This window comes from Pseudomonas sp. NPDC089547 (assembly GCF_050280665.1).
Taxonomy (GTDB): domain Bacteria; phylum Pseudomonadota; class Gammaproteobacteria; order Pseudomonadales; family Pseudomonadaceae; genus Aquipseudomonas.
The window spans coordinates 57672-112969 of record NZ_JBNNVS010000017.1 but is presented as its reverse complement, the minus strand read 5'-3'; the positions used below and the strand labels follow the sequence as shown (position 1 = coordinate 112969).

Below are 55298 nucleotides of genomic sequence, written 5' to 3'. Positions count from 1 at the left end.
TAACCGACGGCCACGCAGATGTTGCCGTTGGCCATGTCGCCGATGTACTTGGACGAGTGGAAGTAGGTGATCGAAGGACGGATCTTGAGGAACAGGTCCTCGGCCGCCTTCAGGTCTTCTTTCTTGGTGCTGTTGCTTGGCAGGCCAAGGTAGTGCAGCGCGGCCGGCAGCATTTCGGTCGGGGCATCGAGGAAGCTCACGCCGCAGCTCTTGAGCTTGGCGATGTTCTCAGGCTTGAACACCACGTCCCACGAGTCGATCTTGTCCACACCCAGTGCGGCCTTGACCTTCTCCGGGTTGTAACCGATGCCGATAGAGCCCCACATGTATGGGAAGGCGTGCTTGTTGCCATTGTCGCTGGCGTCGCCAACGGCTTTGAGCAGGTCGGTGTCGAGGTTCTTCCAGTTCGGCAGCTTGGAACGGTCCAGCTCTTCGTACACACCGGCCTTGATCTGCTTGGCCAGGAAGTTGTTGGACGGTACCACGATGTCGTAGCCCGACTTGCCTGCCAGCAGCTTGGCTTCGAGGGTTTCGTTGCTGTCGAAGACGTCGTACTTGACCTTGATGCCGGTCTGCTTCTCGAACTTGGCGATGGTGTCTGGCGCGATGTAGTCCGACCAGTTGTAGACGTTCAACACCTTGTCTTCAGCCTGTGCAGCAGTAGCCATGGCACCCATCAGGGCTGCGGCCAGCAACGTCTTGCCCATTTTATTCATGCGTCATGCTCCAGATTTTTTTGATTAGCCATCCGTTCAGCAGCCAGGTCCCGCAGTACACGCGTTTGGGCGACTGAAGCAGCCGCTAGTCTGGCAAGTTCCAAGGCCCTGTTTCAAGGAAAGCAGGGCCTTGTAACGACTTAATGTCACATCGCTAGCCTAGCAGGTGCTCAGTTGATCGCTTCGAGGGTGAGGTCCAGGCACTTGCGGGCCTTTTCCACCAGCTCGTCGATCTCCGCATGGCTGATTACCAGCGGCGGCGCGATGATCATGGTGTCGCCCACCGCACGCATGATCAGGCCGTTCTCGAAGCAGAAGTTACGGCAGATCATGCCTACGCCCTTGCCTTCGTAACGGCTGCGGGTGGCCTTGTCCTTGACCAGCTCGATTGCACCGAGCAGGCCCAGGCCGCGTACCTCGCCCACCAGCGGGTGGTCCTGCAGCTCACGCAAACGCTTTTGCAAATACGGTGCCGCTTCGGTGCGCGCATTCTCGACAATTTTTTCGTCGCGCAGAATGCGCAGGTTTTCCAGGCCCACGGCTGCCGCCACCGGGTGGCCCGAGTAGGTGAAACCATGGTTGAAGTCGCCACCTTCGCTGATCACCTTGGCCACGGTGTCACGCACGATCACACCGCCCATGGGGATGTAACCGGAGGTCAGGCCCTTCGCGATGGTCATCAAGTCGGGCTTGAGGTCGTAGTAGTCGGAGCCGAACCACTCGCCGGTGCGGCCGAAACCACAGATGACTTCGTCGGCAACGAACAGAATGTCGTACTTGGCCAGAATCTCCTTCACCTTCGGCCAGTAGGTCTCAGGCGGGATGATCACGCCGCCCGCGCCCTGGATCGGCTCGGCGATGAAGGCGGCAACGTTGTCTTCGCCGACTTCGAGGATTTTCTGTTCCAGCTGCTCGGCTGCCCACACGCCGAACTGGTCCGGGGTCATGTCGCCGCCTTCGCCAAACCAGTACGGCTGCGGGATGTGCACGATACCCGGGATCGGCAGGCCGCCCTGCTCATGCATGCCGCTCATGCCGCCCAGGCTGGCACCGGCCACGGTGGAGCCGTGGTAGCCGTTGATGCGGCCGATGATGGTCTGCTTGTGCGGTTTGCCCTTGAGCGCCCAGTAGTGGCGCACCATGCGCAGCACGGTGTCGTTGCCTTCGGAGCCGGAGCCGGTGAAGAACACATGGGTCATGCCTTCGGGGGCTACGTCGGTGATCGCCTTGGCCAGCTCCAGCGCAGGCGGGTGGGCGGTCTGGAAGAACAGGTTGTAGTACGGCAGCTCGCGCATCTGCTTCTCGGCTGCCTGCACCAGTTCTTCCCGGCCGTAACCGACCGCCACGCACCACAGGCCAGCCATGCCGTCGAGAATCTTGTGCCCCTCGCTGTCCCACAAATGCACACCCTGGGCCTTGGTGATGATGCGCGGCCCCTTCTCTTTCAGCTGCTTGTAGTCACTGAAAGGTGCGAGATGGTGCTCCCCGCTCAGGGTTTGCCATTCACGGGTTTGCGGGTTGTTGACGCTCATGTGCTTCTCCGTTATTCGACAGCCGCGCTCCAGCGGCACCAGGGTTGATCAGACAGCGAACAGCAGGAACTCACGCTCCCAGGAACTGATGACACGCTTGAAGTTTTCGTGCTCGGCGCGTTTGGTGGCCACGTAGCCAGTAATGAATTTCTTGCCCAAGTACTGCACCAGCGCACGGCTGTTTTCCATGCGTTCCAGGGCGTCTTCGATGGTCAACGGCAAGCGCAGGTTGCGGCGTTCATAGCCACGGCCCTGTACGGGCGCGCTGGCCTCGATGCCTTCGACCATGCCGATGTAGCCACACAGCAGGCTGGCGGCGATGGCCAGGTACGGGTTGGCGTCGGCGCCCGGCAGGCGGTTCTCGACACGGCGGCTTTGCGGGCCGGCATCCGGCACACGCAGGCCGACGGTGCGGTTCTCTTCGCCCCACTCCACGTTTACCGGCGCCGATGTGTCGGGCAGGAAGCGGCGGAACGAGTTGACGTTGGGGGCGAACAGCGGCAGCGCCTCGGGGATGAACTTCTGCAGGCCACCAATGTGGTTGAGGAACAGCTCGCTCATGCTGCCGTCTTCGTTGCTGAAGATGTTCTTGCCGGTGGCCACGTCGACCACGCTCTGGTGCAGGTGCATGGCACTGCCCGGCTCGCCGGTCATCGGCTTGGCCATGAACGTGGCGGCCACGTTGTGCTTGAGCGCAGCCTCGCGCATGGTGCGCTTGAACACGAGGATCTGGTCAGCCAGGTGCAAGGCGTTGCCGTGACGGAAGTTGATTTCCATCTGCGCCGTGCCGTCTTCGTGGATCAGTGTGTCCAGGTCCAGCTGTTGCAGTTCGCACCAGTCGTAGACGTCTTCGAACAGCGGGTCGAATTCGTTTGCAGCTTCGATCGAGAACGACTGGCGGCCGGTTTCCGGGCGGCCCGAACGGCCAACCGGCGGTTGCAGCGGGAAGTCCGGGTCTTCGCTGCGCTTGGTCAGGTAGAACTCCATCTCGGGGGCCACAATCGGCTGCCAGCCCTTGTCGGCGTAGAGTTTCAATACCTTTTTCAGCACGTTGCGCGGCGACAGTTCGACCGGGTTGCCCTTCTTGTCGTAGGTGTCGTGGATCACCTGGGCAGTCGGCTCGATGGCCCACGGCACCAGGAACACGGCGTTCTCGTCGGGGCGGCAGATCATGTCGATGTCGGCCGGGTCGAGCAGTTCGTAATAGATGTCGTCGTCGACGTAGTCGCCGGTCACGGTCTGCAGCAGCACGCTCTCGGGCAGGCGCATGCCTTTTTCGGCGATGAATTTGTTGGTAGGCGAAATCTTGCCGCGCGTGATGCCGGTCAGGTCACTGATCATGCATTCGACTTCGGTGATCTTGTGCTCTTTCAACCAATCGGTGAGCTGGTCGAGGTTGTTACTCATAAATACCTCAGGAGGTAAGGTGGTCCGCGACTTGATTCTGGATGGAGTAGGTTGCTAAAGCAAAAACCCCCGCGCAGAGCCACAGTGGATACACTGGAAACAGCTGTGTCCGTAATGAGTTCGATAGGCAGAAAGACGAAGCGAAAGGCGGCAAGCCGCTACGAGGGCGTGTCCGGGTAGGCCAAACGTCAATTATTGCGGCCAGGGCGGCCACGCCATTGACGAAGCTTGCAAAAACGACGGAGGTACCCGATGGCACTGCGCAGGCAGTGCTTTCAGGTCGCGGCAAGCGGACCATGTGACCCTCGTATTATTGTGTTTTGGGTTGTGACCGAGCTTAGCCTTGTTCATTTTTTTACACAACACCTGCGTAAAAAATAAAAGACGGCACGCTTGAGATAGCCCTTCACAGGTGAAATAGCGGATAATGGCACGCCCCGATATGCAGCAAATCTGCCGTAGATGTGCCATTTCAGGGCATCATGGGGTTGGCTTGACATCAGTAGGGCTTTTCGATTGACTGGTCTTGCAAGCCCCCCTTGATTGATATTTTTAACAACAAAGGTGTTGCATCATGTCGGTACCCCCGCGTGCCGTTCAGCTTAACGAAGCGAACGCGTTCCTTAAGGAACATCCTGAGGTTCTCTACGTTGACCTTCTGATTGCAGATATGAATGGTGTGGTGCGTGGCAAGCGCATTGAGCGCACCAGCCTCCACAAGGTTTACGAGAAAGGCATCAACCTGCCGGCCTCCCTCTTCGCCCTGGACATCAACGGTTCCACCGTCGAAAGCACCGGGCTGGGTCTGGATATCGGCGATGCCGACCGCATCTGCTATCCAATCCCCGACACACTCTGTAACGAGCCGTGGCAAAAGCGCCCTACCGCCCAGCTGCTGATGACCATGCACGAGCTGGAAGGTGAGCCGTTCTTCGCCGACCCGCGTGAAGTGCTGCGCCAGGTGGTGAGCAAGTTCACTGACATGGGCCTGACCATCTGCGCCGCGTTCGAGCTGGAGTTCTACCTGATCGACCAGGAGAACGTGAACGGCCGCCCACAACCGCCGCGCTCGCCAATCTCGGGTAAACGCCCACAGTCGACCCAGGTGTACCTGATCGACGACCTCGACGAATATGCCGACTGCCTGCAGGACATTCTTGAAGGCGCGAAAGAGCAAGGCATCCCGGCCGACGCCATCGTCAAGGAAAGCGCCCCGGCGCAGTTCGAAGTCAACCTGCACCACGTGGCAGACCCGCTCAAGGCCTGCGACTACGCGGTACTGCTCAAACGGTTGATCAAGAACATCGCCTACGACCATGAAATGGACACCACCTTCATGGCCAAGCCCTACCCGGGCCAGGCAGGCAACGGTCTGCATGTACACATTTCCGTGCTGGACAAAGATGGCAACAACATCTTCACCAGCGAGGATCCCGAGCAGAACGCCGCGCTACGTCACGCTGTCGGCGGTGTGCTCGAGACCCTGCCCGCGTCCATGGCGTTCCTTTGCCCGAACGTCAACTCGTACCGCCGCTTTGGCGCGCAGTTCTATGTACCGAACGCGCCAAGCTGGGGCCTGGACAACCGCACCGTGGCCCTGCGCGTGCCAACCGGCTCGGCGGACGCCGTGCGCATCGAGCACCGCGTGGCCGGTGCCGACGCCAACCCGTACCTGATGATGGCTGCTGTGTTGGCCGGTGTGCACCATGGCCTGACCAACAAAATCGAGCCTGGCGCCCCGATCGAAGGCAACTCGTACGAACAGCTGGAGCAGAGCCTGCCGAACAACCTGCGCGACGCCCTGCGCGAGCTGGACGACAGCGAGATCCTGAACAAGTACATCGATCCGAAGTACATCGACATCTTCGTCGCGTGCAAGGAAAGCGAGCTGGAGGAGTTCGAGCACTCGATCTCCGACCTTGAGTACAACTGGTATCTGCATACCGTGTAAACAAAACGCCGCCCATAAGGGCGGCGTTTTTGTTTGAGATCGGTGTCGCCTGCTTCGCGGGCTTGCCCGCTCCCACAGGTACATCACAGGTTTCAAGCCTTGTGATTACCCTGTGGGAGCGGGCGAGCCCGCGAAGAGGCCAGTGCAGGCTTACAGGGACTTCTCGAAAATCTTCGAATTGCGCTGGTAGTTGTACAGCGAAGCCCGCGCCGCCGGCAGCCGCTCAACCCCGCTTGGCGCAAAGCCACGCTCGCGGAACCAGTGCGCGGTACGCGTTGTAAGCACGAACAACGTATTCAGCCCCATCTGCCGCGCCCGGCTCTCGATGCGCTCCAGCAATTCATCCCCACGCCCGCCATGGCGGTACTCCGGGTTCACCGCCAGGCACGCCAGCTCCCCTGCCTCGGAATCGGCAATCGGGTACAGCGCCGCGCAGGCGATGATCATGCCCTCGCGCTCCACCACGCTGAACTGCTCGATCTCCCGCTCCAGCACCTCGCGCGAGCGGCGCACCAGGATGCCCTGCTCTTCCAGCGGGCTGATCAGCTCCAGCAAGCCACCCACGTCCTCGATGGTGGCCTCGCGCACCACTTCAAACTGCTCCTGCGACACCAGCGTACCGCCACCGCCACGGGTGAACAGCTCGGTCAGCAAGGCGCCGTCTTCGGCATAGCTGACGATATGGCTGCGCGCCACACCGCCTTTGCAGGCCTCGGCGGCAGCATCCAGCAACTCGCCCTGGTAGTCGCTGCCCAAGCGCTGAAGATGCGGGGCAACCTGCTGCGGGCGCAGCTCCCGCACCAGCTTGCCATCTGCATCCAGCAGCCCCGGCTCGGCACCGAACAGCAGCAGCTTGTCAGCGCCCAGCTCGATGGCAGCGCGGGTGGCCACGTCTTCGCAGGCCAGGTTGAAAATCTCACCGGTTGGCGAGTAGCCCAACGGCGACAGCAGCACGATGGAGCGCTCATCCAGCAGGCGGCTGATGCCCTTGCGGTCGACTCGGCGCACTTCGCCGGTGTGGTGGTAGTCCACCCCTTCAAGCACGCCGATCGGCCGTGCGGTCACCAGGTTGCCAGACGCTACACGCAGGCGTGAGCCCTGCATCGGCGAAGCAGCGATATCCATCGACAGGCGCGCCTCGATGGCCAGGCGCAGGGCACCAACGGCATCGATCACGCAATCAAGGGTGGCTGCGTCGGTGATGCGCAGGCCATGGTGGTAGTGCGGGGTCAGCCCGCGATCAGCCAGGCGGCTTTCGATCTGCGGGCGCGAGCCATGCACCAGCACCAGCCGCACGCCAAGGCTGTGCAGCAGCACCAGGTCATGGACGATGTTGCCGAAATTAGGGTGTTCCACCCCATCGCCAGGGAGCATGACCACGAAGGTGCAGTCGCGATGGGCGTTGATGTACGGGGAGGCATGACGCAGCCAGTTGACGTAGTCGGGCATGACAGGGCCTGTGGATAAGTGGACGGAGAACGGCGATACAGGGGGCGTTCAGGATCATCGTCGGAACAGGCTTGCGGTCACGCGCGGTCTCCTCTAGGCAGGAACGAATCAGGTCAATGGACGTTTAGTCCAGGCAATAGTGCCGGATCAGGTCACGCAATAGACGCACGGTAGGCTCGATTCGTGACATTTCAAGGTATTCGCCGGGCTGGTGGGCACAGGCAATGTCGCCAGGGCCCAACACGATGGTCTGGCAACCCAGCTGCTGAAGATAAGGCGCTTCGGTGCCGAACGCCACCGCTTCGGCGCGATGCCCGGTCAGGCGCTGCGCCACTTGCACCAACTCGGCATCGGCCGCCTGCTCGAACGGCGGAACCTCCGGGAACAGCGGCGCGTAGTCGATACGCACATCATGGCGCTCGGCCACGGGCACCAGCTTCTCGCGAATGGCGGCACGCAGCTGCTCCACATCCATGCCCGGCAACGGCCGCAGGTCGAACTCCAGGGCGCACTGGCCGCAGATACGGTTGGGGTTGTCGCCACCGTGGATACAGCCAAAGTTCATGGTCGGGGTGGGCACGGTGAATTGCGGGTTGCTGTAGGTTTGCTGCCAGTGCTGGCGCAGGCCCATCAGCTCGCCCATCACGGCGTGCATGGCCTCCATGGCGCTACGGCCCAGGTTCGGGTCCGACGAATGGCCGCTGCGCCCGAGGATGTCGATGCGGTCCATGAGGATGCCCTTGTGCATGCGGATCGGCCGCAGGCCGGTCGGCTCGCCGATCACCGCCGCACGGCCCAGCGGCTGGCCGGCCTCGGCCAGGGCGCGGGCACCGGACATGGAGCTTTCTTCGTCGCAGGTGGCAAGGATCAGCAGCGGCTGCTTGAAGTCGTGCTCCAGCAGCGGGATGACCGCTTCGATGACCAGGGCGAAAAACCCTTTCATGTCGCAGCTGCCCAGGCCGACCCAGCGGCCATCCACCTCGGTCAGCTTCAGTGGGTCACTGGCCCACAGCTGTTCGTCATAGGGCACGGTGTCGCTGTGCCCCGCCAGCACCAGGCCACCCGGGCCGGTGCCACGGCTGGCCAGCAGGTTGAACTTGCCGGGGGTGACCTGCTGGATGTCACATTTGAAACCCAGGTCGCCCAGCCACCCCGCCAGCAGGTCGATGACCTGGCGGTTGGACTGATCCAGCGCAGGTTGGGTGCAACTGACCGAAGGCGCGGCGATCAAGGCGGCAAACTGGTCTTTCAGCGTCGGCAACGGCATGCACATACTCCTCGGAAGCGTTGCCCATCATAGGACTATCCGCTGTCTGGAATAAACCGTTGGCAGCGGACTGCTGTAGACTCTCTGCCAACCACGCCCCCCCCTTCGAGTCTGTGATGCACAAAGAAACCGAACTGAAACTCCGCGCCAGCCGCGAGACCCTTGCCGCCCTGCGCGAGCACCCTCTGCTGAAAAAGCGCAACAAGTCCGGCTGGCAGACCCGCGAACTGACCAACCAGTACTTCGACACCCCCGAGCGTGAGCTGTCCGCCGCGCGTGTCGCCCTGCGCCTGCGCCGTGATGGCGATGTGGTCATCCAGACCCTCAAGTGCCGCGGCCAGAGTGTGGCGGGCCTGTCCGAGCGCAACGAGTACGAGTGGAACCTGGACAAAGCCAAGCTCGACCTGAAAAAGCTCGACGCCACCTGCTGGCCCGAGCAGCTGGCCGAGCTGGACAAAAAGACCATCAAGCCACTGTTCACCACCGACTTCACCCGCGAGTTCGCTGAAATCGCCTGGGGCCGTGGCAAAAGCAAGGTCGTGATCGAGGCCGCGCTGGACCAGGGCTTTGTGGTTGCCGGCAAGCGCAAGGAAGAGATCTGCGAGCTGGAACTCGAACTGCGCGAGGGTGAACCGCAAGCCCTGCTGGAGCTTGCCGCCGAGCTGGCCGCCAGCCTGCCACTGATGCCCTGCGACATCAGCAAGGCGGAGCGTGGCTACCGCCTGCTGGAGCCGGACAGCTACGAGCTGGGCCTGCCACACACCGAGCTGGACGCCGAAATGGCTGTGGACGACGCCTACGCCGCGCTGGCCTGGCAACTGCTGGGCAGCACCCAGCGCCTGGCTGAGCAATATCGCCATAATGGCCACTGGCGCCTGCTGCAGGACTGGGTCGAGTGCCTGAGCGAGCTGCGCGCAATCACCGCCAGCCTGGGCCAGGCCGCACCGCGTGCCACTACCCGCGACCTGCGCAGTAGCCTGGATGCCTTGCTGGAAGACTGGCGCCCGCTGGTACAAGCCGGTAACGATGACGAAGACATCCGCCGCGCCGCCCCCGAGCAATTCGCCGAAGAGCTGGAAGACGTGCGTTGGGGCCAGTTCTCGCTGGAAACCTCGCGCTGGCTGCTGGCCCGTGCCTGGACCGCAGAGCGCAAAGGCCGTGGCGAACGCCAGGGCAAGGCGCAACTGGCCAGCTGGCTGGGGCATTTGCTGGGCGAAGAAGGCCGTGCACTGAAGCTGCCGCTGTACACCCAGCGCCCCGAAGACCTGGCCGAGCAATTGCCGCGTATCGAACAGCTGCTGGCGTGGCTGCACCATGCCCGTCAGGTACTGGAGGCGCCGCAGATGGACCGCCTGTATGGCGATCTGAAAAAGCTGCATGAGCTGGCAGAGCTGCCATTGGGCGAAGAGCCTGATGAACTGCTTGAGGCACGTATCGAGCAGGCTCGTGCTGTGGATCAGAGCCGCGGCTGGAAACACCTGCTCAAGGCTTGAGCCCTCCTGAAAGCTTACGCGGTCTCTTGTAGGAGCGGCCTTGTGTCGCGAAAGGGCCGCAAAGCGGCCCCAGCAATATCTGCTTGATGCACAAATCCTGGGGGCGCTTCGCACCCCTTTCGCGACACAAGGCCGCTCCTACAGGGGACCGCGTCAGCGGGTGTTAAGCGGCCTCACCGCGACAGTGGCAGGCTTGTGGTGGATTTGATCTCCGACAACGCCACAATCGAATTCACCTCCTGAATCCCCGGCACGTTCGACAGTTTTTCGAAGAAAAAGCGCTCATAAGCCTCGATATCCGAGGTGACGATCCGCAGCAGAAAGTCCACCGACCCCATCAGCACATAGCACTCCAGTACCTCCGGGAAACCGCGGATCGCCTCGGTAAACTCGGTAAAGTTGGAGCGCCCGTGGGCATTGAGCTTCACCTCGGCAAAAATCTGCGTGTTCAGGCCAACCTTCTTGCGGTCCAGCAAGGTCACCTGCCCGCGAATCACCCCCTCTTCCTTCAAGCGCTGAATGCGCCGCCAGCACGGCGATTGTGACAACCCCACACGCTCTGCAATCTGCGCACTGGACAGCGAAGCGTCCTCTTGCAGCAGTTCGAGGATGCGGCGGTCGTAGGCGTCCAGCTCGCTGTGCATTGATATTTCTCCAGAAAAGCTGTTTTCGAATAGATCAATTCGCCAAGTTCGCGAAACAGCCAAATCATAGCGAAAAAATACCGCAGCCAACGTGCAAGAATTTCTCCCACATTCGCGGAGACCAGCATGAACGCACAGCCCCGTACCGACACCTGGGCCGCCAGCAACGCCCACAGCACCGTCCACTATCGCCTGCAGGCCGAAGCCGAACCCGACAGCCTGTGCCGAGTGCTCAACCTGTTTGCCCTGCAATTCCTGACCCCACACAGCGTGCAGGTCAGCCAGCACGAGGATTGGCTGAACATCGAGGTGGGTATCGGCGGGCTGAGCTGGCACAGGGCCGAGGTGATTGCGCAGAAACTACGTAACCTGGTGTGTGTGGGTGAGGTGAGCCTGACCAACCAGCAGCGGGTGGAGTTGGCGGTGGTCTGAGGTATCCGTTGTTCCTGCTCTGGCCTCTTCGCGGGCACGCCCGCTCCCACAGGTCCAGCGCAAGCCTCAAATGCTGTGCAGATCCTGTGGGAGCGGGCGTGCCCGCGAAGAGGCCAGTACCGGCAGCGCAAAATCCCGAAACCCTTCACCGCCATCAACCTCCCCCGTCCGTCTAACCTTGACTAGCACTCTCATCAGGCACGGACGCCCCTCATGCACACCCCCGACAACCCGGCACTCGATCTCAGGCGGGTGCTCGAAGCCCTGCTCGCCGACCAGCACCTGCACGCCAATGACACCCTGCAAGTCCTGGAACACGCCGCCGCCCACCCGGCCAGCCACCCGCTTGAGCAGATAGCCGCCTGCAGGCTGGAGAACCGCCTGCACCCAGGCCAATGCCTGGACCTGGACCGCCTCTGCCAATGGCTGTCCGGCAAGGTCAGCCAGCCTTACCTGCGCATCGACCCGATGCAACTCGACCTGCCCCAGGTCACCGGCCTGATATCCCCGGCCTTCGCCCAGCGCCATGGCATCCTCATCGTCGCCGCCGACCCTTCCGGTATCACCGTCGCCAGCGCCCAGCCTTATCAGGATGACTGGCAGCAGGACCTGGCCCGTAGCCTGGGCCGGCCAATCCGCCGCGTGCTGGCCAGCCCGGTACAAATCCGCCAGTCTGGGCAGGCCTTCCACCGCCTGGCCCAGTCGGTAAAGGGTGCACAGCACCAGCAATCGACCCGCCTGGGCGAGCTCGAACAGCTGCTGGAGCTGGGCAAGCGCCAGGCCGAGGCCAGCGCCGACGACGCGCACATCGTGCATATCGTCGACTGGCTGCTGCAGTACGCCATTGAACAACGCGCCAGTGATATCCACCTGGAGCCCCGACGCGAACAAGGCCAGTTGCGCTACCGCATAGATGGCCTGCTGCACACCGTCTATAGCTTCCCCGCCGGGGTAACCCTGGCACTGGTCAGCCGCCTCAAGCACCTGAGCCGCATGGACGTTGCCGAGAAGCGCCGGCCGCAGGACGGCCGCCTGCAAAGCCGGCTGCCGAGGGGCCGCGAAGTGGAGTTGCGGCTGTCGACCCTGCCGACGCCATTCGGCGAAAAGCTGGTACTGCGCCTGTTCGACCCGCACCAATTGCAAGACGGCTTCGACCGCCTCGGCCTGGAGGGGGCGCAGCTGGCACAGTGGCAAGGCCTGCTTGGCCAACGCCAAGGCATCATCCTGGTTACCGGCCCCACTGGCTCCGGCAAGACCAGCACGCTGTACGCCAGCCTCAAGCTGCTGGCCACGCCACAGGTCAACCTGTGCACCATCGAAGACCCGATCGAGCGACTTGAGCCGGCCTTCAACCAGTTGCAGGTCCAACCGGCGCTGGACCTGGGCTTTGCCGACGGTGTGCGGGCTTTACTGCGCCAGGACCCGGACATCATCATGATCGGTGAAATCCGCGACCGCGAAACCGCCCTGGTGGCGGTGCAGGCAGCCCTGACCGGGCATCTGGTGCTGTCGACCCTGCATACCAACGACGCCTGCTCGGCAATCACCCGCCTGCAAGAACTGGGTGTGGCCGACTACCTGATCAAGGCGACGCTTATCGGCGTCATGGCCCAGCGGCTGGTGCGTACCCTGTGCACGGATTGCCAGGCGACGGCATCAGCCAACTGCCGCACATGTCGGGGTACCGGCTTTCATGGGCGCACGGGGTTGTTCGAACTGCTCGAGCCAAGCGACAGCCTGCGTGCACTGATCGGCCCGAACGCCGACCTGACCCGATTGCGGCGCCAGGCACTGGCCGATGGCTTGGTGGACCTGCGCCGTTGTGGCGAGGCGAAAGTGGCCAGTGGGCAGACGCGAGAGGAAGAAGTGCTGCGCGTCTGCAACTGACGAAAAGCCCGTTGCATTCAGGAACTTGCCTCGCCTGAAAAGATCCAACCGCGCATCTTCAACCCCCTCACCCTTCGAGGTGTTTCAACATGCGTCTCAAAACCGCCATCGCTGCCGCTGCCTTGCTTTCGCTGCCTGTGGGCTCGGCCATGGCCGATACCTTCTGGCGTAACATAATGACTTCCGGTGCCACCACGGCATCGAGCTACCTGACCTCGCACGATCACAAGCTGGTAGTAGCGGCACAGGATGATGCCGGCAGCTTCGTGGCCAGCGAAGGGGCCATTCGAGGGCCGTTTCTGGAAGCAGCGTTGAAGCAAGTACGGGCGGAGAACCCGGGGATGCAGGCTTCGGACATGGAACTGGCCAATGCCATCCTGGCCAAGAATGCGGTAGCCGAGTAAATCCTTGGGGGTGCTTTGCACCCCTATCGCGACACAAGGCCGCTCCTACAGGGGATCGCGTTCCCTTGTAGGAGCGGCCTTGTGTCGCGATGGGCCGCAAAGCGGCCCCTGTTATCAGCGATAAGCCTCCACCGGTACACACGAACAGAACAGGTTCCTGTCCCCATACACGTTGTCGACCCGGTTCACCGCCGGCCAGTATTTGTGCTGGCGCACGTGTGTACTGGGCGCCACCGCCTGCGCCTGGCTATAGGGCCGATCCCAAACCCCCAGCACATCCTCCAGCGTATGCGGCGCATGCTTGAGCGGGTTGTTCTCCGCCGGCCAGTTGCCCTCCTGCACCTCGGCAATCTCCGCACGAATCGCCAGCATTGCCTCGACAAACCGGTCCAGCTCGGCCTTCGACTCGCTCTCGGTCGGCTCCACCATCAGCGTGCCCGGCACCGGGAATGACATGGTCGGGGCATGGAAGCCATAGTCCATCAGGCGCTTGGCCACATCCTCTTCGCTGATGCCGGTCTGCGCTTTCAACGGCCGCAGGTCGAAGATGCACTCGTGCGCCACCCGCTGGTTGCGCCCGCGGTACAGCACCGCAAAGGCGCCACCCAACTGGCTGGCCAGGTAGTTGGCCGAAAGGATCGCCACCTCGCTGGCGTCGGCCAGCTGCGGCCCCATCATGGCGATGTACATCCAGCTGATCGGCAAAATGCTCGCGCTGCCCCACGGCGCGGCACTGACCGCACTGTTGTTCGGGTCCAGGCCAGGCACCGGGACTACCGGGTGGCTGGCGACGAACGGTTTAAGGTGCGCACGAATGCCGATCGGCCCCATGCCCGGGCCGCCGCCACCGTGAGGAATGCAGAAAGTCTTGTGCAGGTTCATGTGGGAGACATCGGCCCCCATGTCCGCCGGGCGGGCCAGGCCCACCTGGGCATTGAGGTTGGCACCGTCCATGTACACCTGGCCGCCATGCTGGTGCACCACCTCGCAGATTTCGCGGATCCCTTCTTCGTACACGCCGTGGGTCGACGGGTAAGTGACCATCAGGCACGACAAGCGCTCCCCGGCCGCGTGGGCCTTGCGCTTGAGGTCGGCCAGGTCGACGTTGCCATCGTCATCGCAATCGACGATCACCACGTCCATGCCCGCCATCTGCGCTGAAGCCGGGTTGGTGCCATGGGCTGACGACGGGATCAGGCACAGCGTACGCGCTGGCTGGTGGCGGCTGCGGTGATAACGGGTAATTGCCATCAGGCCAGCATATTCGCCCTGCGCGCCGGAGTTGGGCTGCATGCAAATGGCGTCGAAGCCGGTAATCGCGCACAACCAGCGTTCCAGTTCGTCGATCATCGCCTTGTAGCCGGTGGCCTGGCTCGCCGGGACAAACGGGTGTAGCTGGGCAAAACCGGGCCAGGTGATGGGGATCATCTCGCTGGTGGCGTTGAGCTTCATGGTGCAGGAGCCCAGTGGGATCATCGACTGGTTCAGGGCCAGGTCCTTGTTCTCCAGCTGCTTGAGGTAGCGCAGCATTTCGGTTTCGCTGTGGTGCAGGTTGAACACCGGGTGAGCGAGGATGGGCGAACGCCGCACTAGGTTGGCCGGGATGCCCTCAGGCAGGGCCAACTGGTCCAGCGTGGCGATATCCAACCCGTGATCGACCCCCAGGAAGATGTCGAACAACCGCAGCACCGTGTGCTCGCTGCACGTCTCGTCCAGGCTCACGCCCAAATGCCCGCGCCCGAGAATGCGCAAGTTGACCTGTGCAGCTTCGGCGCTTTCGATGATGGCCGCCTGGGTGCCCCCCACATCCAGCGTGAGGGTGTCGAAAAAATGCTGGTTGATGCGTTTGATGCCTTTGGCCTCAAGCCCGGCAGCCAGAATGAAGGTCAGCCGTTGCACCCGCTGGGCGATGCGTTGCAGGCCCTCCGGGCCGTGGTACACCGCGTAGAAGCCAGCAATGTTGGCCAGCAGAACCTGGGCCGTACAAATGTTGGAGTTGGCCTTCTCGCGGCGGATATGCTGCTCACGGGTCTGCAAGGCCATGCGCAGCGCCGTGTTGCCACGGGCATCACGCGACACACCAATGATGCGCCCAGGCATGGCCCGCTTGTAGTCGTCGCGACAGGCGAAATAGGCCGCGTGGGGGCCGCCGTAGCCCATCGGCACGCCAAAGCGCTGGGTAGAGCCCAGCACCACATCGGCGCCCAGTTCGCCAGGCGGCGTCAGCACTACCAGGCTGAGCAGGTCGGCTGCCACGCAGGCCAGTGCCTGCTGGCCATGCAACTGGTCGATCAGAGGGCGCAGGTCGCGCACCTCGCCGTGGGTGTCGGGATATTGCAGCAAAGCGCCAAATACCGAGTGCTTGCCAAGGTTAGCCACCGTGTCGACGATCAGCTCGAAGCCAAAGCCCTCGGCGCGGGTCTTCAGCACCGACAGGGTCTGCGGGTGACAGTGCTCGTCGGCAAAGAAGGCGTTGCTCTTGTTGCGCGCCACCCGCTTGGCCAGGGCCATTGCTTCGGCGGCGGCGGTTGCTTCATCGAGCAGCGACGCATTGGCCAACGCCAGCCCGGTGAGGTCGATGACCATCTGCTGGAAGTTCAGCAGCGCCTCCAGCCGGCCTTGGGCGATTTCGGGTTGGTACGGCGTGTAGGCGGTGTACCAACCGGGGTTTTCCAGCACGTTGCGCAGGATGACCGTGGGCGTGATGGTGCCGTGGTAGCCCATGCCGATCAGGCTGGTCCACACCTGGTTCTGTTCGGCGTAACCGGCCAGCTTGGCCAGGGCAGCCTGCTCGTCCAGCGCTGGCGGCAGGTCGAGGGCGCGATTGAGGCGGATGTCGGGGGGAACGGTCTGCTCGATCAGCTCGCTGCGGCTGGCGACACCCAGCACGTTGAGCATGGCCTGTTGCTCGGAAGCATCCGGGCCCAGGTGGCGACGCAGGAAAGGGTTGAGCTCTTGCAGTTGATGCAGGGATGGCGACTGGGACATGACGACGCTCTCTTCCTAGACCGGGTCTCATGGAGACTTATAAGTCTAGGAAGGATTGCCGATTCTGCGGGGAATCTTGCTTTGCCTGTACCGGCCTCTTCGCGGGCATGCCCGCTCCCACAGGTCAAGCACAGGCCCAAAGCTGGCGCTATCCCTGTGGGAGCGGGCGTGCCCGCGAAGCAGGCGACGCGGTCTTATTCGCCGATCGCAGCCTTGTAGGCAGCAGCATCCAGCAGCTTGTCCAGCTCGGCCTTGTCGCTTGGCTTGAGCTTGAAGATCCACGATTCATAAGGTTCTTCGTTAAGCAGCTCCGGGCTGTCAGCCAGCTCTTCGTTCACCGCGATCACTTCGCCACCAACCGGCGCATAGATGTCCGAAGCGGCCTTGACCGACTCGACCACACCGGCTGCGTCGCCAGCGCCAAACACCTTGCCAACTTCGGCCAGTTCAACGAATACCACGTCACCCAGGGCTTGCTGGGCGTGGTCGCTGATGCCTACGGTCACAGTGCCGTCGGCTTCCAGGCGAGCCCATTCATGGCTTTCGGCAAAACGCAGATCGGCGGGGATATTGCTCATGTCTTGAATTCCTCGATTGGCTCAGCGGTACGCCCGCCGGTTAAAATTTGTTCAGATCAAAATCTTGCCGTGGCGCACGAAGGTCGGTTTGACCACCCGCACCGGGTACCACTTGCCGCGGATTTCCACCTCGGCCCTGTCACCGGTAGCCATGGGTACGCGCGCCAGCGCAATGGACTTGCTCAGCGTAGGAGAGAAACTACCACTGGTGATCTCCCCTTCGCCAATGCCTGATACACGCACCACCTGATGGGCACGCAATACGCCGCGCTCCTCCAGCACCAGGCCGACCAGTTTTTCCTGCACGCCGTTCTCGATTTCCGCCAGCAGGCCGGCGCGGCCGATGAAGTCGCGCTCAGCCGGCTCCCAGGCGATGCTCCAGCCCAGGTTGGACGTCAACGGCGTGTGGGCTTCATCGATATCCTGACCGTACAGGTTCATGCCGGCTTCCAGCCGCAGGGTATCGCGGGCGCCAAGGCCGCTGGGCGCGATGCCCGCGCCAACCAGGTCGTTGAAAAAGGCTACGGCCTGCTCACCCGGGAAGATGATTTCCAGGCCGTCTTCGCCGGTATAGCCCGTGCGGGCAATGAACCAGTCGCCTTCGCTGACGCCCTCGAACGGGCGCAACTCGCGGATCAGCGCAGCGCGTGCGGGGCTGAGCAGGGCCGCAACCTTCTCGCGGGCATGTGGCCCCTGAATGGCAAGGATGGCAAGGTCGGGGCGGGGCTGGAAGCCCACGGCGAAACCGGCCCGCTGCTGCTGTAGCCAGTCAAGCACCTTGGCCCGGGTGGCAGCATTGGTAACCAGGCGGTAGCCGCCTTCTGTGCGGTAGGCCAGCAAGTCGTCGATCACCCCACCCTGCGCGTGCAGCAGCGGGCTGTACAGTGCCTTGCCGACGTCGTCGAGGCGGGCCACGTCGTTGGCCAGCAAGCGCTGTAGCCAAACGCAGGCATCGGTGCCCTCGACGTCGATCACGGTCATGTGGGAAACATCGAAAACGCCGCAGTCGCTGCGCACCTGATGGTGCTCCTCGACCTGCGAGCCATAGTGCAGGGGCATGTCCCAGCCACCGAAATCGACCGTCTTGGCGCCTAGCGCCAGGTGCAAGTCGTACAAAAGCGTGCGCTGTCCCATGGGTTTCTCCTTCCGGGCGTGGCGAAGCGGCGGCGGTCGATGACGTTGCTCGTCAGCTCTTCTTGTTTAACACCCGTCGCGCGAATGCCGCGCATTGTAGCCGCAAGGTGGCAAGCTGGCACCCTCAGTCACTGTGACCGGGCCGACGTGCCGAACGGCGGATCAGGCCGATGACCGGCAGCAACCCCACCAGCACCAGCGTCAACGCTGGCAGCGATGCGCGCGCCCATTCGCCCTCGCTGGTCATCTCGAACACCCGGACCGCCAGGGTGTCCCAGCCGAACGGTCGCATCAGCAAGGTGGCCGGCATTTCCTTGAGCACGTCGACAAACACCAGCAACGCAGCGCTCAGGGCGCCGGGCACCAGCAGCGGCAGATACACCTTGAAAAACAATCTCGCGCCACCGACACCCAGGCTGCGGGAAGCCTCGGGCAGTGACGGGCGGATACGCTCCAGGCAGTTCTCCAACGGCCCATAGGCCACCGCGATGAAGCGCACCAGGTAGGCCAGCAGCAACGCCGAGAGGCTGCCCAGCAGCAGCGGCTTGCCTGCCCCACCCAACCAGCTGGACAGCGGGATGACCAGCTGGTTATCGAGGTAGCTGAAGGCCAGCATGATTGCCACCGCCAGCACCGAGCCTGGCAACGCATAGCCCAGGTTGGCTAGCCCGACACCGGCACGGATCGCGCCGGTCGGCGCCTGGCGCCGGGCAAAGGCCAGCAGCAGCGCCACGCACACGGTGACCAGCGCCGCCATGCCACCCAGGTACAAGGTGTGCAGCACCAGGCCGACATAACGCTCGTCCAGGTCGTGCCGACCGCGTTGCCAGAACCACGCCAGCAACTGCAGCAGCGGGATGACGAAGGCGCAGGCAAACACCAGCAGGCACCAACCGCTGGCCAACAGTGCCTTGACCCCGCGCAGGTGGTATAACGCCTGCCCCCGCGGCCGCTCGTTGCCGCTGCGGCTGGCCCCCCGGGCACGGCGCTCGCCGTACAGCACCAGCATCACCGCCAGCAACAGCAGGCTGGCCAGCTGGGCGGCACTGGACAGGCTGAAGAAGCCGTACCAGGTCTTGTAGATGGCGGTGGTGAACGTGTCGAAGTTGAACACCGCCACCGCGCCGAAGTCGGCCAGGGTTTCCATCAGGGCCAAGGCGATACCGGCACCGATCGCAGGCCGCGCCATGGGCAGGGCCACACGCCAGAATGCTTGCAAGGGTGACAGCCCGAGTACCCGCGCTGCCTCCATCAGGCCCTTGCCCTGGGCCAGGAAGGCCGTGCGCGCCAGCAAGTAGACGTAGGGGTAGAACACCAGCACCAGGACGATGATCACCCCACCGGTGGAGCGCACCCGCGGCAGGCGCATGGGCCCGAACACTTCGCGCAGGGCACTTTGCACCGGGCCGGCGAAGTCCAGCAGGCCGACGAAGACAAACGCCAGTACGTAGGCCGGGATGGCGAACGGCAACATCAGCGCCCAGTCCAGCCAGCGTCGGCCAGGGAACTCGCAGAGGCTGGTGAGCCAGGCGAGACTGACCCCCAGCACGGTGACACCGATGCCGACGCCCACCACCAGGGTCAGGGTATTGCTGAGCAGGCGGCTCATCTGGGTGTCGAGCAGGTGCGACCAGATCTGCGTGTCGATCGACTGCCAGGACAACAGCAACACGCTCAGGGGCAGGAGGACCAGGGCGGCGATCAGGGAGACCGGGAGGTACCAGCGGCGTTGGGGGGTGTGAGGCAAGTTACATTTCCCTTCGATTCAAGCACAGCCATTGGGGCCGCTCTGCGGCCCATCGCGACACAAGGCCGCTCCTACAGGTACTGCATTTTCCTGTAGGAGCGGCCTTGTGTCGCGACCGAGGGCAAAGCCCTCGCAAAGGATAAAAGGTCGAACTCAGTTGTAGCCAGCCCGATCCATCAGGCGGATGGCTTCAGCCTGGCGCTTGCCGGCAATTTCCACTGGAATGGTGTCGGCCTTGAAGCTGCCCCACGCCGCCACTTCCTCCGAAGGTTTCACCCTCGGGTTGGCCGGGAATTCCTGGTTGATGTCGGCGAACAGCTTCTGCGCCTCTTCACCGGTCATCCATTCCACCAGCTTTTTCGCCGCTTCCGGGTGCGGTGCGTGCTTGGTCAGGCCAATGCCCGACAGGTTCACGTGCACGCCACGGTCACCCTGGTTTGGCCAGAAAATCTTCACCGGCAGGTTCGGGTTCTGCTTGTGCAGGCGGCCGTAGTAGTAGGTGTTGACCACGCCCACGTCGCACTGGCCGGCCTCGATGGCCTGGATCACCGCGTTGTCGTCAGAGAACACGTCGGTGGACAGGTTGTTGACCCAGCCTTTGACGATTTGCTCGGTCTTGGCCTCGCCATGGGTTTCGATCAGGGTGGCGGTAAGCGACTGGTTGTACACCTTCTTCGCCGTGCGCAGGCACAGGCGGCCTTCCCACTGTTTGTCGGCCAGGGCTTCGTAGGTGCTCAGCTCTTCGGGTTTGACCCGCTCGGTGGAGTAGATGATGGTGCGCGCGCGCAGGCTCAGGCCGGTCCAGTCATGCGACGAGGCGCGGTACTGCGACGGGATGTTCTGGTCGATGATGTCGGACTTGATCGGCTGCAGGATGCCCATCTGCTCGGCCTGCCAGAGGTTGCCGGCGTCGACGGTCAGCAGCAGGTCGGCCACGCCGTTGTCGCCCTCGGCCTTGATGCGCTGCATCAGCGGGGCTTCCTTGTCGGTGATGAACTTGATCTTGACCCCGGTCTTGGCGGTATAGGCATCGAACACCGGCTTGATCAGCTCGTCGATGCGCGAGGAGTACACCACCACTTCGTCCGCCGCCTGGGCGGTGCCGCCGAACAGGGTCAGGGCCAGGGCGGCCAGTAGGGGCTTGCGTGGCAACATGTGAAGCACTCCTCGGATCGTTTGAGAGGTGCAAATGGTAGTGAATCCCATTTTCTGGCTCATCCTTTGAGCCGTTACCGGATGTTGCAGAGGGTTAACAGCCGTAAGGTTCCTGTGGGAGCGGGCATGCCCGCGAAACAGGCGACGCGGTGTATGGCACCGGCTTTGCCGGTGTTCGCGGGCGTGCCCGCTCCCACAGGATTCCAGTTACCTCAGGCCTTGGCGAGATCCGGAAGGTCCCCGGTCAATCCGAGAGCCTGGCGCACAAACACAGCCTTGGCCTCCGGCATCTGCTCCACCAGTTTCAACCCGCTGTTACGCAACCAGCGCAACGGCAACGGGTTGGCCTGGAACAACCGCTCAAAGCCTTCCATTGCCGCCATCAGCGCCAGGTTGTGCGGCATGCGCCGCCGCTCGTAACGGCTCAACACTTTCGCATCTGCCAGCCGTTCACCACGCTCGCAGGCATTGACCAGCACTTCGGCCAGCACTGCGGCATCGAGGAAGCCCAGGTTCACGCCCTGCCCGGCCAGCGGGTGAATGGTGTGGGCCGCGTCGCCGATCAGCGCCAGACCCTCGTCCACATAGCGCTTGGCGTGGCGCTGGCGCAGCGGCACACACACCCGCGGGTCGGCCTGCAACACATCGCCAAGGCGCCCTTCGAACGCCCGCTCCAGAGCCTTCAGGAAGGCTGCTTCATCAAGCGCCATCAACTGCTCGGCATGCTCCGGGGTAGTCGACCACACAATCGAGCACCAGTCCTGCTGCCCATCGCGGCTCAACGGTAGGAAGGCCAACGGCCCTTCATCGGTGAAGCGCTGCCAGGCCGTGGCCTGGTGCCCGGCGCTGCAACGCACACTGGTGACGATGGCATGGTGAAGGTAATCCCACTCGCGGGTCTCGCAACCGGCCAGGCGGCGCACGGCCGAATTGGCGCCATCGGCCGCGATCACCAGCGGCGCACGCAACTGGCGGCCATCGGCCAGCGTCAGCAGCCATTCATCGCCGGATCGACGCAGCTGCTCCAGCCGGGCATTGGGCAACAGGCCTATGCCACTGTCGTGCAGGCGCTCCAGCAAGCCGTCCTGCACTACCCGGTTCTCGACGATATGGCCGAGCACCTGGGCATGCACGCTGGCCGCCGAGAAGTGAATCTGCCCGGTGCCGCTGCCATCCCACACATGCATGTCGGAGTACGGCGTGGCACGCCGCCGGGCAATACCGTCCCAGGCGCCAAGGCGCTCCAGGATGCGCTGGCTGGCCGCCGACAGCGCGCTGACACGCGGCTCGAACGGGGCCTGGGCATCGAATGGCTTGACCGTGAGCGGCCCGCCATCGAGCAAGAGGATTTGCAGGCCACTGTGGCGCAACGCCAGGGCCAGTGCGCTGCCGACCATACCGGCACCGACAATCAACAGATCTGCGCGCATTTCCATGCCTTACGCCAGCCTCGCTTGCGGCTTGAGCCGCACGTATAGGGTTTTATCGACCCGCGCCACCAGCTCGCCGGCACCGTCGCGGATATCGACCTGCAAACGCGGCAGGCACTTCTTGCCGGTGGCGGTCTGCTGGCGGATGTCGTCCAGCAGCGCGTCATCGACGTGGAATTCGGCATACACCGGGCCTTTGCCCGGCGAAATGAAATCGATGCTGGCAGCCTTGTCCCAGACGATGTAGTCGCGGCCCAGCTGCTCGATCAGCAGCAACATGTAGAACGGGTCAACCATCGAATACAGGCTGCCACCGAACTGCGTACCAACATAGTTGCGGTTCCAGCGGGTCAGCTTCATCGCCACCTTGATGCTGCGCAGGTCCGGGCTGATGGACTGCACGCGGATGCCAGCGCCCAGGTACGGCGGGTAGAGGTTCAGTATCCAGCGCAACATGCGCGCACGGCGTGCCAGTTTACGCGGGTTGCTCATGCCTGGCCCCGCATGTCGGGACGGGTACCCAGGCCCATGGCCTGGCGAGCGAACCAGCTTTTGGCCGGCGGCAGCAGGTCGAGCCCGAGCAGGCCGATATTGCGCCCGACCGCCAGCAACGGCTGGTTGCTGCCGAACACCCGCGTGACCTGGTCGGAAAAACCGATGGTCATGGCCTGGTCCAGGCGCTGGCGCTGGTGATAGGCCTGCAACGTGGTCAGGTCACCGGGCTGCTGCGGGCCAGCCAGCAGCGCATCGGCCAGCGACTGCACATCGCGCAGCGACAGGTTGAAGCCCTGGCCGGCAATGGGGTGCAGGCTATGTGCGGCATTGCCCAGTACGACCAGGTGCGGCCGCACCTGCTCCTGGGCCTCGATCAGCGAAAGCGGGTACAGGTGCCGTGCGCCGACCTGGCGCAACGCGCCCAGGCGATAGCCAAACACGCCCTGCAGCTCATGCAGGAAGCTGCGCTCGTCGATGTCGGCCAGGCGCCGCGCATCCATGCCCTGGCGGGTCCACACCAGTGCACAGCGGTTATCCGGTAGCGGAAGCAGGGCCATGGGGCCTTCTTCGGTGAAACGCTCGAACGCCTGGCCGCCGTGGGCCTCACCTGGGGTGATGTTGGCGATCAACGCGCTCTGCTGGTAAGGCGTGTGACGCACGTGAATGCCCAGTTGCTCGCGCAGGCCGGAGCGGCCGCCATCGGCCAGTACCGCCAGGTCGCACTCCAGCTGGGTATCGTCGTTCAGGCGCAGGCGGTAACCACCTTCGATCGCCTGCATCGAGGTCACTTCTGCCGGGCAGCGCCAGCTCACTACCTCACTGTCCAGCCCTTGCCACAAGCATTGGCCCAACCAGGCGTTTTCCACCACGTAGCCCAACGCAGGCACACCCTCTTCCAGGGCATCCAGGCGGGTGGCGCCAAAGCGGCCACGGTCGGACACATGAATTTGCCGGATCGGTTCGGCGCGGCGACCGATGGCCTGCCACAGGCCCAACTGCTGATAGATCTGCTGGGTGCCGAACGACAACGCCGAAGAGCGCGCATCGTAGCTGGGCTGGAAGCTGTCGCCAGGGGCGAACGGCTCGATCAGCAGGATCTTCCAGCCACGCGCCTTGGCCCCGGCCTGCAGGGCCAACGCCAGGCTGGCACCCACCAGGCCACCGCCGATGATCGCCAGGTTTACCCGGTTCATGCCGCATCCTTGCGGGCGGCCTGCATCAGCGCCTCGATCTCGGCGACCGTGCGCGGCACGCCTGAAGTCAGGATTTCACAACCTTGCCGGGTCACCACCACGTCGTCCTCGATCCTTACACCAATGCCGCGCCACTTTTTGGCCACAGCCTGATTGTCGGCACCAATGTAGATGCCCGGTTCGACGGTCAGCGCCATGCCGGGCTCCAGCACCCGCCACTCGCCGCCCACCTTGTACTCGCCCACATCGTGTACATCCATGCCCAGCCAGTGCCCGGCACGGTGCATGTAGAAGGCGCGATAGGCCTCGCTGTCGATCAGCGCCTGCACCTCGCCGGTGAGCAGGCCCAGTTCCACCAGGCCTTCGGTAATCACCTTCACGGTCGCCTCATGGGCATGATTCCAGTGCTTGCCCGGGGCGATTTCGGCAAAGGCCGCTGCCTGGGCCTTGAGCACCAACTCGTAGATGGCCTTCTGCTCTGGCGAAAAGCGCCCGCTGACCGGGAAGGTGCGAGTGATGTCGCTGGCGTAGCAGTCGATTTCGCAGCCGGCGTCGATCAGCACCAGGTCGCCATCCTTGAGCGGGGCGTCGTTCTGCTGATAGTGCAGGATGCAGCCATTGCGCCCGGCCGCGACGATCGAACCATAAGCCGGCATCTTCGCGCCGCCCTTGCGGAACTCGTAGTCCAGCTCGGCTTCCAGGCTGTATTCGTGCAGCCCGGCGCGGCAGGCCTGCATGGCCCGCACATGGGCCCGCGCCGAAATGTCCGCAGCCGCGCGCATCACTTTCACTTCTGCTGCCGATTTATACAGGCGCATGTCGTGCAGCAGGTGATCCAGCGCAACGAACTCGTTCGGCGGCTGGGCGCCCAAACGGGCCTTGGAGCGGATCACGTTGATCCAGTCCATCAGCCGACGGTCGAACTCGGCATTGCTGCCCATGGCGCTATACACCCGCTCGCGGCCTTCGATCAGGCCCGGCAGGATCTCGTCGATATCGGTGATGGGGAAGGCATCGTCGGCGCCGAAGTCGCGCACCGCGCCTTCCTGGCCTGCGCGCAGGCCGTCCCACAGCTCGCGCTCGGGATTGCGTTCGCGGCAGAACAGCACGTACTCGCCATGCTCGCGCCCGGGGATCAGGGCGATTACCGCCTCGGGCTCCGGGAAGCCGCTGAGGTACTGGAAGTCGCTGTCCTGGCGGTATACGTGCTCGACGTCGCGGTTGCGGATGGCAACCGCGGCGGCGGGCAGGATGGCGATGCTGTTGGGGACCATCTGCGCCATCAGCGCCTTGCGCCGACGGGCATACTCGCCCTTGGGAATGTGGCTCATGGGCAGACTACCCCCGGTTGATCAGTGCAGCGATGGCTTGGGCGCGGGTGCGGCCGGCTTGGCCAGCTCGGAGAACAGCAACAGAGGCGCCACGCGCAGGTATTCCATGACTTCCATGTAGTCGCTCTCGCCGTCTTCGGATTCTTCGAGCGCTTCCTGCACCTGGGAAATGGCCACCAGGTCTTGCAGCACCTCCTTGGCCTCGTCGGACAAGTCCTTGCCGCCGGCATTCAGGCCGAAACCGGTGATGAAACCTTGGCACCACTGGCCCAGCGCGGTGGCGCGATCGCTCAGGGCGGCGTCATCGGTGGGCAGCAGCAGGACAATGGCCATGTCGTCGCTGGTGAGCTCGCCCTTGACCATTTCCTGCAGGCCGACCAGGGCGTTGCGTACGGTGTCACCGGGCTCGGTTTCCAGCAGCTGGGCGGCATCGGCCAGCCAGCCGTCGGCGTCAAAGCCGGCGCCGGCGCAGCTGCGGCCGATCAGCAGGCCGTGCAGTTCGGCCGGGGTGACAGGGTGGCCATTGCTCGAAAGCAGCATGGCGAAGGCAATGTAAGGCGATTGGGTATTGGGCATGGGCAGCTAGGCGCCAGACGGCGCAATGACTAGAATGGAGGCCTTGTATCCTAGCACCGGCAGGCGCGCCAAGACCATCGGCACTGGCCGTCGGCACCCAGGGAGAGGCATCATCGCCAGGTGACTCAACGACGGAGCGAATCGAGTGCAACCTACGCAAGAGAACGACCTGCAGGCACTGATGAGCCGATTCGAGTTGCTGATCGAACGCGTCGAGCAACTAAAACGGCAAAATGCACTCCTAGTAGCTCAGGAAAAATCCTGGCGCGAAGAGCGCGCCCACCTCATCGAAAAGAACGAGATCGCCAAGCGCAAAGTCGAGTCGATGATTTTACGCCTCAAGGCTCTGGAGCAAGACTCATGAGTTCAAGCAATAGCGTCACCGTGCAGATCCTCGACAAGGAATACTCGATCATCTGCCCGCCGGAAGAGCGCAACAACCTGGTCAGCGCTGCGCGCTACCTGGACGGCAAGATGCGCGAGATCCGCAGCAGCGGCAAGGTGATCGGCGCCGACCGCATCGCAGTGATGGCGGCATTGAACATTACCCACGAAATGCTGCACCGCCAGGAAGACCGCGCCGATGCCCCGGTCAGCGGCACCAACCGCGAACAGGTACGCGACCTGCTGGATCGCGTGGACAAGGCTTTGTCCGACGACACGGATACCAAAATCGGCTGAGATTGGTATACTGGCGCCACTCCCTGGTGGATGCGCCAGTCGGTTATGTCCCTGAGCCGATACGCACAACCACGGGGGTTGCACGCTGGGGCCGGTGTGCATGTCCGCCCGACGGAAAGCCTTAACGCCCCCTGCAATCTCCACCTTGAACTTTCGGGTTCAAGGGCTACACCGACAGCGGTCTGATCGGGGAGCCTGAATTCTCTTGCCCGCCTGTTCCGGCGGGCAATTCGTTTTGGCCAACCGCCTTGAAGTTGGCCAGCACTCCTGGGATCGCCCGTGCCATGACCGACACCGCGCCGCTCACCCGCCCCCAGCTTCGTCGCCTGCTTCGCAATGCCCGCCGCGCCCTCAGCCCTGCCCAGCAACGCCAGGCAGCCCTTGGCCTGTACCGCCAGCTGGCGCAGAACCCGCTGTTCCGCCGCGCCCGGCACATTGCCCTGTATTTACCCAACGACGGTGAAATCGACCCTTGTCTGCTGATGCGCGAAGCCCAACGCCGCGGCAAGCGCACCTACCTGCCCGTGCTGCACGCCTGGCCGCGCACGCGCATGGTGTTCCAGCGTTCCGAACAGGGTGAAAAGCTCAAGCCCAACCGCTTTCGCATTCCCGAGCCGGTCACCGACCGCAAGCGCCAACGGCCAGTCTGGGCGCTGGATCTTATCCTGCTGCCGCTGGTCGGTTTTGATGAAGTGGGCGGGCGCTTGGGTATGGGCGGCGGTTTCTATGATCGCAGCCTGGCCTACCAGGGGCGTCGCAAAACCTGGAAGAAGCCTTTACTGATGGGGCTGGCCCATGAATGCCAGAAGGTCGAACGGCTGGCACAGGCCAGTTGGGATGTACCTCTGCAGGGGACGGTCTCGGACCGTGGCTGGTACCTGGCGCCGCGTTGAGCAGCACCAGAGGGGGCATCAACGTTGCGGCTGGCTGGCGTCGGCCGGCATCTGATAGGCGTTGTCCAGCTTGCGCTCCCAGAACCCCTGCGCATAACCGGTAGTGACCACACCCAGGCCAAAAATGAACACCAGGATCCACAGCAGATCCGGTTTTTTACGTTGATACATGGAAGATTGCCCCCCAAGGCAAACTGTTCAGTGCACGGCGACTTTCTGGGTGCCGCCGGCGCATTGCGCTTTAAACGGGGCGCATTTTCCGACAACCTGCGTCCGCACGCAAACCTTGACGCCAACCGGCTGTCGGTTTCGTGCAACAGGTTATTTCAAACCTTTTCAGGAGCAGCATCCATGGCCTACTGGCTGATGAAATCCGAGCCCGACGAGCTCTCCATCGAAGCCCTCGGCCGCCTGGGCGAAGCGCGCTGGGACGGCGTGCGCAACTATCAGGCGCGTAATTTCCTGCGGGCCATGAGCGTTGGCGACGAATTTTTCTTCTACCACTCCAGTTGCCCGCAACCGGGCATCGCCGGCATTGCCCGAATCATTCGCGCAGCCTACCCCGACCCGACCGCGCTGGACCCGCAAAGCCACTATTACGATGCCAAGGCCACGGCCGAGAAGAACCCGTGGAGCGCAGTGGATGTGGCCCATGTGCAAACCCTGCCACGGGTGCTTGAACTGGGCTGGCTGAAGCAGCAGTCCGGCCTGGCCGAGTTGCCACTGGTGCAGAAAGGCAGCCGCCTGTCGGTGATGCCGGTGACGCCGGAGCAATGGGCGGTGATTGTGGCGTTGCGCTGAAATAACAGAATAACGCGGCCTTGTGGGAGCGGCCTTGTGTCGCGAAAGGGCTGCAGAGCAGCCCCGGCAATTTATGCGGTGTGGCCGAAATCCCTGGGGCCGCTGCGCGGCCCTTTCGCGACACAAGGCCGCTCCCACAAGGACCGCGTTAACCTAGGTTGACGGGTTACTGCACAATCAGGTTATTGAACAGCAGGTCCTCAACAATCGGCTTGCCCTCTTCCGCTTCCAGCACCTGCTGCACCTGCTTCAGCGCCTCTTGGCGAAGGTGCTCCTTGGCCTCGACGTTGCTCATGCTGTCTACCGTCTGCTGGGTGAACAATGCCACCAGCTGGTTGCGAATCAGCGGTTCGTGGTGCTGCACTGCCTTGGCCGCTTCGTCCCCCGTCACCCTCAGGGCCACGTCGGCCTTGTACACGCGCAGCCGTGGGCCGCCGTCGAGGGCATAGTTGCCGACAAAGGGCGGGCTCAGGCTGATGTAGGCGACCTTGGGCGCCCCTTCCTTGGCTTCCTCGGCCATGGCCGCAGCCGGCAGCAGCAGCGCCAGTACCATCAAGATCCACGCTTTCACGAATTCGCTCCTCATTACAGTTGGCGCCAGCTTAACCAGCATGCCGCACAAACCCAAGCCCGGGCTTGTGCCGCCACTTATGCCCCCACATCAGGGCGGGCCATGCTCGTTGACCCGGCAGGTGGCCCTCCTACACTTATCGGCCACTACCCGCAAAGGAATAGCCCGATGAAAGCTGTGTTGTGCAAAACCCTGGGCCCGGCGCGCAACCTGGTGCTGGAAGACGTGCCCAGCCCGCTGCCGAAGAAGAACGAAATCCTGCTGGATGTGCAGGCCGCCGGGGTCAACTTCCCCGACACCCTGATCATCGAAGGCAAGTACCAGTTCCAGCCGCCGCTGCCGTTTTCCCCTGGCGGCGAAGCCGCGGGCGTGGTGGCCGCAGTCGGGGAAAAGGCCGGCGCGTTCAAGGTGGGTGACCGCGTGATGGCGCTGACCGGCTGGGGCGCGTTCGCCGAGCAGGTGGCGGTGCCGTTCTACAACGTGCTGCCGATCCCGGCGAGCATGGACTTTACCACCGCTGCCGCGTTTGGCATGACCTACGGCACGTCCATGCATGCCTTGCGGCAACGCGGCCAGCTGCAAGCGGGCGAAACATTACTGGTGCTGGGCGCTTCCGGTGGCGTCGGCCTGGCGGCGGTGGAAATCGGCAAAGCCATGGGCGCACGGGTGATTGCAGCGGCCAGCAGTGCCGAGAAACTGGCCGTGGCCAAAGCGGCCGGGGCGGATGAGCTGATCGACTATAGCCAGGCCAGCCTGCGCGAAGAGATCAAGCGGCTGACCGGTGGCCAGGGTGTGGACGTCATCTACGACCCGGTCGGAGGCGAGTTGTTCGAGCAGGCGGTGCGCGGGCTGGCCTGGAATGGCCGGCTGCTGGTAGTGGGCTTTGCCAGTGGGATCATCCCGCAGTTGGCGGCCAACCTGGTGTTGCTCAAGGGCGCGGCGGTGCTGGGGGTGTTCTGGGGGGCGTTTGCACAGCGTCAGCCGGAAGATAACGCGGCCAACTTCAGGCAGCTGTTTGCCTGGCATGCCGAAGGCAGGTTGAAGCCGCTGGTGTCGCAGACTTATCCACTGGCTGAGGCTGGGGCTGCCATTGAAAAGCTGGGGCAGCGGCAGGCTGTTGGCAAGTTGGTGGTGCTGGCCCGTTGATCTTGGGGCTGCTGTGCAGCCCATCGCGACACAAGGCCGCTCCTACAGGATTATGCGATTCCCTGTAGGAGCGGCCTTGTGTCGCGATGGGCCGCAGAGCGGCCCCAAAAACTCAAACCTCACGCAGGTTATGGCACCGGCGGAACCTCGCCTCCAGGTTGCGATCGGGCATCTGGTGGCTGCGCAGGGCATTCAATGTCTGTTCAACATAATCGCGCGTGGTGCCATAGCGCCCCTTGGCACTGGCCAGGATCTGGCTAAGCAAGGTATCCGGCAGGTTCCCTGCATAGCAAGGCAAATGCCGCTCCAGCACAAAGCCCAGGGCCTGTACCTTGCTGCCATCGCCAAGGCGGCAGCTGAGCCAGTGCGGCCGGTAGGCCGGGTACGGCATCTCCCGCTGCCACAGGGCCATCAGTGAGTCATCCAGGTTGCTTTCATCCAGCCGATAGGCAAAACCGCTGCAAGAGCCACCCCGGTCCAGGCCGAAGACCAGCCCCGGGGTTTCCGGAGTGCCACGATGCTCATGCGACCACAGGTACAAACCGCGGTGATAACCATGTACCCGCGCGCGCTGGCGTTCCACCGAGTTGCACTCAGGCCGCCAGATCAACGAACCATAGGCGAACAGCCACACTGGCCCGCCCTGATGGCGTGACATCGTCGTTTTCACGGAGTTGTACAACTGGTCACGCGTGTGTTGCTGACCAAAGTCGAGTGCCGGAGGGTATGAAACTTCCCAAGACATACTTTCGAGTGCCGACATAAGCTGCCGCCATTGTCCCTGTGAACTACGGATGTAGCGCGATTCGATTACCGTGCGGCTCAAGACCGCGGCGCCTCGGGCGCTTGCAGTAACCATAGGACAAATAGGCGGAAATACTCAAGCCCTCGCGGCATTGTTTCATGCGAGGTTCCGACGATTGGGAAGTACTGTTTCAGCAACAGTGAAAGTTATTAGCCAAGGCGGTAATAATTACCGCCTTATACTCAAGCTTTCAAACTTCGGTTATTAACCGCGTGGTGCGTAGGCAAACACATCCGCACGCATTCGGTGCGCATCCATTCCGGCTTCGACCAGGGCATCGAGCGTGGCGTAGATCATGTTTGGCGAACCGCTGGCGTACACATGCACGGTATTGAGGTCGGCGATGTCTTCGCAAACCGCCTCATGCAGCATGCCGCAACGGCCTTCCCAACCACACAGGTCGCTGACTACCTGATGCAGGAACAGGTTGGGCAGGCGCTGCCATTCGTCCCAATGCTCGATCTGGTAGAAGTCCTCGGGCCGGCGCACACCCCAGTACAGGTGCACCGGGTGCTTGAAGCCCTTGGCCCGGCAGTGTTCGACCAGGCTGTGCATCTGGCCCATGCCGGTGCCCGCCGCGATCAGCACCAGCGGGCCGTCGGGCAGCTCGGCCAGGTGGGTGTCGCCAAAGGGCATTTCGATGCGCGCCAAACCGTCACGCTTGAGTTGGTCAATCAGTTGCAGCGCACTGGGCTCACGCGCCAGCACATGCAGCTCCAACTCACGCCCGGCATGGGGTGCGGAGGCCAACGAGAAGGCCGCCTGCTTGCCGCCCTCGCGCTCGATCATCAGGTATTGCCCGGCGTGATAGCGCGGTAGCTTGCCGGCAGGCGCACGCAAGCGCACCCGCCAGACGTCGCCACCGACGTCGACGCACTCGCTGACGCTGCACGCCATCTTGCGCACCGGCAGCTCGCCCAGGGCGAGCACACCATCCCAGAGCAACACACAGTCCTCCAGCGGTTCGGCAATGCAGGTAAACAACTCGCCATGGTCGCGGACTTGGCCGTCCTGGCGTACCCGGCCTTCAACCAACAACGCGGCGCAGACATGGCAATTGCCATTGCGGCAGCTGTTCGGGCAGTCATAGCCCAGCCGCCGCGCTCCATCCAGGATCCGTTCCCCGGGTTCGAGCGCCAGCACCGCCCCGGACGGCTGCAACGTTACCTGCATCAATCTATTCCCAACTGATCCCACAGCTCATCGATACGGCGGGTGACGGCTTCGTCCTTGACGATGACCCGTCCCCATTCGCGTGTAGTCTCGCCCGGCCACTTGTGCGTGGCATCCAGGCCCATCTTCGACCCCAACCCCGAAACCGGCGACGCGAAGTCGAGGTAATCGATCGGGGTGTTGTCGATCATCACCGTATCACGCTTGGGGTCCATGCGCGTGGTGATGGCCCAGATCACATCGTTCCAATCGCGGGCGTTGATATCGTCATCGGTGACAATAACGAACTTGGTGTACATGAACTGTCGCAGGAACGACCACACACCCAGCATCACGCGCTTGGCGTGGCCCGGGTACTGCTTTTTCATGGTAACCACGGCCATGCGGTACGAACAGCCTTCCGGCGGCAGGTAGAAATCGGTGATTTCCGGGAACTGCTTTTGCAGGATCGGCACGAACACTTCGTTCAGCGCCACACCCAGGATTGCCGGCTCATCTGGCGGCCGGCCAGTGTAGGTGCTGTGGTAGATCGGCTTTTGCCGGTGGGTGATGCGCTCGACGGTGAACACCGGGAAGCTGTCCACTTCGTTGTAGTAGCCGGTGTGGTCGCCATATGGCCCTTCCGGTGCCATTTCGCCCGGGTGGATCACCCCTTCCAGAATGATTTCGGCGGTGGCTGGCACTTGCAGGTTGCTGCCACGGCACTTGACCAGCTCGGTGCGGTTGCCACGCAGCAGGCCGGCGAAGGCATATTCGGAGAGGGTGTCCGGCACCGGGGTCACGGCACCAAGAATGGTCGCCGGGTCAGCGCCCAGGGCCACGGCCACCGGGAACGGCTGGCCAGGGTTTTTCTCGCACCACTCACGGTAGTCCAAGGCACCGCCACGGTGGCTGAGCCAGCGCATGATGACCTTGTTGCGGCCGATCACCTGCTGACGGTAGATGCCCAGGTTCTGGCGGTCCTTGTTCGGGCCGCGGGTAACGGTAAGGCCCCAGGTAATCAGCGGCGCCACGTCACCGGGCCAGCAGTGCTGGATCGGCAGCGCGCCGAGGTCGACGTCGTCACCCTCGACCACCACCTCCTGGCACACCGCGTCCTTGACCACCTTCGGCGCCATCGACACGACCTTCTTGAAGATCGGCAGCTTGGACCAGGCATCCTTCAGGCCCTTCGGCGGCTCCGGCTCCTTGAGAAAGGCCAGCAGCTTGCCGATTTCGCGCAGTTCATCGACCGATTCGGCGCCCATGCCCATGGCCACGCGCTCCGGGGTACCGAACAGGTTGCCGAGCACCGGGATGTCAAAGCCGGTGGGCTTTTCGAACAGCAACGCCGGGCCCTTGGCACGCAGGGTGCGGTCGCAGACCTCGGTCATTTCCAGGACGGGGGAGATCGGAACCTGGATGCGCTTGAGCTCGCCGCGCTGTTCCAGGCCACGGATGAAGTCGCGCAAGTCGCGATACTGCATGCAGGAGCCTCGTGTTGGCCGTATCGGTCGGGGGTGCAGAGTGTAGCGCCGTTCGGTGCCCAATGGCCAAAAATGACTTGGGGCCGCTTCGCGCCCCATCGCGACACAAGGCCGCTCCTACAGGTAGTGCGTAATCCTGTAGGAGCGGCCTTGTGTCGCGATGGGCTGCGAAGCAGCCCCAATCAATCACTGCCTGGAACGCTTACTTGCGCTTCATCGACAGGAAGAACTCGTCGTTGGTCTTGGTCTGCTTGAGCTTGTCGACCAGGAACTCGATGGCGGCGATTTCGTCCATCGGGTGCAGCAGCTTGCGCAGGATCCACATGCGCTGCAGTTCGTCGTCGGCGGTCAGCAGCTCTTCGCGGCGGGTGCCGGAGCGGTTGATGTTGATGGCCGGGAACACGCGCTTTTCGGCGATACGACGGTCCAGTGGCAGCTCCATGTTGCCGGTGCCCTTGAACTCTTCGTAGATCACTTCGTCCATCTTCGAGCCGGTTTCGACCAGCGCGGTGGCGATGATGGTCAGCGAGCCGCCTTCCTCGATGTTACGCGCAGCACCGAAGAAACGCTTTGGCTTCTCCAGGGCGTGTGCGTCGACACCACCGGTCAGCACCTTGCCGGAGCTCGGGATCACGGTGTTGTAGGCACGCGCCAGACGGGTGATGGAGTCCAGCAGGATGACCACGTCCTTCTTGTGCTCGACCAGGCGCTTGGCCTTCTCGATCACCATTTCGGCAACCTGCACGTGGCGGGTTGGTGGCTCGTCGAAGGTGGAGGCGACCACTTCGCCGCGCACGGTGCGCTGCATTTCGGTCACTTCTTCCGGGCGCTCGTCGATCAGCAGGACGATCAGGTGGCACTCGGGGTTGTTACGGGTGATGTTGGCCGCGATGTTCTGCAGCATGATCGTCTTACCGGCTTTCGGCGGAGCAACGATCAGGCCACGCTGGCCTTTGCCGATCGGGGCGCACAGGTCGATGACGCGGCCGGTCAGGTCTTCGGTGGAGCCGTTACCGGCTTCCATCTTCAGGCGCTTGTTCGGGAACAGCGGCGTCAGGTTTTCGAACAGGATCTTGTTCTTCGCGTTTTCAGGGCGGTCGAAGTTGATGGTATCAACCTTCAACAGGGCGAAGTAACGCTCCCCTTCCTTCGGCGGGCGGATCTTGCCGACGATGGTGTCGCCGGTACGCAGGTTGAAACGACGGATCTGGCTAGGCGAGACGTAGATATCGTCCGGGCCGGCCAGGTAGGAGGCATCAGCCGAGCGCAGGAAACCGAAACCATCCTGGAGAATCTCCAGCACGCCGTCACCCGAGATCTCTTCGCCGCTCTTCGCGTGCTTCTTCAGCAGGGCGAAAATCACGTCCTGTTTGCGCGAACGGGCCATGTTTTCGATGCCCATCTGTTCGGCCATTTCCAACAGATCGGTAATCGGCTTTTGCTTGAGTTCAGTCAGGTTCATAAGGGGAGTGACGTAATCATGTAAGAAGGGAGAATTAAGCTTCTGGCTTAATGAGGCCGCGCCGCTAGATGGCGACAGGATCGCGTACTGATTCGAATTAGGGATGCTTCGGCGACGGCGTGTAGAGGGCACTGGAAAAGCAGTGCGAGGCCGAATGTAACACTTGCTTTTTTCTGCGTCTAGTGCACTGAAAAAGAAAAGCCCCGCATTTGCGGGGCTTTTTCACATCACAGGTGGGCGTCGAGGAACGCGGCCAGCTGCGACTTGGACAGTGCGCCAACCTTGGTGGCTTCGACGTTGCCGTTCTTGAACAGCATCAGCGTCGGGATGCCACGCACGCCGTGCTTGGCCGGGGTTTCCTGGTTCTCGTCGATGTTCAGCTTGGCGACGGTCAGTTTGCCCTTGTAGGTTTCGGCGATGTCGTCCAGTACCGGAGCGATCATCTTGCATGGACCGCACCATTCAGCCCAGTAGTCAACCAGTACAGCACCTTCGGCCTTCAGTACATCGGCTTCGAAGGAGGCGTCGTTGACGTGTTTGATCAGATCGCTGCTCATGGATATCTCCAGGGTCGTAAGCAAAAAACGTGGCCCATAATAGCCGCACCCGCCGTCTACAGGAAGCCGCGGACGATTGAGTGTAACTATAGTTGTGCAAGACGCCGCGAATCGAAACTGTCACACAGCCGTCATAGAATCGAATGGCACATTGCCTTGCATCAAGGCCAGCACAACGGCTGTGTGTCACGCGTTGGCGACAGCCTGCTATCGTGGCACGATTGCCAGGTTAACGACCGAGAACAACCAGATCATGCCGCATACCATCGCGAAGAACCTGTCCCTGATCGCCGCCATCGACCTTGGCTCCAACAGTTTTCACATGGTCGTGGCCAAGGCCCACCATACCGAGATCCGCATCCTCGAGCGGCTCGGCGAGAAGGTTCAGCTGGCCGCCGGCATCGGCGAGGACCGCCTGCTTAGCGAAGAAGCCATGGAACGGGGGCTTGAATGCCTCAAGCGCTTCGCCCAGCTGATCAACGGCATGCCAGCAGGCGCCGTGCGCATCGTGGGCACCAACGCCTTGCGCGAAGCGCGCAACCGCAACGTATTCATCCAGCGCGCCGAAGCCATCCTCGGCCACCCGGTGGAGGTGATCTCCGGCCGTGAAGAAGCGCGCCTGATCTACCTGGGCGTGTCGCACACACTGGCGGATACCCCCGGCAAGCGCCTGGTGGCCGACATTGGCGGCGGCAGCACCGAATTCATCATCGGCCAGCGCTTCGAGCCGCTGCTGCGCGAAAGCCTGCAAATGGGCTGCGTCAGTTTCACCCAGCGCTACTTCCGCGACGGCAAGATCACCCCTGCCCGCTATGCCCAGGCCTACACCGCTGCGCGCCTGGAACTGATGAGCATCGAGCATGCCTTGCACCGCCTGACCTGGGACGAGGCCATCGGCTCGTCAGGCACCATCCGCGCCATCGGTGCCGCCATCAAGGCCGGCGGCCTGGGCAATGGCGAGGTCAATGCCGAGGGCCTGGCCTGGGTCAAGCGCAAGCTGTTCAAGCTGGGCGAGGTCGACAAGATCGACTTTGACGGCATCAAGCCGGACCGCCGCACCATCTTCCCGGCGGGCCTGGCGATTCTCGAAGCCATTTTCGATGCCCTGGAACTGCAGCGCATGGACCACTGCGACGGCGCACTGCGCGAAGGCGTGCTGTTCGACCTGCTGGGCCGCCACCACCACGAAGATGTGCGCGAGCGAACGCTCAATTCGCTGATGGAGCGCTACCACGTGGACCAGGGCCAGGCCGCACGCGTTGAGCGCAAGGCCCTGCATGCCTTTGACCAGGTGGCTGACACATGGCAGCTGAAAGATGGCAACTGGCGCGATCTGCTGGGCTGGGCGGCGAAAGTGCACGAAGTGGGCCTGGATATCGCCCACTACCACTACCACAAGCACGGCGCCTACCTGATCGAGCACTCCGACCTGGCGGGCTTCTCCCGTGAGGACCAGCAGATGATGGCCTTGCTGGTGCGCGGCCACCGCCGCAATATCCCCAAGGACAAGTTCGCCGAGTTCGGCGATGAAGGCGTGCAGCTGATCCGCCTGTGCGTGTTGCTGCGCTTCGCCATCCTGTTCCACCACATCCGCGGCAACCAGCAAATGCCAAAAGTGGTACTAAAGGCCGGAGACAACAGCCTGGATGTGGCCTTCCCGGAAGGCTGGCTGGAGCAGAACCAGCTGACCCAGGCCGACTTCGCCAACGAGGCGGAGTGGCTGGCCCGGGTCGGCTTCGTCCTCAGCGTACGTTGAGCAGCGGGTTGCTCAGGCGCTCCAGCAGGGTCGCCTGGGCACTGCGCGGGTTCTGGTTGCCAGTCGGGGTGCTGCGCACGTAGCGCCCGTCTGGCTGCAAGGTCCAGGCGTGGGTGTTGTCGGTCAGGTAGCCTTCCAGCTCCTTCTTCACCCGCAGCAACAGCTTCTTGCCTTCCACCGGGAAGCAGGTCTCCACACGCTTGTCGAGGTTGCGCTCCATCCAGTCGGCGCTGGACAGGTAGATCTGCTCTTCGCCGCCATTGAGGAAGTAGAACACCCGGGTGTGCTCCAGGAAGCGGCCGATGATCGAGCGCACCTGGATATTGTGCGAAACCCCCGGAATGCCTGGGCGCAGGCAGCACATGCCACGCACGACCAAGTCGATTTTCACGCCCGACTGGCTGGCCTTGTACAGCGCCTTGATGACCTTGGCGTCGGTCAGTGAGTTGAACTTGGCAATGATGTGCGCTGGCTTGCCATCAAGGGCGAACTGGGTTTCCCGCGCGATCATGTCGAGCATGCCCTTCTTCAGGGTGAACGGCGCGTGCAGCAGCTTTTTCATGCGCAGGGTCTTGCCCATGCCGATCAACTGGCTGAACAGCTTGCCGACGTCTTCGGTCAGGGCGTCGTCAGAGGTCAGCAGGCTGTAGTCGGTGTACAGGCGGGCGTTGCCGGCGTGGTAGTTACCCGTGCCCAAGTGCGCGTAACGCACGATCTCACCCTGCTCGCGGCGCAGGATCAGCATCATCTTGGCGTGGGTCTTGAAGCCGACCACGCCGTAGATCACCACCGCACCGGCCGCTTGCAGGCGGCTGGCCATCTGCAGGTTGGACTCTTCGTCGAAGCGTGCGCGCAATTCGATCACCGCGGTGACCTCCTTGCCGTTACGCGCGGCGTCCACCAGGGCATCGACGATTTCCGAGTTGGCCCCGGAGCGGTACAGCGTCTGGCGCACGGCCAGTACGTGCGGGTCCTTGGCAGCCTGGCGCAGCAGGTCGATCACCGGGGTGAAGGACTCGAACGGGTGCATCAGCAGGATGTCCTGCTTGCCGATCACACTGAAGATGTTGTCGGCGTTCACCAGCAGCTTGGGAATCGCCGGGGTGAACGGCGTGTATTGCAGCTCCGGGTGGCTGTCCAGGCCGGTGATGCTGAACAGACGGGTGAGGTTGACCGGGCCATTGACCTGGTACAGCTCGCTTTCGCTGAGGCTGAACTGCTTGAGCAGGTAGTCCGACAGGTGTTTCGGGCAGGTGTCGGCCACTTCCAGGCGCACGGCGTCGCCGTAGCGGCGCGAGAACAGCTCGCCGCGCAGGGCGCGGGCCAGGTCGTCGACCTCTTCGGAGTCCAGCGCCAGGTCGGCGTTACGGGTGAGGCGGAACTGATAGCAGCCCTTCACCTTCATGCCCTGGAACAGGTCGTCGGCGTGCGCGTGGATCATCGACGACAAGAACACGTAGTTGGCGCCTGGGCCGCCTACCTCTTCCGGCACGCGGATAACCCGCGGCAGCAGGCGCGGGGCCGGGATGATCGCCAGGCCCGAGTCGCGGCCGAAGGCGTCCACACCTTCAAGCTCGACGATAAAGTTAAGGCTCTTGTTCACCAGCAGCGGGAACGGGTGGGTCGGGTCGAGGCCGATCGGGGTAATGATCGGGGCGATTTCGTCGCGAAAATAGCGGCGCACCCAGGTCTTGAGCTTGGGCGTCCAGTAGCGGCGGCGGATGAAGCGGATCTGGTGTTTTTCCAGCTCCGGCAGCAGCACGTCGTTGAGGATCGCGTACTGGCGCTCTACCTCGATGTGCACCAGCTCGCTGATGCGGGCCAGCGCCTGGTGCGGCTGCAGGCCATCGGCACCGGCCTGTTCACGGGCGAAATTGATCTGCTTCTTCAGGCCGGCGACGCGGATCTCGAAGAATTCGTCGAGGTTACTGGAAAAGATCAACAGGAACTTGAGGCGTTCGAGCAGCGGGTAGTTCTCGTCCAGTGCCTGTTCCAGCACGCGGATGTTGAACTGTAGCTGCGAGAGCTCGCGATGAATGTACAGGCTGCTGTCGTCCAGGCCAGGCACGGCGATTGCCGGAGCCGGCGCGGGTGCAGGGGCTGCGGGCTCGGCCGCCAGCTCCGCTACAGGCTCGGGCTCGGGTGCCGGCGGCAGGTCTGGCGGGGTTTGCACAATCTCTTCGGGGAGCTCTTGAGCATCCTTGATCACGACAGGGGTGAGCACTTCATTATTCATCTGGCGTTCCTGAGGACGTTAACGCCCTATCATCTATTGAGCGGCAAGATAAGCGCCCATTATGACGCCTGTGTTACACACCAGGGCAAGCCATGGTGCGTGGCTTCTGGCATTGTCTGTGTAGGAATTGTTCACGTCGAGACACATTTGGACACTTTCACGAACGCGCGCGAAGGGGTAGGCTGCGCGTTCATTTCGCCAGCACCTCAGAAAATGCTTCAACAATTCCTGCAGGATTTCGGCTACTTCGCCCTTTTTCTAGGCACCTTCTTCGAAGGCGAGACCATCCTGGTGCTTGCGGGATTCCTTGCGTTCCGTGGTTACATGGACATCAAGCTGGTGTGCCTGGTGGCGTTCTTCGGCAGCTATGCTGGCGACCAGTTGTGGTACTTCATGGGCCGGCGCCACGGCCGCAGGATTCTGGCGCGCAAACCGCGCTGGCAGGCCATGGGCGACCGGGCGCTGGACCATATCCGCCGCCACCCCGACATCTGGGTGCTGAGTTTCCGCTTCGTTTATGGCCTGCGCACGGTCATGCCGGTGGCCATTGGCCTGTCTGGCTACCCGCCGCGGCGCTACCTGCTGCTCAACGGGATTGGTGCGGCCATCTGGGCGATAGCCTTGGGCGCCGCCGCCTATCACTTCGGCGCCATTCTTGAAGGCCTGCTGGGCAACGTCAAGCGTTACGAGCTATGGGTGCTCGGTGGCCTGGTGGGGCTGGGCGCCCTGTTGTGGCTGCGCCGGCGCTTTCGCACCCTGCGCGCGGAACGCAAGGCGGCGAACCAGGCCCAGGCCCCAGAGGCTGAGCAGGCTGTAGACCACGAGCAGGACCCAGCCCAGCGGCGCGACCACCGCTAGGCCCGATGCGCCGGCCAGGTAGAGCGCCGGCGCACCCAGCACCAGCCGCGCCATTTCAAGGCGCGCACCCCAGGGCCGGTTTTCCAGCAACGCGCCCAGCACGAACAAGCCAAACGCCATGAGCGACCAGCCGAGCACCAAGGCGGCGGCCGGCACACGTTCGGCCACATCCATCAGGTAGCTGCCCAACGCCACGTAGAGCACGAACTGCACCGCCACGTAGGCTTGCTGGGCACGGCCCAGGGCAACCCCGAACTTGCGAAACAGCGCCAGGTCCTGCTTGGCCTGCGGGTAACGTGCAGCCACATCGGCCGGGCGCCAGCCGGTGGGCATGAACCAGATGCGCAGCTTGTCCCACAGGCTGCTGGTGCGCCGGGCGTCATGCCAGAGCTGGGCATAGAACTGCAGGTTGGCCCACAGCGGGTTCCAGCTGGCCAGCGGTGTGGTCACCCCGAACACCACGGGTTCGGCAGGGTCTTCCTCCTTGAAGGTACCGAACAGGCGGTCCCAGAGAATGAACACACCGCCGTAATTACGATCCAAGTAAGCAGCATTCTGCGCATGGTGGACACGATGGTTGGAGGGCGTGATCAACACCCACTCAAGCCAGCCAAGCTTGGGAATGTGCCGGGTGTGTACCCAGAACTGATACAGCAGGTTGAGCGAGGCCACAGTGATGAACACCAGTGGCGGCACGCCCAGCAGCGCCAACGGCAGGTAGAAGACCCACGAGAAGATGAACCCGCTGCTGGTCTGGCGCAACGCCGTAGTGAGGTTGTACTCCTCACTCTGATGGTGCACCGAATGCGCGGCCCACAGCACATTGCGTTCATGGCCCAGGCGGTGCAGCCAGTAATAGCAGAAGTCGTACAGCACGAAGGCCAGCAGCCACACCCACCAGGCCTCGGCCGGCAGGCGCAACAGCGCCAGGTGTTCAAACGCCAGGGCGTAGGTCACCAGCCCCACGCCTTTGGTCAGCAACCCGGTGCTGGTCGACAGCGCGCCGGTGCTCAGGCTGTTGATCGAGTCGGCCAGGGTGAAGTTGCGCTGACCGCGCACACGGTCGGCCACCAGCTCCACGGCGATCAGCACGAAGAAGAACGGCACGGCCAGCAGTATCAGGTCCATGGGTACGGCCTCAGGCGTTATCCACCAAGATTAGGCTGCGCCCGCAGCAACCCCTATGGCGACATCTGCCAAACTAGAGGACATTTAGCGCCTCGACACTGGAGTAGTGAACATGACAAAAAAAGTAGCGGTGATTCTTTCCGGCTGTGGCGTGTATGACGGCGCCGAAATCCACGAAAGCGTGATCACCCTGCTGCGCCTTGACCAGCGCGGTGCGCAGGTGCAGTGCTTCGCGCCGAACATTGCGCAGATGCATGTCATCAACCACCTGACCGGCGAAGAAATGCCAGAGTCGCGCAATGTGCTGGTGGAATCGGCGCGCATTGCCCGCGGGGAGGTCAAGGACATCCGCGAAGCCAAGGCAGAAGACTTCGATGCGCTGATCGTGCCGGGTGGTTTCGGGGCGGCGAAGAACCTGTCCAACTTTGCCGTGGAAGGCGCCAATTGCAGCGTCAACCCGGACGTACTGGCCTTGGCTGAAGCCTTTGCCGACGCCTGCAAGCCAGTGGGCCTGATCTGCATTTCACCTGCCCTGGCGGCGAAGATCTATGGGCCGGGGGTGGTTTGCACCATCGGTAGCGACGCAGGCACCGCAGCGGCCGTGGTGAAAATGGGTGGCACCCATGAAGAGTGCGATGTACACGACATTGTCGAAGACACCCAGCGCAAGCTGGTGACCACCCCGGCCTACATGGAGGCCAAGTCGATCAGCGAGGCGGCTGGCGGCATCTACAAGCTGGTCGACCGGGTACTGGAGCTGACCCACGAATAGGTAGCTGCACGCACGCCCTGTGTAGGAGCGGCCTTGTGTCGCGATGGGGCCGCAAGGCGGCCCTGGCAATTCATGCGGCCAAGCTGGGATCCTGGGGCCGCTTGGCGGCCCGATCGCGACACAAGGCCGCTCCTACAGGGGCCTCGTCCCCTATCAGGCCTTCGACAGCCGGGCAATGATCCGGTCCAGCGCATTGGCAAACGCCTGCTTGTCGCGCTCGCCATAGGCCGCCTGCCCTCCCCCCGCCTGGCCTTGCTCACGCAGCTCGGTGAACAGGTTGCGCGCCGCCAGGCGGTCGCCCATGTTGCGCTCGTCGAATTCGCGGCCGCGTGGGTCCAGTGCCGCCACGCCCTTTTTCACCAGGCGGTCAGCCAGCGGCACATCACTACAGATCACCAGTTCGCCTGGCACTGCGTGTTCCACCAGGTAATCGTCAGCCGCATCCATGCCACTGGGCACAACAATCAGCCGCACAATCGCGAACGCCGGCTTGGCCACGGCCTGGCCCGCCACCATCACCACTTCGAACTTGCGCTTGAGGGCGAACTTGACGATCAGATCCTTGGCCGCCTTGGGACAGGCGTCGGCATCGATCCATACACGCATCGGGTTATCTCTTGATGAACTCAAGGCCCCATCATGCCTCAAGCCAAGCGAAAGCTGGAGCCACCAGGCAGCGCTGGTAAAATGGCGCCAATAATTCAATTACCGCTTATCCGACCCCGCCACTCAGGCTAAACTCGCCACAGCTTTACTGGCCTGCCCGAGCGCGTAATGAACCACCCCCACGAAATCCGCCCAGACCTGGACGAAGGTATCGACCGCAAGGTGCTGTCGACACTGCGCGCGCGCTTCCTGCAACTGAACCAAGGGCGGCTGCAGCGGGCAATGGAAGGCCTTTCGACGCGCCAGCAACAGGTTCTGACGCTGCTGCCGCTGCTGTTCCACGTGAACCACCCGCTGTTGCCAGGTTACGTCTCGGGCAGCACCCCAGCCGGTGTATCGGGCTACGAGCCAGGCACCGAGCTGGTTATCGAGGCCCAGCGCCTGGCCCGTTCGTTCACCTACAAGGCCCGCCTCGGCAACCCGCCCCGCCCGATCCACGGCCTGTTCCTGATGGGCAGCCTTGGCTCGCTGGCCCAGGCCGAGCACAGTGACATGGACCTGTGGGTGTGCCACGCGCCCGGCTTGCCTGAGCCGTTGCTGGATGAGCTGCGTCGCAAATGCCAATTGCTGGAGGACTGGGCGGCCAGCCTGGGCGCCGAGGCGCACTTCTTTCTGATCGACACGCAAGGCTTTGCCCAGGGCCGGCGCGATGGCCAGCTGGGCTCCGACGACTGCGGCACCACCCAGCACTACCTGCTGCTGGACGAGTTCTACCGCACCACCCTCTGGCTGGCCGGACGCACGCCGCTCTGGTGGCTGGTCCCCGCCTACCAGGAACACAATTACCACGCGTACACCCAGACCCTGCTGACCAAACGCTTCATCCGCAGCCAGGACGCGCTCGATCTCGGCAACCTGGCGCATATACCGCCGGGCGAGTTCGTCGGTGCCGGCCTGTGGCAACTGTTCAAGGGTATCGACTCACCCTACAAGTCGCTGCTCAAGCTGCTGCTGACCGAAGCCTATGCCAGCGAACACCCCGCCGTGCAATGCCTGAGCCTGGACTACAAGCAGGCAGTGTTTGCCAACCAGCTCGACCTCGACGAGCTGGACCCGTATGTGATGGTGTACCGGCGCATCGAGCGCTACTTGCTGCAACGTGGGGAGCACGCGCGCCTGGAGCTGGTTCGGCGCAGCCTGTACCTGAAGGTGAACAAGAAACTCAGCGACCAAGGCCGTAATCAGGGCTGGCAGCGCCGCCTGTTGCAGCGCCTGGCTGACGAGTGGGGTTGGGACGAACGTCAGTTAGCGCTGCTGGACAGCCGCAGCCAATGGAAAGTGCAGCAGGTGGCAGCCGAACGCCGCGAACTGGTGGCCGAGCTGAACCATAGCTATCGCTTCCTCAGCGAGTTTGCGCGCACCCAGAACGCCAGCAGCCGCGCCGACCAACGCGACCTCAATGTACTGGGCCGGCGCCTGTATGCGGCCTTCGAGCGCCGTGCAGGCAAGGTCGAAGTGATCAACCCCGGCATTGCCCCGGACCTTGCCGAAGGCACCCTCACCCTGGTCCAGGCGCCCAACCGCAAGGAACCCGGCGGTTACCACTGGGAGCTCTACACCGGCAACCTGAATACCCACGAGGTAGACCACTTCAGCCCGATCAAACGCTGCCGCGAGCTGCTTGAACTGCTGGCCTGGGCGCATCGCAACGGCGTGATCGACAGCAGCACGCGCCTGGCGCTGCACCCGGGCATCAGCGACCTCACCGAGTACGAGCTGTTCAACCTGGTGGGCTGCCTGCAGCAAAGCATTCCCCTGCCCTTGCCGATTGTCAGCGAAGTGCGCCTGCTGCAACCCAGTGTTGCCGACGAGGTGCTGTTGCTGGTCAATGTTGCCGTCGACCCACTGCGCCACCACCGCGACCTGAACATCCTGATGACCACCGAGCGTACCGACGCGCTGAGCTATGCCGGCGTGCGCGAGAACCTGGTGCTGACCCTGGACCAGGTCACGCTGAACAGCTGGAACGAGGTGCTGGTGCAGCGCTACGACGGCGAGCACGCGCTGCTACGCTGCCTGCGCGACTTCCTCAACGGCCCGGTACTGCGCGGCCACCGCCCCCGGGTGCGGGTGGGTTGTTTCTGCCAGAGCCGCGCCCAGGCCATCGGCCAGCGTGTCGAGGAAATTTTCGACACCGTGCAGCTGCTGCTGGACCAGGGCCTGAACCACCGCTACCTGTTGCAGGTGGCCCAGCACACGCATGTGCTGGAGCTATTGGCCGGGCATGTCAGCCTGACCACCCTGGCCGACCATGACGCACTGCTGGAGCACCTGGGCGAAGAGCGCACGGCCTACAGCCCGCTTTACCTGGATGCCAACGCCCTGCTGGACCACGACCTGCGCCTGGTCCTGGAGCAAGGCCGCCCGGCGTGCATCCAGGTGTTCTATCGCCTGCAGGGTGGCTGGGCCGAACTGTATGTGCTGGATGAATACAATGCCCTGTGGCAGCAGCGCCTGCCCCTGCATGACGAAGCGCACCTGCTGCTGCCGCTGCAGCGCTTTTTGCGCTCGGTGGTGATGCGCCGCGATGCCCGCCTGCCGCTGGATAGCCTTGGGCAGGCGTCTCTGGATATCCAGTACGCACAGCTGGTGCCATCCGGCCCTGGCAAGGCCCGCAGCATCGAGCCGTGCCTGGCCCCGGCCGAGGGTAGCAACCAGCCTTATTACGAGGTGCAGGCCATTGTTCAGGCCGGTGTGGCGGGTGCAGCACATGTGACGCTGTACTGCGACCAGCAGGAGTATTCCGAACTGGAGCATGGTGAGCAGCTGTACGCGGTGGTGGCCCGGCAGATCATCGGCCAGCGCCGTGGTGCCGGGCGGTACCGGTGCTACATCACCGACCTGGACCTGTCCGAACTGCTGGATGACCGGCTGGGGGCGACGCAGGTGTACCTGAGCTACAAGCGGGTGCTGGAGCAGGCGTTGAATGAGGGGTTGCAGCAGGTTTTGGCGGAAGGCTCCTGAATTGCCGGGGGTGCTTTGCACCCCTATCGCGACACAAGGCCGCTCCTACAGGGGTACGCGATCCCCTGTAGGAGCGGCCTCGCCGGGGCGCCGGACCGGTCGGATGGGCCGCAAAGCGGCCCCAAAATCTCAGAGATCGAAATCGCCGGCTGCTTCCGGCTGGTATTCGACTTCCAGCAGCTTCAGCTTGAGGGTCTTGCCCCCCGGCGCCGGCCAGTCGATCTGCTCGCCCACCGACAGCCCCAACAAAGCACAACCAATCGGCGCCAAAATCGAAACCTTGCCTTCCGGCCCGGCATCCTTCGGGTACACCAACGTCAGGTGGTAATCCTTGCCGCTGGCTTCCTCGCGGCAATGCACGCGCGAATTCATGGTCACCACGCCCGCTGGCACTTCCTCGTGACCCACTACCTGCCCGGCGCGGTCCAGCTCCTCCTGCAAGGCGAGCACACCCGGCGCACTGTCGTCGAGGCTGTCGATCAGACGCTCCAGACGCTGTACGTCCAATCGGGTGAGGATGAGGGAAGGCTTGGTGCTCATGATCCAGTCAGACTCCTTTGAACAGGCGGTTTTCGTCGGGCAGATAAAGCAAAACCCCGCCCAAGGGCGGGGTTTGTGAAGGCTTTGGCGTCACCGACGCAGAACCCGACACTACCACAGCCGGGCAAATACTCAAGCCCCTGCGCTTAGTGTGCCTTAGCCTGATCGCGCAGGGCCTGGGCCTCGCGGCAGATCTGCCGGCGCCGCTCGTCATCGGCCGACCGCCATTCGCGGATATGCTCCACATGCCGGTGGCAGCCGGTGCATACCCGCTGCTCGTCCAGCCGGCAAACGCTGATGCACGGCGATGGCACCGCAGGGCTGACATTGCTGTAGAGCGGCTTGGGCGGCCGGGGTTGCACACTGCTCATGTCAGATCTCGTCGAAGTCCAGCTTCTCGCCGGCCCGCTCCCAGACGATGCGCTCAAGCATTTCGCCCAGCAGTTCTTCGCTCTTCTCACACACCCACTTCTTGCTCTCTTCGTCGTAGTCGAAGTGGAAACCACCCGAACGGTCGGCCAGCCACAGTTGGCGCAGTGGCTCCTGGCGGCTGAAGATCAGCTGGGCGCCGCCTTCGAACTTGACGGTAAGGACACCGGCGGAGTTCTCCATGTCCAGGTCCATGCCGCTCTCGTCGAACAGGTCTTCCAGGGCCTGTTGGGTCGCGTCGACCAAGTCATGGAAACGCGCTTCACTCAAACTCATTGCAGGAACCTCGAAATTGGCTGCGTTACAGGCAAGCCGGGCAAGATACGGGCGCCGGGCGCCGAATGCAAAGGTTTAGCCGCTCCCCGCACCGGCCTCTTCGCGGCAAAGCCGCTCCCACAGGGATTGTGCAAGGGCCGAAGCCGGTGCAGTACCTGTGGGAGCGGCTTTAGCCGCGAAAGGGCCTTCGCAGGCGGTAAGCATAGCCCGCCCGGCGGACCGGCCCTTGCATAGGCAAGCCGCCGGTCGCTCGGTATACTCGGGCGCAATACTGCATTTTTCTAAGGATTTCACCCATGAAGCGCCTGATTTCCTCCTTCGCGGCGCTGGTCGCTGTTGCCTGCCTCGTTTCTGCCTGCGGCCAGAAAGGCCCGCTGTATCTGCCTGAAGACGGCGATAACGGTAAAGCGCACAAGGCGCACCAGCACCAGCCAAAAGCCAAGCCGGCCCCGGTACAAGAGCAGCAGCCCGAGCTGCAGACCGAGCCCGAGCAGTCGCCTGCGCAGTAAGGAAACCAGATGAACGCTTTCAACTACCGCGACGGTGAGCTGTTCGCGGAGGGCGTGGCCCTGTCGGCTATCGCCGAACAGTTCGGCACCCCGACCTACGTGTACTCGCGCGCCCACATCGAGGCCCAGTACCGCAGCTATACCGACGCCCTGCAAGGCACCGAGCACCTGGTGTGCTTCGCGGTCAAGGCCAACTCCAACCTGGGTGTGCTGAACGTATTGGCACGCCTTGGCGCAGGCTTCGACATTGTCTCCGGCGGTGAGCTGGAGCGCGTGCTGGCCGCTGGCGGGCGCGCCGACCGCGTGGTGTTCTCCGGCGTCGGCAAAACCCGCGAAGACATGCGCCGCGCCCTGGAAGTGGGTGTGCACTGCTTCAACGTCGAATCCAGCGACGAACTGGAGCGCCTGCAAGTCGTGGCCGCCGAGATGGGCAAGGTGGCCCCGGTGTCACTGCGGGTAAACCCGGACGTTGACGCGGGTACCCACCCCTACATCTCCACCGGCCTTAAAGAAAACAAGTTCGGCATCGCCATCGCCGACGCCGAGGCCATCTACGTGCGCGCCGCGCAGTTGCCGAACCTGGAAGTGGTCGGCGTCGACTGCCACATCGGCTCGCAGCTGACCACCGTCGAGCCATTCCTCGATGCTCTCGACCGCCTGCTGGACTTGGTCGACCGCCTCGCTGACTGCGGCATCCACCTGCGCCACCTGGACCTGGGTGGCGGCGTTGGCGTGCGCTACCGCGATGAAGAACCACCGCTGGTGGCCGATTACATCAAGGCCATCCGTGAGCGTGTAGGCAAGCGCGACCTGGCCCTGGTGTTCGAGCCAGGCCGCTACATCGTGGCCAACGCCGGCGTGCTGCTGACCCGCGTGGAATACCTCAAGCACACCGAACACAAAGACTTCGCCATCATCGATGCGGCCATGAACGACCTGATCCGCCCGGCCCTGTACCAGGCCTGGATGGGCGTGAGCGCGGTAACGCCCCGCGAGGGCGAAGGCCGTGCCTACGACCTGGTCGGCCCCATCTGCGAGACCGGCGACTTCCTGGGCAAGGACCGCGTGCTGAACCTGGCCGAAGGTGATCTGCTGGCCGTAGCGTCTGCGGGCGCCTATGGTTTTGTCATGAGCTCCAACTACAACACCCGTGGCCGTTGCGCTGAAATCCTGGTCGACGGCGACCAGGCGTTCGAAGTACGCCGCCGCGAGACCATCGCCGAACTGTACGCTGGCGAAAGCCTGCTGCCGGAGTAAGCCCATGCTGCTGCGTTTTACCAAGATGCATGGGCTGGGCAACGACTTCATGGTCCTCGACCTGGTCAGCCAGCACGCGCACATCCAGCCCAAGCACGCCAAGCAATGGGGTGACCGCCACACCGGCATCGGCTTCGACCAGTTGCTGATCGTCGAGGCGCCGAACAACCCCGAAGTGGACTTCCGCTACCGCATCTTCAACGCCGACGGCTCCGAAGTGGAGCAGTGCGGCAACGGTGCGCGCTGCTTCGCCCGCTTCGTGCTGGACAAACGCCTGACCGCGAAAAAGCGCATCCGCGTGGAAACCAAGAGCGGCATCATCGTGCTGGACGTGCAGAACGACGGCCAGGTGAGTGTCGACATGGGCCCACCGCGCTTCATCCCTGCCGATATCCCCTTCATCGCTGACGAGCAGGCGCTGAACTACCCCCTGGAAGTCGACGGCCAGCTGCATTCGGTTGCCGCCGTGTCCATGGGTAACCCGCATGCCGTGCTGCGCGTCGACGACGTGCATACTGCACCCGTGCATGAGCTGGGCCCGAAGATCGAAAACCACCCACGTTTCCCGCAGCGGGTGAACGCCGGCTTCCTCCAGGTCATCGACCGCCACCGCGCCAACCTGCGTGTGTGGGAACGCGGCGCGGGCGAAACCCAGGCCTGCGGCACCGGCGCCTGCGCCGCGGCCGTGGCAGCAATCAGCCAGGGCTGGATGGATTCCCCGGTATCCCTCGATCTGCCCGGTGGCCGCCTGCACATCGAATGGGCCGGCCCCGGCAAGCCCGTGGTGATGACCGGCCCGGCCGTACGCGTCTACGAAGGACAGGTTCGTCTCTAAGCGAGTAACCGCCATGACCGATCAGCCCCAGGTTGTACCCCAGCAGTCCGCCGAGCTCGATGCCGAAGCGGTGGTCGCCTACCTGCGCGCCCACCCCACCTTCTTCGCCGAGCACGACGAGCTGCTGCTTGAACAGCGCATCCCGCACCAGCGTGGCGACAGCGTGTCGCTGGTGGAGCGCCAGCTCAAGCTGCTGCGCGACCGCAACATCGAGATGCGCCATCGCCTGTCACAACTGATGGACGTGGCCCGCGACAACGACCGGCTGTTCGACAAGACCCGGCGGCTGATCCTCGACCTGCTCGATGCCGGCAGCCTGGAAGAGGTGGTGATAGCGGTCGAAGACAGCCTGCGCCAGGAGTTCCAGGTGCCCTTCGTCAGCCTGATCCTGTTCGGCGACAACGTCGCACCGGTCGGGCGCTGGGTCAGCAACACCGAGGCGCAACAAGCCATCGGTGCCCTGCTGGGTGGCGGCAAAACGGTCAGCGGCAACTTGCGCGAACACGAACTGGCCTTCCTGTTCGGTGAAGAACAACGCCGGGAAGTGGGCTCCAGCGCCGTGGCCACCCTTGAGTACCAAGGGCTGCATGGGGTATTGGCGATCGGCAGCCGCGACCCGCAACATTACAAGAGCAGCGTCGGCACCCTGTTCCTCGGCTACATTGCCGAAGTACTCGGCCGCGTTGTGCCACGCGTTACCCAGACCCTGCGCTCGGTGCGCTGATGAAACCCCAGCTGGAGGCTTATTGCGCTCACCTGCGCAACGAGCGCCAGGTGTCGGAGCACACCTTGCTGGGTTACCGTCGAGACCTGGACAAGGTCGTCGCCTACTGCGAGGAACACGGTATCGCCAGTTGGCAGGCGCTGCAGATCCAGCAGCTGCGCCAGTTGATCGCCCGCCTGCACCACCACGGCCAGTCCTCCCGTAGCCTGGCACGGCTGCTGTCGGCGGTGCGTGGCCTGTACCGTTACCTCGTCCGTGAAGGCCTGTGCCAACACGATCCGGCCAACGGCCTGAGTGCGCCCAAGGGTGAACGACGGCTGCCCAAGGTGCTGGATACCGACCGCGCCTTGCAGCTGCTCGATGGCGGCGTGGACGACGACTTCATCGCCCGCCGCGATCAGGCGATTCTGGAGCTGTTCTACTCGTCAGGCCTGCGCCTGTCCGAGCTGACCAACCTCGACCTCGATCACCTCGACATCGCCGCCGGCCTGGTGCAGGTGCTGGGCAAAGGCGGCAAGGCACGCGTGCTGCCGGTTGGCCGCAAGGCCCGCGAAGCGCTGCAGGCCTGGTACCGCTTGCGCGGCATCGGCAACCCGCGTGACCGTGCAGTGTTCATTACCCGCCAGGGCAACCGCATCAGCCCGCGGACCGTTCAGCAACGGGTAAAGGCTGCCGGTGAGCGCGAGCTGGGCCAGCACCTGCACCCACACATGCTTCGCCATTCCTTCGCCAGCCATGTGCTGGAATCGTCCCAGGACCTGCGCGCCGTGCAAGAGCTGCTCGGCCATGCCGACATCAGCACCACGCAGATCTACACCCACCTGGACTTCCAGCACCTGGCCGCGGTGTACGACAGCGCCCACCCCCGGGCCAAACGCAGCAAAGGCACAGACTCATGAGCATCAAGCTGATCACCTTCGACCTCGACGACACCCTGTGGGACACCGCGCCGGTCATTGCCAGCGCAGAAGTCGTGCTGCGCGACTGGCTCGAAGCCAACGCCCCGGTCCTGGGCGGCGTGCCGGTGGAGCACCTGTTCGCCATCCGCGAGCGCCTGGTAAAGGCCGAGCCCGGCCTCAAGCACCGCATCAGCGCCCTGCGCCGGCGCGTGCTGTTCCATGCCCTGGAAGAAGTCGGCTACAGCGAGAAACATGCGCAGGCGCTAGCCAACGAAGGCTTTGAAGTGTTCCTGCATGCCCGCCACCAGGTGGAGATCTTCCCCGAGGTACAGCCGGTGCTGGAGATCTTGCGCCATCACTACACCCTGGGTGTGGTCACCAATGGCAATGCCGACGTGAGCCGGCTTGGGCTGGCGGACTACTTCCGCTTTGCCCTGTGCGCCGAAGACCTCGGCATCGGCAAGCCGGACCCGGCCCCCTTCCTTGAAGCCCTGCGCCGCGGTGATGTGGACGCCAGCGCGGCGGTGCACATTGGTGACCACCCCGGCGACGACATTGCCGGCGCCCAGCGCGCAGGGTTGCGGGCGGTGTGGTTCAACCCGCAGGGCAAGCCCTGGGCGGGTGAACAGGCGCCGGATGCCGAGATCCAGCGCCTGTCGCAGTTGCCCGACGTACTCTCGCGCTGGCGCTGAAGTTTCAGCACTGCCTACGCGGTCCATTTGTAGGAGCGGCCTTGTGTCGCGAAAGGGCCGCGAAGCGGCCCCAGCAATTTATGCAGTGAAGCTGAAATCCCGGGGGTGCTACGCACCCCTTTCGCGACACAAGGCCGCTCCTACAAGGGACCGCGCAAACCTGACCGGCACAACAGGCACAAAAAAGCCCGCAGCGACGGCGGGCTTTTTTGCGTTCAGCCACTCAGATAGGGCGGCTGCCGTATTTGTTGTCCGGCTTCTTGGGCGGGTCGGCGACCACGTTGGCCTCGACTTCCTGCACCTTGCCACCGCGCGAAAGGAATTCTTCCATCGCCTTGGCCAGCGCATCACGCTCTTTCTGCTTGGCTTCCATGCTTGGCATCTCGTCTACCGAGACAGCCGCCTTGGATTTGCCCTTGGCAGCGGGTGCCGGGCTGCTGTCGTCGTCGCCAGCGTCTTCAGCGCCGTCGTCAGCTGCCGCTTCGAGGCCTTCATCACCCTCGTCTTCGTCGCCTACTTCGAGGTCGTCGTTTTCCAGATCGTCGTCGCTCATGTTCTACCTCATGACTTGCGAAAAGCAGGTTAGTTATAGACCAGTGCAGCCGTAGACCGGCAGCCACCAGTGAAAATTCAACTGGCCGTGGGTTAGGCCACTGCCCTTGGGTCGGCGCTCCTGATGGGAGGCGGCACCCAGCAGGCCCTGCTCCTGGCAGGACCTGACAAATCCATTAGCCCCTGCTGGCCACACGCTATTGGCAAGCCTAGCAAAGGCTGGAGAAGTGTGTGAACTACTCTTGAAACACCCCTCGGCGCGCATTCTAGCGCGCCCGTGGAAAAAGCAAAGCTCCATAAATGCCCCACGACTTGTAAGTTTTCTACCTACGTCGCGAACGTGCCGGATAAACCGTTTGCCGTGCGGGAAATGCTAAAAATCTGGCAAAAAAATGCCCGGCAAGCCGGGCAAATTTTTACAGCATCGCAGTTACAGGTTGTAGCCGCGTTCGTTGTGTTGAGCCAGGTCGAGGCCGACCGACTCTTCTTCTTCGTTGACCCGCAGCCCCATTACCACATCCAGCACCTTGAGGATCACGTAGGTGACGATGGCGGTGTAGACCACGGTGAAAATCACGCCTTTGGCCTGGATCCAGACCTGCATGCCGATGTCGGTGACGGCACCGAAGCCGCCCAGCGCCGGGGCTGCGAACACACCGGTAAGGATGGCACCGATGATGCCACCAACACCGTGCACGCCGAAGGCGTCCAGCGAGTCGTCATAGCCCAGCTTGCGCTTGAGGGTGGTGGCGCAGAAGTAGCAGATCACACCCGAGGCCAGGCCGATCACCAGCGCGCCCATCGGGCCCACGGTGCCTGCTGCCGGGGTAATGGCGACCAGGCCGGCAACCACACCCGAGGCAATGCCCAGGGCACTTGGCTTACCGTGGCCGATCCACTCGGCGAACATCCAGCCCAGGGCTGCTGCTGCGGTGGCGATCTGGGTGACCAGCATGGCCATGCCGGCAGTGCCGTTGGCGGCAGCCGCAGAACCTGCGTTGAAGCCGAACCAGCCGATCCACAGCATGGCTGCGCCCATCAGGGTGTAGCCCAGGTTGTGCGGGGCCATCGGGGTGGTCGGGTAGCCCTTGCGCTTGCCCAGCACCAGGCAGCAGACCAGGCCTGCGATACCGGCATTGATGTGCACCACGGTACCGCCTGCGAAGTCCAGTACGCCCCAGTCCCACATCAGTGCACCGTCACCGCTCCACACCATGTGCGCGATCGGCGCATACACCAGGGTGAACCAGATGCCCATGAACACCAGCATCGCGGAGAACTTCATGCGCTCGGCGAAGGCACCCACGATCAGCGCCGGGGTGATGATGGCGAAGGTCATCTGGAAGGTGATGAATACCGCTTCAGGGAACAGCGCGGTAGCCGACGTCAGGTTCTCGGGCGTAACGCCGCTGAGGAAGGCCTTGGAGAAGCCGCCGACGAAGGAATTGAAGTTGAGCACGCCCTTTTCCATACCGGTGGTATCGAAGGCCATGCTGTAGCCGTAGACGACCCAGAGAATGCTCATCAGGCCGGTGATTGCAAAGCACTGCATCATCACCGACAGCACGTTCTTGGAACGCACCATGCCGCCATAGAACAGGGCCAGGCCCGGGATAGTCATGAACAGCACCAGCGCCGTTGCGGTCAGCATCCAGGCGGTGTCGCCGGAGTTCAGCGCTGGGGCAGCTTCCTCTGCCAGGGCAAGCCCGGGCATTACGAGGGACAATAGGGCTCCTAGCCCTGCGATCTTACGCAGAGTCATGTTGTTTTCTCCTGGGGCGTTGGGTTTGGTGAGGCTTTTTTTGCTGCTTAGATCGCGTCGGTATCGGTTTCGCCGGTACGGATACGGATTGCCTGCTCCAGATTCACCACGAAAATCTTGCCGTCACCGATCTTGCCGGTGTTGGCTGCCTTGGTGATGGCTTCGATTACCCGATCAAGGTCCTTGTCATCGATGGCGACATCGATCTTCACCTTGGGCAGGAAATCGACCACATATTCAGCACCGCGATACAGCTCGGTGTGGCCCTTCTGCCGACCGAAGCCTTTCACTTCAGTGACGGTGATGCCCTGCACGCCGATTTCCGACAGCGACTCGCGCACGTCGTCCAGCTTGAACGGCTTGATGATGGCTGTGACTAGCTTCATGAAACTCTCTCCCGATTTGGTGGACTTGCCCCAGGAAAACAAACCCGTCTCAAGTCTAAGCGCAGCGCTTGGCTTTGTAACGCGTCGTCGGCATCCGGCTCCGCGTGCGCACTGCCTGGTCACAAGGAACCGCATCAGTGCATGGCTCGTAGAGGTCTTTGCAGAAACCTTGCCAGTTACGGCAAAACGCCAAAAAACAGTGAGTTATGCGAAATGCTCGGGATTGGCCAGTCGCCAGCATGGAAAACATGCACAGTTTCGGTGCGCAGCGACAGGGCGCATTGCGCGAAAAATGTGCAATCGGCCGAACCCTGAGTGGCTGGAATTGCCCGTGCTACACTGCCGGCCATTCTCAGTTTCATTGGACAGCCCCATGCTCGCGCCCAAAGCCCTTCTCGATGCCCTGAGCGACCAGGCCTCACGCCTGTTCAGCAACGATACCGCCCAGCCCCGCGCAGAACTCGAAAGCCAGTTCAAGGTGTTGATGCAAGGAGCCTTCAGCAAGCTGGACCTGGTCAGCCGTGACGAGTTCGACAGCCAGATGGTCGTACTGGCGCGCACCCGTGCACGCCTCGAGGCCCTGGAAAAACAAGTAGCCGAGCTGGAAGCACGACTGGCTCCCACGCAGGAATAACAATCGACACACGGAGCGTTTCCCCATGAAAGTCAGCGCACGCAATGTTTTCGAAGGCA

General features: G+C 63.1%; 53 protein-coding genes, 1 other RNA gene and 1 pseudogene (2 of these 55 cut by a window edge). 23 read left to right on the top strand and 32 right to left on the bottom strand.

Annotated features, from left to right (window positions below):
- The 3 genes from ACQKPZ_RS14365 to ACQKPZ_RS14355 form a co-directional block, all read right to left on the bottom strand.
- On the bottom strand, window positions 1-716 hold the 5' portion of the coding sequence (locus tag ACQKPZ_RS14365) for a polyamine ABC transporter substrate-binding protein (protein ID WP_427539086.1). 382 nt of this gene lie to the left of the window's left edge; only the first 716 of its 1098 coding nucleotides appear in the window; its start codon is at window positions 714-716; its stop codon lies beyond the left edge, outside the window.
- A gap of 170 nt (window positions 717-886) precedes the next feature.
- Window positions 887-2248 (bottom strand): aspartate aminotransferase family protein, encoded by a 1362-nt coding sequence (locus ACQKPZ_RS14360; RefSeq protein ID WP_427539083.1) that lies wholly within the window; start codon window positions 2246-2248, stop codon window positions 887-889.
- A gap of 48 nt (window positions 2249-2296) precedes the next feature.
- Window positions 2297-3655: a glutamine synthetase family protein gene (locus ACQKPZ_RS14355; protein WP_391130567.1), complete on the bottom strand. Its 1359-nt coding sequence runs from the start codon at window positions 3653-3655 to the stop codon at window positions 2297-2299.
- Between the two features lie 574 nt (window positions 3656-4229).
- Between ACQKPZ_RS14355 and ACQKPZ_RS14350 the strand changes: the two genes are divergently transcribed.
- The gene (locus ACQKPZ_RS14350) at window positions 4230-5606 is read left to right on the top strand and encodes a glutamine synthetase family protein (protein ID WP_014592784.1); all 1377 of its coding nucleotides are present in this window, start codon (window positions 4230-4232) and stop codon (window positions 5604-5606) included.
- Between the two features lie 150 nt (window positions 5607-5756).
- Here the strand turns inward: ACQKPZ_RS14350 and argA are convergent, their stop codons facing one another.
- Complete coding sequence (gene argA / locus ACQKPZ_RS14345; RefSeq protein ID WP_391130569.1) at window positions 5757-7055, bottom strand: amino-acid N-acetyltransferase; 1299 nt, start codon at window positions 7053-7055, stop codon at window positions 5757-5759.
- Between the two features lie 124 nt (window positions 7056-7179).
- The gene (gene argE / locus ACQKPZ_RS14340) at window positions 7180-8322 is read right to left on the bottom strand and encodes an acetylornithine deacetylase (RefSeq protein WP_427539080.1); all 1143 of its coding nucleotides are present in this window, start codon (window positions 8320-8322) and stop codon (window positions 7180-7182) included.
- 116 nt (window positions 8323-8438) lie between these two features.
- On the opposite strand from argE, the gene ACQKPZ_RS14335 reads away from it, so the two are divergent.
- Window positions 8439-9815 carry an inorganic triphosphatase gene (locus ACQKPZ_RS14335; protein ID WP_427539077.1) on the top strand — a complete coding sequence of 459 codons (1377 nt, stop codon included), beginning with the start codon at window positions 8439-8441 and terminating at the stop codon, window positions 9813-9815.
- A 173-nt stretch (window positions 9816-9988) separates the two neighbouring features.
- On the opposite strand, the gene ACQKPZ_RS14330 is transcribed toward ACQKPZ_RS14335, so the two are convergent.
- A complete protein-coding gene (locus ACQKPZ_RS14330) occupies window positions 9989-10459 on the bottom strand; it encodes an Lrp/AsnC family transcriptional regulator (RefSeq protein ID WP_043198918.1) in 471 nt (156 codons plus the stop codon).
- 126 nt (window positions 10460-10585) lie between these two features.
- Between ACQKPZ_RS14330 and ACQKPZ_RS14325 the strand changes: the two genes are divergently transcribed.
- The 3 genes from ACQKPZ_RS14325 to ACQKPZ_RS14315 all read left to right on the top strand — a co-directional run bounded on the left by ACQKPZ_RS14325 (window position 10586) and on the right by ACQKPZ_RS14315 (window position 13182).
- Entirely contained in the window at window positions 10586-10891 is a 306-nt protein-coding gene (locus tag ACQKPZ_RS14325) for a hypothetical protein (protein WP_427539074.1), read from the top strand.
- A gap of 213 nt (window positions 10892-11104) precedes the next feature.
- A complete protein-coding gene (locus ACQKPZ_RS14320; RefSeq protein WP_427539071.1) occupies window positions 11105-12778 on the top strand; it encodes a GspE/PulE family protein in 1674 nt (557 codons plus the stop codon).
- 89 nt (window positions 12779-12867) lie between these two features.
- Window positions 12868-13182, top strand: coding sequence for a DUF2388 domain-containing protein (locus ACQKPZ_RS14315; protein ID WP_391130584.1), 315 nt, complete (start codon window positions 12868-12870; stop codon window positions 13180-13182).
- A 114-nt stretch (window positions 13183-13296) separates the two neighbouring features.
- Here ACQKPZ_RS14315 and gcvP read toward each other — a convergent pair whose 3' ends face one another.
- The 10 genes from gcvP to ACQKPZ_RS14265 all read right to left on the bottom strand — a co-directional run bounded on the left by gcvP (window position 13297) and on the right by ACQKPZ_RS14265 (window position 25809).
- Complete coding sequence (gene gcvP, locus ACQKPZ_RS14310; RefSeq protein WP_427539068.1) at window positions 13297-16170, bottom strand: aminomethyl-transferring glycine dehydrogenase; 2874 nt, start codon at window positions 16168-16170, stop codon at window positions 13297-13299.
- 194 nt (window positions 16171-16364) lie between these two features.
- Window positions 16365-16748 carry a glycine cleavage system protein GcvH gene (gene gcvH / locus ACQKPZ_RS14305; RefSeq protein ID WP_427539065.1) on the bottom strand — a complete coding sequence of 128 codons (384 nt, stop codon included), beginning with the start codon at window positions 16746-16748 and terminating at the stop codon, window positions 16365-16367.
- Between the two features lie 51 nt (window positions 16749-16799).
- A complete protein-coding gene (gene gcvT, locus ACQKPZ_RS14300) occupies window positions 16800-17882 on the bottom strand; it encodes a glycine cleavage system aminomethyltransferase GcvT (protein ID WP_427539062.1) in 1083 nt (360 codons plus the stop codon).
- 124 nt (window positions 17883-18006) lie between these two features.
- Window positions 18007-19629, bottom strand: coding sequence for an ABC transporter permease (locus tag ACQKPZ_RS14295; protein ID WP_427539059.1), 1623 nt, complete (start codon window positions 19627-19629; stop codon window positions 18007-18009).
- A gap of 153 nt (window positions 19630-19782) precedes the next feature.
- On the bottom strand, window positions 19783-20784 hold the full coding sequence (locus ACQKPZ_RS14290) for an extracellular solute-binding protein (RefSeq protein ID WP_427539056.1): 1002 nt from the start codon (window positions 20782-20784) through the stop codon (window positions 19783-19785).
- A gap of 212 nt (window positions 20785-20996) precedes the next feature.
- Window positions 20997-22214: a 2-octaprenyl-3-methyl-6-methoxy-1,4-benzoquinol hydroxylase gene (locus ACQKPZ_RS14285; protein WP_427539053.1), complete on the bottom strand. Its 1218-nt coding sequence runs from the start codon at window positions 22212-22214 to the stop codon at window positions 20997-20999.
- A 9-nt stretch (window positions 22215-22223) separates the two neighbouring features.
- Entirely contained in the window at window positions 22224-22706 is a 483-nt protein-coding gene (locus tag ACQKPZ_RS14280; protein WP_427539051.1) for a DUF4442 domain-containing protein, read from the bottom strand.
- On the bottom strand, window positions 22703-23902 hold the full coding sequence (gene ubiH / locus ACQKPZ_RS14275; protein ID WP_427539048.1) for a 2-octaprenyl-6-methoxyphenyl hydroxylase: 1200 nt from the start codon (window positions 23900-23902) through the stop codon (window positions 22703-22705). Before ubiH ends, ACQKPZ_RS14280 begins: the two co-directional genes overlap by 4 nt.
- Window positions 23899-25233: a Xaa-Pro aminopeptidase gene (gene pepP / locus ACQKPZ_RS14270; protein WP_403194979.1), complete on the bottom strand. Its 1335-nt coding sequence runs from the start codon at window positions 25231-25233 to the stop codon at window positions 23899-23901. The genes ubiH and pepP overlap by 4 nt, the downstream gene beginning before the upstream one ends.
- Window positions 25234-25254: 21 nt before the next feature.
- Entirely contained in the window at window positions 25255-25809 is a 555-nt protein-coding gene (locus ACQKPZ_RS14265; RefSeq protein ID WP_427539045.1) for a YecA family protein, read from the bottom strand.
- Between the two features lie 181 nt (window positions 25810-25990).
- Between ACQKPZ_RS14265 and ACQKPZ_RS14260 the strand changes: the two genes are divergently transcribed.
- The 4 genes from ACQKPZ_RS14260 to ACQKPZ_RS14245 all read left to right on the top strand — a co-directional run bounded on the left by ACQKPZ_RS14260 (window position 25991) and on the right by ACQKPZ_RS14245 (window position 27383).
- Window positions 25991-26173: a TIGR02449 family protein gene (locus ACQKPZ_RS14260; protein WP_029886233.1), complete on the top strand. Its 183-nt coding sequence runs from the start codon at window positions 25991-25993 to the stop codon at window positions 26171-26173.
- A complete protein-coding gene (locus ACQKPZ_RS14255) occupies window positions 26170-26490 on the top strand; it encodes a cell division protein ZapA (protein WP_284353039.1) in 321 nt (106 codons plus the stop codon). The genes ACQKPZ_RS14260 and ACQKPZ_RS14255 overlap by 4 nt, the downstream gene beginning before the upstream one ends.
- 17 nt (window positions 26491-26507) lie before the next feature.
- Window positions 26508-26687: non-coding RNA, 6S RNA (gene ssrS, locus ACQKPZ_RS14250), on the top strand.
- An 87-nt stretch (window positions 26688-26774) separates the two neighbouring features.
- The gene (locus ACQKPZ_RS14245; protein ID WP_427539042.1) at window positions 26775-27383 is read left to right on the top strand and encodes a 5-formyltetrahydrofolate cyclo-ligase; all 609 of its coding nucleotides are present in this window, start codon (window positions 26775-26777) and stop codon (window positions 27381-27383) included.
- 18 nt (window positions 27384-27401) lie between these two features.
- On the opposite strand, the gene ACQKPZ_RS14240 is transcribed toward ACQKPZ_RS14245, so the two are convergent.
- A complete protein-coding gene (locus ACQKPZ_RS14240) occupies window positions 27402-27554 on the bottom strand; it encodes a hypothetical protein (RefSeq protein ID WP_391130617.1) in 153 nt (50 codons plus the stop codon).
- A gap of 180 nt (window positions 27555-27734) precedes the next feature.
- Here ACQKPZ_RS14240 and ACQKPZ_RS14235 point away from each other — a divergent pair, with 180 nt between their 5' ends.
- Entirely contained in the window at window positions 27735-28184 is a 450-nt protein-coding gene (locus tag ACQKPZ_RS14235; protein WP_391130620.1) for an EVE domain-containing protein, read from the top strand.
- Window positions 28185-28350: 166 nt separating this feature from the next.
- Here the strand turns inward: ACQKPZ_RS14235 and ACQKPZ_RS14230 are convergent, their stop codons facing one another.
- Entirely contained in the window at window positions 28351-28755 is a 405-nt protein-coding gene (locus tag ACQKPZ_RS14230; protein WP_016712618.1) for a flagellar basal body-associated protein FliL, read from the bottom strand.
- Between the two features lie 168 nt (window positions 28756-28923).
- On the opposite strand from ACQKPZ_RS14230, the gene ACQKPZ_RS14225 reads away from it, so the two are divergent.
- Complete coding sequence (locus ACQKPZ_RS14225; protein ID WP_427539039.1) at window positions 28924-29901, top strand: NADPH:quinone oxidoreductase family protein; 978 nt, start codon at window positions 28924-28926, stop codon at window positions 29899-29901.
- A gap of 112 nt (window positions 29902-30013) precedes the next feature.
- On the opposite strand, the gene ACQKPZ_RS14220 is transcribed toward ACQKPZ_RS14225, so the two are convergent.
- The 5 genes from ACQKPZ_RS14220 to trxA form a co-directional block, all read right to left on the bottom strand.
- The gene (locus ACQKPZ_RS14220; protein WP_391130626.1) at window positions 30014-30664 is read right to left on the bottom strand and encodes a gamma-glutamylcyclotransferase; all 651 of its coding nucleotides are present in this window, start codon (window positions 30662-30664) and stop codon (window positions 30014-30016) included.
- A gap of 246 nt (window positions 30665-30910) precedes the next feature.
- Window positions 30911-31879 carry a CDP-6-deoxy-delta-3,4-glucoseen reductase gene (locus ACQKPZ_RS14215; RefSeq protein WP_427539036.1) on the bottom strand — a complete coding sequence of 323 codons (969 nt, stop codon included), beginning with the start codon at window positions 31877-31879 and terminating at the stop codon, window positions 30911-30913.
- The gene (gene ubiD, locus ACQKPZ_RS14210; RefSeq protein WP_016489755.1) at window positions 31879-33345 is read right to left on the bottom strand and encodes a 4-hydroxy-3-polyprenylbenzoate decarboxylase; all 1467 of its coding nucleotides are present in this window, start codon (window positions 33343-33345) and stop codon (window positions 31879-31881) included. The genes ACQKPZ_RS14215 and ubiD overlap by 1 nt, the downstream gene beginning before the upstream one ends.
- 202 nt (window positions 33346-33547) lie before the next feature.
- On the bottom strand, window positions 33548-34807 hold the full coding sequence (gene rho, locus ACQKPZ_RS14205; protein ID WP_003253661.1) for a transcription termination factor Rho: 1260 nt from the start codon (window positions 34805-34807) through the stop codon (window positions 33548-33550).
- Between the two features lie 227 nt (window positions 34808-35034).
- Window positions 35035-35364 (bottom strand): thioredoxin TrxA, encoded by a 330-nt coding sequence (trxA, locus tag ACQKPZ_RS14200; protein ID WP_086978520.1) that lies wholly within the window; start codon window positions 35362-35364, stop codon window positions 35035-35037.
- 253 nt (window positions 35365-35617) lie between these two features.
- On the opposite strand from trxA, the gene ppx reads away from it, so the two are divergent.
- Complete coding sequence (ppx, locus tag ACQKPZ_RS14195; RefSeq protein WP_427539033.1) at window positions 35618-37120, top strand: exopolyphosphatase; 1503 nt, start codon at window positions 35618-35620, stop codon at window positions 37118-37120.
- On the opposite strand, the gene ppk1 is transcribed toward ppx, so the two are convergent.
- Window positions 37107-39356, bottom strand: coding sequence for a polyphosphate kinase 1 (gene ppk1, locus ACQKPZ_RS14190; RefSeq protein WP_427539030.1), 2250 nt, complete (start codon window positions 39354-39356; stop codon window positions 37107-37109). The genes ppx and ppk1 overlap by 14 nt on opposite strands.
- A 213-nt stretch (window positions 39357-39569) precedes the next feature.
- Between ppk1 and ACQKPZ_RS14185 the strand changes: the two genes are divergently transcribed.
- Window positions 39570-40214 carry a DedA family protein gene (locus ACQKPZ_RS14185; RefSeq protein WP_427539027.1) on the top strand — a complete coding sequence of 215 codons (645 nt, stop codon included), beginning with the start codon at window positions 39570-39572 and terminating at the stop codon, window positions 40212-40214.
- 501 nt (window positions 40215-40715) lie between these two features.
- Here ACQKPZ_RS14185 and ACQKPZ_RS14180 read toward each other — a convergent pair.
- Window positions 40716-41342, bottom strand: a pseudogene (locus ACQKPZ_RS14180) (sterol desaturase family protein); the annotation flags it as partial.
- 112 nt (window positions 41343-41454) lie between these two features.
- Here ACQKPZ_RS14180 and elbB point away from each other — a divergent pair.
- A complete protein-coding gene (gene elbB / locus ACQKPZ_RS14175; protein ID WP_201201121.1) occupies window positions 41455-42114 on the top strand; it encodes an isoprenoid biosynthesis glyoxalase ElbB in 660 nt (219 codons plus the stop codon).
- Between the two features lie 153 nt (window positions 42115-42267).
- Here elbB and ACQKPZ_RS14170 read toward each other — a convergent pair whose 3' ends face one another.
- The gene (locus ACQKPZ_RS14170) at window positions 42268-42720 is read right to left on the bottom strand and encodes a YaiI/YqxD family protein (RefSeq protein WP_427539025.1); all 453 of its coding nucleotides are present in this window, start codon (window positions 42718-42720) and stop codon (window positions 42268-42270) included.
- A gap of 168 nt (window positions 42721-42888) precedes the next feature.
- Here ACQKPZ_RS14170 and ACQKPZ_RS14165 point away from each other — a divergent pair, with 168 nt between their 5' ends.
- The gene (locus ACQKPZ_RS14165) at window positions 42889-45744 is read left to right on the top strand and encodes a class I adenylate cyclase (RefSeq protein ID WP_427539022.1); all 2856 of its coding nucleotides are present in this window, start codon (window positions 42889-42891) and stop codon (window positions 45742-45744) included.
- Between the two features lie 129 nt (window positions 45745-45873).
- Here the strand turns inward: ACQKPZ_RS14165 and rnk are convergent, their stop codons facing one another.
- From rnk to cyaY, 3 genes are all read right to left on the bottom strand, one after another.
- Complete coding sequence (gene rnk / locus ACQKPZ_RS14160; protein ID WP_427539019.1) at window positions 45874-46284, bottom strand: nucleoside diphosphate kinase regulator; 411 nt, start codon at window positions 46282-46284, stop codon at window positions 45874-45876.
- Window positions 46285-46430: 146 nt separating this feature from the next.
- On the bottom strand, window positions 46431-46655 hold the full coding sequence (locus tag ACQKPZ_RS14155; RefSeq protein ID WP_391130660.1) for a DUF1289 domain-containing protein: 225 nt from the start codon (window positions 46653-46655) through the stop codon (window positions 46431-46433).
- A 1-nt stretch (window position 46656) separates the two neighbouring features.
- Complete coding sequence (gene cyaY, locus ACQKPZ_RS14150) at window positions 46657-46989, bottom strand: iron donor protein CyaY (RefSeq protein ID WP_012274777.1); 333 nt, start codon at window positions 46987-46989, stop codon at window positions 46657-46659.
- 296 nt (window positions 46990-47285) lie between these two features.
- Between cyaY and lptM the strand changes: the two genes are divergently transcribed.
- Genes lptM through ACQKPZ_RS14120 form a run of 6 tightly spaced genes read left to right on the top strand, consistent with a single transcriptional unit; the run spans window position 47286 to window position 51905 of the window.
- Window positions 47286-47498 (top strand): LPS translocon maturation chaperone LptM, encoded by a 213-nt coding sequence (gene lptM / locus ACQKPZ_RS14145; protein ID WP_391130663.1) that lies wholly within the window; start codon window positions 47286-47288, stop codon window positions 47496-47498.
- A gap of 9 nt (window positions 47499-47507) precedes the next feature.
- A complete protein-coding gene (gene lysA / locus ACQKPZ_RS14140) occupies window positions 47508-48755 on the top strand; it encodes a diaminopimelate decarboxylase (RefSeq protein ID WP_391130666.1) in 1248 nt (415 codons plus the stop codon).
- A gap of 4 nt (window positions 48756-48759) precedes the next feature.
- Complete coding sequence (gene dapF, locus ACQKPZ_RS14135; protein ID WP_391130669.1) at window positions 48760-49590, top strand: diaminopimelate epimerase; 831 nt, start codon at window positions 48760-48762, stop codon at window positions 49588-49590.
- 13 nt (window positions 49591-49603) lie between these two features.
- Window positions 49604-50314: a DUF484 family protein gene (locus ACQKPZ_RS14130; protein ID WP_427539016.1), complete on the top strand. Its 711-nt coding sequence runs from the start codon at window positions 49604-49606 to the stop codon at window positions 50312-50314.
- Window positions 50314-51213, top strand: a complete 900-nt coding sequence (gene xerC, locus ACQKPZ_RS14125; RefSeq protein ID WP_427539013.1) for a tyrosine recombinase XerC — start codon at window positions 50314-50316, stop codon at window positions 51211-51213. Before ACQKPZ_RS14130 ends, xerC begins: the two co-directional genes overlap by 1 nt.
- Complete coding sequence (locus tag ACQKPZ_RS14120) at window positions 51210-51905, top strand: HAD family hydrolase (protein ID WP_427539010.1); 696 nt, start codon at window positions 51210-51212, stop codon at window positions 51903-51905. Before xerC ends, ACQKPZ_RS14120 begins: the two co-directional genes overlap by 4 nt.
- Before the next feature lie 223 nt (window positions 51906-52128).
- On the opposite strand, the gene sutA is transcribed toward ACQKPZ_RS14120, so the two are convergent.
- The 3 genes from sutA to glnK form a co-directional block, all read right to left on the bottom strand.
- Window positions 52129-52458, bottom strand: a complete 330-nt coding sequence (sutA, locus tag ACQKPZ_RS14115) for a transcriptional regulator SutA (RefSeq protein ID WP_201207493.1) — start codon at window positions 52456-52458, stop codon at window positions 52129-52131.
- Window positions 52459-52887: 429 nt separating this feature from the next.
- Window positions 52888-54219: an ammonium transporter gene (locus ACQKPZ_RS14110; RefSeq protein ID WP_391130681.1), complete on the bottom strand. Its 1332-nt coding sequence runs from the start codon at window positions 54217-54219 to the stop codon at window positions 52888-52890.
- Between the two features lie 47 nt (window positions 54220-54266).
- Window positions 54267-54605 carry a P-II family nitrogen regulator gene (glnK, locus tag ACQKPZ_RS14105; protein WP_002555808.1) on the bottom strand — a complete coding sequence of 113 codons (339 nt, stop codon included), beginning with the start codon at window positions 54603-54605 and terminating at the stop codon, window positions 54267-54269.
- Between the two features lie 373 nt (window positions 54606-54978).
- Here glnK and ACQKPZ_RS14100 point away from each other — a divergent pair, with 373 nt between their 5' ends.
- The gene (locus ACQKPZ_RS14100) at window positions 54979-55239 is read left to right on the top strand and encodes an accessory factor UbiK family protein (protein ID WP_391130684.1); all 261 of its coding nucleotides are present in this window, start codon (window positions 54979-54981) and stop codon (window positions 55237-55239) included.
- Window positions 55240-55264: 25 nt separating this feature from the next.
- Window positions 55265-55298, top strand: the 5' portion of a protein-coding gene (locus ACQKPZ_RS14095) for a TOBE domain-containing protein (protein WP_427539007.1). 395 nt of this gene lie beyond the right edge of the window; 34 of the gene's 429 nt are visible here — the first part of the coding sequence; the start codon lies at window positions 55265-55267; its stop codon lies off the right edge, out of view.

Coding starts and splice junctions, on each gene's coding strand:
- ACQKPZ_RS14360 (WP_427539083.1), bottom strand. CDS start 2,248: ATGAGCGTCAACAACCCGCAAACCCGTGAATGGCAAACCCTGAGCGGG.
- ACQKPZ_RS14355 (WP_391130567.1), bottom strand. CDS start 3,655: ATGAGTAACAACCTCGACCAGCTCACCGATTGGTTGAAAGAGCACAAG.
- ACQKPZ_RS14350 (WP_014592784.1), top strand. CDS start 4,230: ATGTCGGTACCCCCGCGTGCCGTTCAGCTTAACGAAGCGAACGCGTTC.
- argA (WP_391130569.1), bottom strand. CDS start 7,055: ATGCCCGACTACGTCAACTGGCTGCGTCATGCCTCCCCGTACATCAAC.
- argE (WP_427539080.1), bottom strand. CDS start 8,322: ATGCCGTTGCCGACGCTGAAAGACCAGTTTGCCGCCTTGATCGCCGCG.
- ACQKPZ_RS14335 (WP_427539077.1), top strand. CDS start 8,439: ATGCACAAAGAAACCGAACTGAAACTCCGCGCCAGCCGCGAGACCCTT.
- ACQKPZ_RS14330 (WP_043198918.1), bottom strand. CDS start 10,459: ATGCACAGCGAGCTGGACGCCTACGACCGCCGCATCCTCGAACTGCTG.
- ACQKPZ_RS14325 (WP_427539074.1), top strand. CDS start 10,586: ATGAACGCACAGCCCCGTACCGACACCTGGGCCGCCAGCAACGCCCAC.
- ACQKPZ_RS14320 (WP_427539071.1), top strand. CDS start 11,105: ATGCACACCCCCGACAACCCGGCACTCGATCTCAGGCGGGTGCTCGAA.
- ACQKPZ_RS14315 (WP_391130584.1), top strand. CDS start 12,868: ATGCGTCTCAAAACCGCCATCGCTGCCGCTGCCTTGCTTTCGCTGCCT.
- gcvP (WP_427539068.1), bottom strand. CDS start 16,170: ATGTCCCAGTCGCCATCCCTGCATCAACTGCAAGAGCTCAACCCTTTC.
- gcvH (WP_427539065.1), bottom strand. CDS start 16,748: ATGAGCAATATCCCCGCCGATCTGCGTTTTGCCGAAAGCCATGAATGG.
- gcvT (WP_427539062.1), bottom strand. CDS start 17,882: ATGGGACAGCGCACGCTTTTGTACGACTTGCACCTGGCGCTAGGCGCC.
- ACQKPZ_RS14290 (WP_427539056.1), bottom strand. CDS start 20,784: ATGTTGCCACGCAAGCCCCTACTGGCCGCCCTGGCCCTGACCCTGTTC.
- ACQKPZ_RS14285 (WP_427539053.1), bottom strand. CDS start 22,214: ATGCGCGCAGATCTGTTGATTGTCGGTGCCGGTATGGTCGGCAGCGCA.
- ACQKPZ_RS14280 (WP_427539051.1), bottom strand. CDS start 22,706: ATGAGCAACCCGCGTAAACTGGCACGCCGTGCGCGCATGTTGCGCTGG.
- ubiH (WP_427539048.1), bottom strand. CDS start 23,902: ATGAACCGGGTAAACCTGGCGATCATCGGCGGTGGCCTGGTGGGTGCC.
- pepP (WP_403194979.1), bottom strand. CDS start 25,233: ATGAGCCACATTCCCAAGGGCGAGTATGCCCGTCGGCGCAAGGCGCTG.
- ACQKPZ_RS14265 (WP_427539045.1), bottom strand. CDS start 25,809: ATGCCCAATACCCAATCGCCTTACATTGCCTTCGCCATGCTGCTTTCG.
- ACQKPZ_RS14260 (WP_029886233.1), top strand. CDS start 25,991: ATGAGCCGATTCGAGTTGCTGATCGAACGCGTCGAGCAACTAAAACGG.
- ACQKPZ_RS14255 (WP_284353039.1), top strand. CDS start 26,170: ATGAGTTCAAGCAATAGCGTCACCGTGCAGATCCTCGACAAGGAATAC.
- ACQKPZ_RS14245 (WP_427539042.1), top strand. CDS start 26,775: ATGACCGACACCGCGCCGCTCACCCGCCCCCAGCTTCGTCGCCTGCTT.
- ACQKPZ_RS14240 (WP_391130617.1), bottom strand. CDS start 27,554: ATGTATCAACGTAAAAAACCGGATCTGCTGTGGATCCTGGTGTTCATT.
- ACQKPZ_RS14235 (WP_391130620.1), top strand. CDS start 27,735: ATGGCCTACTGGCTGATGAAATCCGAGCCCGACGAGCTCTCCATCGAA.
- ACQKPZ_RS14225 (WP_427539039.1), top strand. CDS start 28,924: ATGAAAGCTGTGTTGTGCAAAACCCTGGGCCCGGCGCGCAACCTGGTG.
- ACQKPZ_RS14220 (WP_391130626.1), bottom strand. CDS start 30,664: ATGTCGGCACTCGAAAGTATGTCTTGGGAAGTTTCATACCCTCCGGCA.
- ACQKPZ_RS14215 (WP_427539036.1), bottom strand. CDS start 31,879: ATGCAGGTAACGTTGCAGCCGTCCGGGGCGGTGCTGGCGCTCGAACCC.
- ubiD (WP_016489755.1), bottom strand. CDS start 33,345: ATGCAGTATCGCGACTTGCGCGACTTCATCCGTGGCCTGGAACAGCGC.
- rho (WP_003253661.1), bottom strand. CDS start 34,807: ATGAACCTGACTGAACTCAAGCAAAAGCCGATTACCGATCTGTTGGAA.
- trxA (WP_086978520.1), bottom strand. CDS start 35,364: ATGAGCAGCGATCTGATCAAACACGTCAACGACGCCTCCTTCGAAGCC.
- ppx (WP_427539033.1), top strand. CDS start 35,618: ATGCCGCATACCATCGCGAAGAACCTGTCCCTGATCGCCGCCATCGAC.
- ppk1 (WP_427539030.1), bottom strand. CDS start 39,356: ATGAATAATGAAGTGCTCACCCCTGTCGTGATCAAGGATGCTCAAGAG.
- ACQKPZ_RS14185 (WP_427539027.1), top strand. CDS start 39,570: ATGCTTCAACAATTCCTGCAGGATTTCGGCTACTTCGCCCTTTTTCTA.
- elbB (WP_201201121.1), top strand. CDS start 41,455: ATGACAAAAAAAGTAGCGGTGATTCTTTCCGGCTGTGGCGTGTATGAC.
- ACQKPZ_RS14170 (WP_427539025.1), bottom strand. CDS start 42,720: ATGCGTGTATGGATCGATGCCGACGCCTGTCCCAAGGCGGCCAAGGAT.
- ACQKPZ_RS14165 (WP_427539022.1), top strand. CDS start 42,889: ATGAACCACCCCCACGAAATCCGCCCAGACCTGGACGAAGGTATCGAC.
- rnk (WP_427539019.1), bottom strand. CDS start 46,284: ATGAGCACCAAGCCTTCCCTCATCCTCACCCGATTGGACGTACAGCGT.
- ACQKPZ_RS14155 (WP_391130660.1), bottom strand. CDS start 46,655: ATGAGCAGTGTGCAACCCCGGCCGCCCAAGCCGCTCTACAGCAATGTC.
- cyaY (WP_012274777.1), bottom strand. CDS start 46,989: ATGAGTTTGAGTGAAGCGCGTTTCCATGACTTGGTCGACGCGACCCAA.
- lptM (WP_391130663.1), top strand. CDS start 47,286: ATGAAGCGCCTGATTTCCTCCTTCGCGGCGCTGGTCGCTGTTGCCTGC.
- lysA (WP_391130666.1), top strand. CDS start 47,508: ATGAACGCTTTCAACTACCGCGACGGTGAGCTGTTCGCGGAGGGCGTG.
- dapF (WP_391130669.1), top strand. CDS start 48,760: ATGCTGCTGCGTTTTACCAAGATGCATGGGCTGGGCAACGACTTCATG.
- ACQKPZ_RS14130 (WP_427539016.1), top strand. CDS start 49,604: ATGACCGATCAGCCCCAGGTTGTACCCCAGCAGTCCGCCGAGCTCGAT.
- xerC (WP_427539013.1), top strand. CDS start 50,314: ATGAAACCCCAGCTGGAGGCTTATTGCGCTCACCTGCGCAACGAGCGC.
- ACQKPZ_RS14120 (WP_427539010.1), top strand. CDS start 51,210: ATGAGCATCAAGCTGATCACCTTCGACCTCGACGACACCCTGTGGGAC.
- sutA (WP_201207493.1), bottom strand. CDS start 52,458: ATGAGCGACGACGATCTGGAAAACGACGACCTCGAAGTAGGCGACGAA.
- ACQKPZ_RS14110 (WP_391130681.1), bottom strand. CDS start 54,219: ATGACTCTGCGTAAGATCGCAGGGCTAGGAGCCCTATTGTCCCTCGTA.
- glnK (WP_002555808.1), bottom strand. CDS start 54,605: ATGAAGCTAGTCACAGCCATCATCAAGCCGTTCAAGCTGGACGACGTG.
- ACQKPZ_RS14100 (WP_391130684.1), top strand. CDS start 54,979: ATGCTCGCGCCCAAAGCCCTTCTCGATGCCCTGAGCGACCAGGCCTCA.